The organism is Pseudomonas alliivorans, from assembly GCF_017826695.1.
In the GTDB taxonomy this organism is placed as follows: Bacteria; Pseudomonadota; Gammaproteobacteria; order Pseudomonadales; family Pseudomonadaceae; genus Aquipseudomonas; species Aquipseudomonas alliivorans.
In genome coordinates this window covers 171,517-229,187 of sequence record NZ_JAFFZW010000005.1, presented here as the reverse complement: position 1 = coordinate 229,187, position 57,671 = coordinate 171,517, and the positions used below count along the sequence as shown (strand labels likewise).

The 57,671-nt window shown below is 60.1% G+C and carries 50 protein-coding genes and 2 pseudogenes (2 of these 52 only partly in view); 35 read left to right on the top strand and 17 right to left on the bottom strand.

Annotated features, from left to right (window positions below):
* Window positions 1-193, bottom strand: the 5' portion of a protein-coding gene (locus JTJ32_RS15815) for a sulfurtransferase (protein ID WP_210042593.1). The gene continues 665 nt to the left of window position 1, outside the view; the window shows 193 of its 858 coding nt (coding positions 1-193); its start codon is at window positions 191-193; its stop codon lies off the left edge, out of view.
* Between the two features lie 50 nt (window positions 194-243).
* On the bottom strand, window positions 244-906 hold the full coding sequence (locus tag JTJ32_RS15810; RefSeq protein ID WP_099229404.1) for a TetR/AcrR family transcriptional regulator: 663 nt from the start codon (window positions 904-906) through the stop codon (window positions 244-246).
* Window positions 907-1,061: 155 nt separating this feature from the next.
* Between JTJ32_RS15810 and JTJ32_RS15805 the strand changes: the two are divergent.
* From JTJ32_RS15805 to JTJ32_RS15795, 3 genes and pseudogenes are all read left to right on the top strand, one after another.
* Window positions 1,062-2,498: pseudogene (locus JTJ32_RS15805) on the top strand (coniferyl aldehyde dehydrogenase); the annotation flags it as partial.
* A gap of 157 nt (window positions 2,499-2,655) precedes the next feature.
* Window positions 2,656-3,135, top strand: coding sequence for a pantetheine-phosphate adenylyltransferase (gene coaD, locus JTJ32_RS15800; RefSeq protein ID WP_024684715.1), 480 nt, complete (start codon window positions 2,656-2,658; stop codon window positions 3,133-3,135).
* 101 nt (window positions 3,136-3,236) lie between these two features.
* Complete coding sequence (locus JTJ32_RS15795) at window positions 3,237-3,491, top strand: YfhL family 4Fe-4S dicluster ferredoxin (protein ID WP_004884423.1); 255 nt, start codon at window positions 3,237-3,239, stop codon at window positions 3,489-3,491.
* A gap of 10 nt (window positions 3,492-3,501) precedes the next feature.
* Here JTJ32_RS15795 and JTJ32_RS15790 read toward each other — a convergent pair whose 3' ends face one another.
* From JTJ32_RS15790 to JTJ32_RS15780, 3 genes are all read right to left on the bottom strand, one after another.
* The gene (locus JTJ32_RS15790) at window positions 3,502-3,840 is read right to left on the bottom strand and encodes a hypothetical protein (RefSeq protein WP_024684716.1); all 339 of its coding nucleotides are present in this window, start codon (window positions 3,838-3,840) and stop codon (window positions 3,502-3,504) included.
* Window positions 3,841-3,941: 101 nt separating this feature from the next.
* Complete coding sequence (mutM, locus tag JTJ32_RS15785) at window positions 3,942-4,754, bottom strand: bifunctional DNA-formamidopyrimidine glycosylase/DNA-(apurinic or apyrimidinic site) lyase (protein ID WP_099229402.1); 813 nt, start codon at window positions 4,752-4,754, stop codon at window positions 3,942-3,944.
* A 46-nt stretch (window positions 4,755-4,800) separates the two neighbouring features.
* The gene (locus tag JTJ32_RS15780) at window positions 4,801-5,613 is read right to left on the bottom strand and encodes an HDOD domain-containing protein (RefSeq protein WP_180274404.1); all 813 of its coding nucleotides are present in this window, start codon (window positions 5,611-5,613) and stop codon (window positions 4,801-4,803) included.
* 237 nt (window positions 5,614-5,850) lie between these two features.
* Here JTJ32_RS15780 and JTJ32_RS15775 point away from each other — a divergent pair, with 237 nt between their 5' ends.
* From JTJ32_RS15775 to ilvD, 4 genes are all read left to right on the top strand, one after another.
* Window positions 5,851-6,390, top strand: a complete 540-nt coding sequence (locus tag JTJ32_RS15775) for a type 1 glutamine amidotransferase domain-containing protein (protein ID WP_099229400.1) — start codon at window positions 5,851-5,853, stop codon at window positions 6,388-6,390.
* 81 nt (window positions 6,391-6,471) lie between these two features.
* The gene (locus JTJ32_RS15770) at window positions 6,472-7,668 is read left to right on the top strand and encodes a class I SAM-dependent rRNA methyltransferase (protein WP_099229399.1); all 1,197 of its coding nucleotides are present in this window, start codon (window positions 6,472-6,474) and stop codon (window positions 7,666-7,668) included.
* Between the two features lie 243 nt (window positions 7,669-7,911).
* Complete coding sequence (locus tag JTJ32_RS15765; RefSeq protein ID WP_099229398.1) at window positions 7,912-8,427, top strand: dermonecrotic toxin domain-containing protein; 516 nt, start codon at window positions 7,912-7,914, stop codon at window positions 8,425-8,427.
* Between the two features lie 338 nt (window positions 8,428-8,765).
* Entirely contained in the window at window positions 8,766-10,613 is a 1,848-nt protein-coding gene (gene ilvD, locus JTJ32_RS15760) for a dihydroxy-acid dehydratase (protein ID WP_184321932.1), read from the top strand.
* Window positions 10,614-10,717: 104 nt separating this feature from the next.
* Here the strand turns inward: ilvD and JTJ32_RS15755 are convergent, their stop codons facing one another.
* Window positions 10,718-11,776 (bottom strand): HAD family hydrolase, encoded by a 1,059-nt coding sequence (locus tag JTJ32_RS15755; protein ID WP_099229396.1) that lies wholly within the window; start codon window positions 11,774-11,776, stop codon window positions 10,718-10,720.
* 181 nt (window positions 11,777-11,957) lie between these two features.
* Window positions 11,958-12,470 carry a dihydrofolate reductase gene (locus JTJ32_RS15750; RefSeq protein WP_099229395.1) on the bottom strand — a complete coding sequence of 171 codons (513 nt, stop codon included), beginning with the start codon at window positions 12,468-12,470 and terminating at the stop codon, window positions 11,958-11,960.
* Between the two features lie 109 nt (window positions 12,471-12,579).
* Between JTJ32_RS15750 and JTJ32_RS15745 the strand changes: the two genes are divergently transcribed.
* Both JTJ32_RS15745 and JTJ32_RS15740 read left to right on the top strand, forming a co-directional pair.
* On the top strand, window positions 12,580-13,959 hold the full coding sequence (locus JTJ32_RS15745) for a DUF2868 domain-containing protein (protein WP_210042589.1): 1,380 nt from the start codon (window positions 12,580-12,582) through the stop codon (window positions 13,957-13,959).
* On the top strand, window positions 13,952-15,340 hold the full coding sequence (locus tag JTJ32_RS15740; RefSeq protein ID WP_210042587.1) for a GTPase/DUF3482 domain-containing protein: 1,389 nt from the start codon (window positions 13,952-13,954) through the stop codon (window positions 15,338-15,340). Before JTJ32_RS15745 ends, JTJ32_RS15740 begins: the two co-directional genes overlap by 8 nt.
* 137 nt (window positions 15,341-15,477) lie before the next feature.
* Here the strand turns inward: JTJ32_RS15740 and JTJ32_RS15735 are convergent, their stop codons facing one another.
* The 3 genes from JTJ32_RS15735 to rpmE form a co-directional block, all read right to left on the bottom strand.
* Entirely contained in the window at window positions 15,478-16,746 is a 1,269-nt protein-coding gene (locus JTJ32_RS15735; protein WP_099229392.1) for a malic enzyme-like NAD(P)-binding protein, read from the bottom strand.
* 183 nt (window positions 16,747-16,929) lie between these two features.
* Window positions 16,930-17,724, bottom strand: coding sequence for a thermonuclease family protein (locus JTJ32_RS15730; RefSeq protein ID WP_210042586.1), 795 nt, complete (start codon window positions 17,722-17,724; stop codon window positions 16,930-16,932).
* Between the two features lie 13 nt (window positions 17,725-17,737).
* Entirely contained in the window at window positions 17,738-17,959 is a 222-nt protein-coding gene (gene rpmE, locus JTJ32_RS15725) for a 50S ribosomal protein L31 (protein ID WP_024686334.1), read from the bottom strand.
* 165 nt (window positions 17,960-18,124) lie between these two features.
* On the opposite strand from rpmE, the gene JTJ32_RS15720 reads away from it, so the two are divergent.
* The 10 genes from JTJ32_RS15720 to JTJ32_RS15675 all read left to right on the top strand — a co-directional run bounded on the left by JTJ32_RS15720 (window position 18,125) and on the right by JTJ32_RS15675 (window position 31,258).
* Window positions 18,125-20,344, top strand: coding sequence for a primosomal protein N' (locus tag JTJ32_RS15720; protein WP_184321941.1), 2,220 nt, complete (start codon window positions 18,125-18,127; stop codon window positions 20,342-20,344).
* 217 nt (window positions 20,345-20,561) lie between these two features.
* A complete protein-coding gene (gene argS / locus JTJ32_RS15715) occupies window positions 20,562-22,298 on the top strand; it encodes an arginine--tRNA ligase (protein WP_099229389.1) in 1,737 nt (578 codons plus the stop codon).
* 1 nt (window position 22,299) lies between these two features.
* Window positions 22,300-22,995 (top strand): SPOR domain-containing protein, encoded by a 696-nt coding sequence (locus tag JTJ32_RS15710; protein WP_122421613.1) that lies wholly within the window; start codon window positions 22,300-22,302, stop codon window positions 22,993-22,995.
* 287 nt (window positions 22,996-23,282) lie between these two features.
* A complete protein-coding gene (gene hslV / locus JTJ32_RS15705; RefSeq protein WP_004882674.1) occupies window positions 23,283-23,813 on the top strand; it encodes an ATP-dependent protease subunit HslV in 531 nt (176 codons plus the stop codon).
* A gap of 41 nt (window positions 23,814-23,854) precedes the next feature.
* Window positions 23,855-25,192 (top strand): ATP-dependent protease ATPase subunit HslU, encoded by a 1,338-nt coding sequence (hslU, locus tag JTJ32_RS15700; protein ID WP_099229387.1) that lies wholly within the window; start codon window positions 23,855-23,857, stop codon window positions 25,190-25,192.
* 102 nt (window positions 25,193-25,294) lie between these two features.
* On the top strand, window positions 25,295-25,672 hold the full coding sequence (locus JTJ32_RS15695; RefSeq protein WP_210042585.1) for a gamma-butyrobetaine hydroxylase family protein: 378 nt from the start codon (window positions 25,295-25,297) through the stop codon (window positions 25,670-25,672).
* A gap of 369 nt (window positions 25,673-26,041) precedes the next feature.
* Window positions 26,042-27,721 carry a class II poly(R)-hydroxyalkanoic acid synthase gene (gene phaC, locus JTJ32_RS15690; protein WP_210042584.1) on the top strand — a complete coding sequence of 560 codons (1,680 nt, stop codon included), beginning with the start codon at window positions 26,042-26,044 and terminating at the stop codon, window positions 27,719-27,721.
* A gap of 131 nt (window positions 27,722-27,852) precedes the next feature.
* On the top strand, window positions 27,853-28,710 hold the full coding sequence (phaZ, locus tag JTJ32_RS15685) for a poly(3-hydroxyalkanoate) depolymerase (protein WP_099229384.1): 858 nt from the start codon (window positions 27,853-27,855) through the stop codon (window positions 28,708-28,710).
* Between the two features lie 166 nt (window positions 28,711-28,876).
* Window positions 28,877-30,562 (top strand): class II poly(R)-hydroxyalkanoic acid synthase, encoded by a 1,686-nt coding sequence (phaC, locus tag JTJ32_RS15680; protein ID WP_099229383.1) that lies wholly within the window; start codon window positions 28,877-28,879, stop codon window positions 30,560-30,562.
* A gap of 81 nt (window positions 30,563-30,643) precedes the next feature.
* On the top strand, window positions 30,644-31,258 hold the full coding sequence (locus JTJ32_RS15675; RefSeq protein ID WP_210042583.1) for a TetR/AcrR family transcriptional regulator: 615 nt from the start codon (window positions 30,644-30,646) through the stop codon (window positions 31,256-31,258).
* Between the two features lie 103 nt (window positions 31,259-31,361).
* On the opposite strand, the gene JTJ32_RS15670 is transcribed toward JTJ32_RS15675, so the two are convergent.
* The 3 genes from JTJ32_RS15670 to JTJ32_RS15660 all read right to left on the bottom strand — a co-directional run bounded on the left by JTJ32_RS15670 (window position 31,362) and on the right by JTJ32_RS15660 (window position 33,069).
* Window positions 31,362-32,147 carry a phasin family protein gene (locus JTJ32_RS15670; protein WP_099229381.1) on the bottom strand — a complete coding sequence of 262 codons (786 nt, stop codon included), beginning with the start codon at window positions 32,145-32,147 and terminating at the stop codon, window positions 31,362-31,364.
* Window positions 32,148-32,157: 10 nt separating this feature from the next.
* Window positions 32,158-32,631: a phasin family protein gene (locus JTJ32_RS15665; RefSeq protein WP_099229380.1), complete on the bottom strand. Its 474-nt coding sequence runs from the start codon at window positions 32,629-32,631 to the stop codon at window positions 32,158-32,160.
* Window positions 32,632-32,790: 159 nt separating this feature from the next.
* Entirely contained in the window at window positions 32,791-33,069 is a 279-nt protein-coding gene (locus JTJ32_RS15660; protein ID WP_004882685.1) for a polyhydroxyalkanoic acid system family protein, read from the bottom strand.
* A gap of 144 nt (window positions 33,070-33,213) precedes the next feature.
* On the opposite strand from JTJ32_RS15660, the gene ubiE reads away from it, so the two are divergent.
* The 12 genes and pseudogenes from ubiE to JTJ32_RS15605 all read left to right on the top strand — a co-directional run bounded on the left by ubiE (window position 33,214) and on the right by JTJ32_RS15605 (window position 43,490).
* On the top strand, window positions 33,214-33,984 hold the full coding sequence (gene ubiE / locus JTJ32_RS15655; protein WP_004882686.1) for a bifunctional demethylmenaquinone methyltransferase/2-methoxy-6-polyprenyl-1,4-benzoquinol methylase UbiE: 771 nt from the start codon (window positions 33,214-33,216) through the stop codon (window positions 33,982-33,984).
* Window positions 33,984-34,607 (top strand): ubiquinone biosynthesis accessory factor UbiJ, encoded by a 624-nt coding sequence (locus JTJ32_RS15650; protein WP_099229379.1) that lies wholly within the window; start codon window positions 33,984-33,986, stop codon window positions 34,605-34,607. Before ubiE ends, JTJ32_RS15650 begins: the two co-directional genes overlap by 1 nt.
* Window positions 34,604-36,223, top strand: a complete 1,620-nt coding sequence (gene ubiB / locus JTJ32_RS15645; RefSeq protein ID WP_099229378.1) for a ubiquinone biosynthesis regulatory protein kinase UbiB — start codon at window positions 34,604-34,606, stop codon at window positions 36,221-36,223. The genes JTJ32_RS15650 and ubiB overlap by 4 nt, the downstream gene beginning before the upstream one ends.
* A 67-nt stretch (window positions 36,224-36,290) precedes the next feature.
* Window positions 36,291-36,683 carry a phosphoribosyl-AMP cyclohydrolase gene (gene hisI, locus JTJ32_RS15640; RefSeq protein WP_004882689.1) on the top strand — a complete coding sequence of 131 codons (393 nt, stop codon included), beginning with the start codon at window positions 36,291-36,293 and terminating at the stop codon, window positions 36,681-36,683.
* 2 nt (window positions 36,684-36,685) lie between these two features.
* Window positions 36,686-37,018 carry a phosphoribosyl-ATP diphosphatase gene (locus tag JTJ32_RS15635; protein WP_004882690.1) on the top strand — a complete coding sequence of 111 codons (333 nt, stop codon included), beginning with the start codon at window positions 36,686-36,688 and terminating at the stop codon, window positions 37,016-37,018.
* A gap of 47 nt (window positions 37,019-37,065) precedes the next feature.
* On the top strand, window positions 37,066-37,365 hold the full coding sequence (locus JTJ32_RS15630; RefSeq protein ID WP_210042582.1) for a twin-arginine translocase TatA/TatE family subunit: 300 nt from the start codon (window positions 37,066-37,068) through the stop codon (window positions 37,363-37,365).
* A gap of 4 nt (window positions 37,366-37,369) precedes the next feature.
* Entirely contained in the window at window positions 37,370-37,825 is a 456-nt protein-coding gene (gene tatB, locus JTJ32_RS15625) for a Sec-independent protein translocase protein TatB (RefSeq protein WP_184321951.1), read from the top strand.
* Window positions 37,822-38,622 carry a twin-arginine translocase subunit TatC gene (gene tatC / locus JTJ32_RS15620; protein WP_099229374.1) on the top strand — a complete coding sequence of 267 codons (801 nt, stop codon included), beginning with the start codon at window positions 37,822-37,824 and terminating at the stop codon, window positions 38,620-38,622. Before tatB ends, tatC begins: the two co-directional genes overlap by 4 nt.
* A complete protein-coding gene (locus JTJ32_RS15615; RefSeq protein WP_099229373.1) occupies window positions 38,619-39,326 on the top strand; it encodes a 16S rRNA (uracil(1498)-N(3))-methyltransferase in 708 nt (235 codons plus the stop codon). Before tatC ends, JTJ32_RS15615 begins: the two co-directional genes overlap by 4 nt.
* A 73-nt stretch (window positions 39,327-39,399) precedes the next feature.
* Window positions 39,400-40,434, top strand: a pseudogene (locus JTJ32_RS26945) (methyl-accepting chemotaxis protein); the annotation flags it as partial.
* Window positions 40,435-40,473: 39 nt separating this feature from the next.
* A complete protein-coding gene (locus tag JTJ32_RS26940) occupies window positions 40,474-41,337 on the top strand; it encodes a methyl-accepting chemotaxis protein (RefSeq protein WP_456239182.1) in 864 nt (287 codons plus the stop codon).
* 209 nt (window positions 41,338-41,546) lie between these two features.
* Window positions 41,547-43,490 carry a methyl-accepting chemotaxis protein gene (locus JTJ32_RS15605; protein WP_210042579.1) on the top strand — a complete coding sequence of 648 codons (1,944 nt, stop codon included), beginning with the start codon at window positions 41,547-41,549 and terminating at the stop codon, window positions 43,488-43,490.
* 185 nt (window positions 43,491-43,675) lie between these two features.
* On the opposite strand, the gene mdoH is transcribed toward JTJ32_RS15605, so the two are convergent.
* From mdoH to pip, 4 genes are all read right to left on the bottom strand, one after another.
* Complete coding sequence (gene mdoH / locus JTJ32_RS15600; protein WP_099229370.1) at window positions 43,676-46,258, bottom strand: glucans biosynthesis glucosyltransferase MdoH; 2,583 nt, start codon at window positions 46,256-46,258, stop codon at window positions 43,676-43,678.
* On the bottom strand, window positions 46,251-48,200 hold the full coding sequence (locus tag JTJ32_RS15595; RefSeq protein ID WP_328823973.1) for a glucan biosynthesis protein G: 1,950 nt from the start codon (window positions 48,198-48,200) through the stop codon (window positions 46,251-46,253). The genes mdoH and JTJ32_RS15595 overlap by 8 nt, the downstream gene beginning before the upstream one ends.
* A 257-nt stretch (window positions 48,201-48,457) precedes the next feature.
* The gene (gene dtd / locus JTJ32_RS15590; RefSeq protein WP_099229369.1) at window positions 48,458-48,895 is read right to left on the bottom strand and encodes a D-aminoacyl-tRNA deacylase; all 438 of its coding nucleotides are present in this window, start codon (window positions 48,893-48,895) and stop codon (window positions 48,458-48,460) included.
* A 38-nt stretch (window positions 48,896-48,933) separates the two neighbouring features.
* The gene (gene pip / locus JTJ32_RS15585; protein ID WP_099229368.1) at window positions 48,934-49,905 is read right to left on the bottom strand and encodes a prolyl aminopeptidase; all 972 of its coding nucleotides are present in this window, start codon (window positions 49,903-49,905) and stop codon (window positions 48,934-48,936) included.
* Window positions 49,906-50,186: 281 nt separating this feature from the next.
* Between pip and JTJ32_RS15580 the strand changes: the two genes are divergently transcribed.
* From JTJ32_RS15580 to JTJ32_RS15565, 4 genes are all read left to right on the top strand, one after another.
* A complete protein-coding gene (locus tag JTJ32_RS15580) occupies window positions 50,187-52,637 on the top strand; it encodes a glycogen/starch/alpha-glucan phosphorylase (RefSeq protein WP_099229367.1) in 2,451 nt (816 codons plus the stop codon).
* Between the two features lie 229 nt (window positions 52,638-52,866).
* Window positions 52,867-55,722 carry a DUF2339 domain-containing protein gene (locus JTJ32_RS15575; RefSeq protein ID WP_210042577.1) on the top strand — a complete coding sequence of 952 codons (2,856 nt, stop codon included), beginning with the start codon at window positions 52,867-52,869 and terminating at the stop codon, window positions 55,720-55,722.
* A 26-nt stretch (window positions 55,723-55,748) separates the two neighbouring features.
* Window positions 55,749-57,098, top strand: a complete 1,350-nt coding sequence (locus tag JTJ32_RS15570; protein WP_210042665.1) for a DUF3999 domain-containing protein — start codon at window positions 55,749-55,751, stop codon at window positions 57,096-57,098.
* A 144-nt stretch (window positions 57,099-57,242) separates the two neighbouring features.
* On the top strand, window positions 57,243-57,671 hold the beginning of the coding sequence (locus tag JTJ32_RS15565) for a class 1 fructose-bisphosphatase (protein ID WP_099229364.1). Its footprint extends 582 nt past the window's final position; 429 of the gene's 1,011 nt are visible here — the first part of the coding sequence; its start codon is at window positions 57,243-57,245; its stop codon lies off the right edge, out of view.

Sequence of the window (57,671 nt, the reverse complement as noted above, 5' to 3'; positions counted from 1 at the left end):
TGCCTTTCACGACCGGACCGCTGAGGTCACGGTTCAAGTCTGCAAACCGGGCGCCGTCGATGTGACCCTGCGCATAACTGCGCTGTCCGTAATCAGGGTCTTCCAGAGCGAACCTGCAATCGAGAATCACCAGCCCCGGCGTTTGCTGACGAACCGCCAGTTGTTCAGGGCCAATCAGTTGCGCGATGGACATGACAAACTCCTGTGACAGAAAACCGGATAATCAGGCACTTCACCGCTCGCTCACACCAGCACCTTGTGCAATGGCGCATGAAACGCCTGACACAACGCATCGAACGCCTCGCGGGCCTGCGGCGCGATAAAGCCTGACTCAAGCATAAGCACCTGATAGACACCGCGTCGAATGGCGTCTTCGTTCAAGTGCTCGGAGTTTTCCCGTGCCGTGCACAGAAAGCGCACCCACGACGTCAGCACAATCCAGGTATTGAGGCTGGTCCACTCAATCTGCGATTCATCCATCTGCAGAATGCCCGCATCGATGAAACCTCGGTAGATGGCCATCGCCTGAACCAGACAACGCTGGGAAAACAATCGATAACGCGCCGCCAACTCCGGATCGGCACCCAACAAATGCTCCAGATCACGGTGCAGAAAACGGTAGCGCCACATGCCGTCGAGTATCGCCAGAAAATAATCGCGCTTGTCTTCAATGTCTGGCAGGCGATCCTGAGTAGGCATCAGAAAACTTTTTACCAGCGCTTCGTACTGACCGAACAATTCGGCGATGATCGCCTGCTTGTTGGGGAAGTGGTAATAAAGGTTGCCCGGAGAGATTTCCATGTGGGCCGCAATGTGATTGGTCGTCACGTTACGCTCGCCTTGTTGATTGAACAGCTCGAGGCTGACCTGAACGATACGCTCTCGGGTTTTAGTGCGTGGTGCCATGCTTGCCTGAACCGCTCGAGTACTGATGAGATGTTGCCGATAGTAGCGCAAGCGCATCATCGGCGAACATCACGCGGTCTGATTGTCGGCTATGGCTCAGGCGAATGTTGACTTTATAGAGCAATGACTCTAAAAAACTCGTTAACGACTCATCGGAAGAGACCATGCTGGCGGAACACACTATTCATCAGAATGACCATGTGCTTCAGGCCATGACCGCAGCCTTCTCGGCACAGCAGGCCGCCTTCGCGGCCAATCCGATGCCGCCTCTGGGACAGCGCCTGCAATGGCTCAAACACCTGGAAACGATGGTAAGCGTCCATCGACAGGAGCTGATCAAGGCCATCGACCAGGACTTTGGCCACCGCAGCGCCGATGAAACATTGCTGGCCGAACTGCTGCCCAGCCTGCTGGGAATCCGCGATGCGCTCAGGCAGTTGAAACGCTGGATGAAACCCTCGCACCGCCGCGTAGGCCTGGCGTTTCAACCGGCCTCGGCAAAGGTTGTCTACCAACCGCTGGGCGTGATCGGGGTGATCGTGCCCTGGAATTATCCCCTGTTCCTCGCCATCGGCCCGCTGACCGGAGCGCTGGCGGCAGGCAACCGGGTGATGCTGAAATTGAGCGAGTCGACACCCGCCACAGGCGAACTGCTCAAGCGCCTGTTCGGCCGTATATTTCCAGAAGACCTGGTCACCATCGTGCAGGGCGAAGCCGAGGTCGGTATGGCGTTTTCGCGCCTGCCATTCAATCACCTGCTGTTTACCGGCGCGACCAGCGTTGGCAGACACGTGATGCGGGCCGCAGCCGAAAACCTGACACCGGTCACGCTGGAATTGGGCGGCAAGTCGCCTGCGATCATTTCCCATGACGTACCGCTTGAAGACGCCGCAGAGCGCATCGCCTTCGGCAAGACACTCAATGCGGGTCAGACCTGCATCGCCCCCGATTACGTGCTGGTGCCAGAGGACCGCGTGAACGGATTCGTCGACGCCTACCGGCAGGCAGTCAAACGTTTTTATCCCACACTGATCGATAATCCGGACTACACCGCGATCATCAACGACCGCCAGTTCACTCGACTGACTCGCTACAAGGATGACGCTGCCAGCAAAGGCGCAACCCTCATCTCCTTTTATGAACAGGGCCAGGACAGACGCATGCCGTTCAGCGTGCTGTTGAATGTCAGTGACGAGATGCTGGTCATGCAGGACGAGATTTTCGGCCCCCTGCTGCCTGTCGTGCCGTACCGAAAAATCGAAGATGCCTACGCCTACATCAATCGGCGCCCTCGCCCGCTGGCGCTTTATTACTTCGGCTACAACAAGGCAGAACAGCAACAGGTGCTGGAACGCACTCATTCCGGGGGCGTTTGCCTCAACGACACCTTGATGCACGCCGCTCAGGACGATTTGCCCTTTGGCGGCATCGGCCCGTCAGGCATGGGCAATTACCATGGGCGCGAGGGCTTCATCACGTTCAGTCAGGCCAAGGCAGTGTTCATCAAGCAGCGCTTCAACGCAGCACGACTGATTTATCCGCCATACGGACGTGCGATTCAACGCTGGGTTTATAAACTCTTTTTGCATTGATCAAAACGCACTGCACGCCTGTAAACAGGGTCTTTTGGACCGAAGATGGCCGATTATCGGCGTAATACGCTCTTTGATGCCCGCTGCGTGGCTTGGCCCATCGGGTAGGCTGCGATACCATCCGAGTCCCACAACGGACTCCGACCAGGACGACGCGATGAACCGAGTGTTGTACCCAGGCACCTTCGACCCTATTACCAAGGGCCATGGAGATCTGGTCGAGCGCGCCTCGCGCCTGTTCGACCAAGTGGTCATTGCCGTTGCCGCCAGCCCCAAGAAAAACCCGCTGTTTCCCCTGGAACAACGTGTCGAACTGGCACGCGAGGTCACCAAACACTTGCCTAACGTCGAAGTCGTGGGTTTCTCCACGCTACTGGCGCATTTCGCCAAGGAGCAGGGCGCCAATGTGTTTCTGCGTGGGCTGCGCGCCGTGTCGGACTTCGAGTACGAGTTTCAACTGGCCAACATGAATCGCCAGCTGGCCCCGGACGTCGAAAGCCTGTTCCTCACTCCGTCCGAGCGCTACTCGTTCATTTCCTCGACGTTAGTGCGTGAAATCGCGGCGTTGGGCGGCGATATCACCAAGTTCGTGCATCCCGCAGTCGCACAGGCGTTGACCGAGCGCTTCAAGCGATAGCACAAGGCTGGAACGTGCAGGTGCAACCCGAGGACTAATGCGGCACAATTCGCCGCATTGGTTTCTATATGCCTCGGCGTCGGCCGCGGCTGGAGCATTTCATGTCCCTTATCATCACCGACGATTGCATCAACTGCGACGTCTGCGAACCCGAGTGCCCGAACGAGGCGATTTCACAAGGCGAGGAGATCTACGTGATCAATCCGAACCTGTGCACCGAATGCGTGGGCCACTACGACGAACCACAATGCCAGCAGGTCTGCCCTGTGGATTGCATCCCGCTGGATGAAAATCACGTCGAGAGCAAGGAACAACTGATGGACAAGTACCGGATCATCACCAGCAAGGTGGTCTAGTTCGCCGTCGTTACTCCTGCTTGCCGTAACCGTCGCCCGTACACCCCAGACAACGCACGAAGGCCGACTTGCCAGGGTCGACCACCAGCGCCTTGGCGGTCGCTTTGAAATTGCCGCCCGCCGCCGCAAACGGAGCTGCGATGACGAACAGTCCTGTGCCGATCACGGTGGCAGCAATCAACAACGGGCGCGCGATCAGCAGATCACCGACCATGGCGAACACGGGTGGATTCTGGATGGTGTAAACGGGGTTGCCGCTGCCTGCGGGAATATCCGCTGCAATGGCGGGCACCGCCTGCAGGCCGAAGAGCAGCGCCAACGTGGCAGCAAGAATGCGAAACGGGCTCATAGCGTGGTCCTTCAGGCGTGGCGTTGAGGTTTTGCCCATCACTATAAACAGCGATGAGGGTTAAGCAAGGGGCCTTGATGTTTCAAGACCCTGCCCTGTTCTCAGCGCTGACACTTGGGGCAATACACACTTGCACGTTGCCCCAGCTTGATTTCACGCAATGTCGAGCCGCAGACCTTGCACGGCTGATCGGCACGTCCGTACACGAACAATTCCTGCTGAAAATAGCCCGGCTTGCCGTCACCGCCGATGAAATCACGCAGCGTGGTGCCTCCCCGCTCGATGGCGTAGGCCAGGATGCGCTTGATCTCGATGGCGAGCTTGAGATAACGCGCCCGGGAAATACTTTTTGCCTCACGACGCGGATCGATTCCGGCCGCAAACAGGGCTTCGGTCGCGTAGATATTGCCCACGCCAACCACCACCGCGTTGTCCATGATGAATGGCTTGACGGCAATCGACTTGCCCCGGGAACGCTCATAGAGACGTTCGCCATCGAACAGGTCGGTGAGCGGCTCGGGACCCAGACGAATCAGCAGTTCATGGGCATGCGGATCCAGACTCCAGAGCATGGCACCGAAACGCCGTGGATCGGTGTAACGCAAGGCGAGACCCGACTCCAGTTCGATGTCCACGTGCTCATGCTTGAGCGCAGGCAGACCGGCTTCAACCAGACGCAAATTGCCTGACATGCCGAGGTGGCTGATCAAGGTGCCGACCTCGGCCTGAATCAGCAGGTATTTGGCGCGGCGATTGACCTGGACGATGCGTTGCCCCGAAAGGCGGATATCGAGGTCTTCGGGGATCGGCCAGCGCAGACGGCTGTCACGCACGATAACGCGGCTGACGCGCTGCCCTTCGAGATGGGGCGCAATGCCGCGTCGGGTGGTTTCGACTTCAGGTAATTCAGGCATGGATAACTCGGTCGTGCAGAAAGGGAAAAACGGGCGATGAGCGGAATCAGTGAGCGCCCAGCTCGCGGATGCTTTCCCTCAAGTATTCAAAGTCGTACTCGGACAGGCCAACGTAGTCCAGCACCAGCGCACCGATGCTTTCCCACTCGTGATCCTCTTCCTGATTGCCCAGCACACGATAGGACTGACAGATGTGCTCAGCCATCTTCAGCGGTGCCAGCAGGTTCTTGAGTGTCGCGTTACGACTGGAGTCGTCCTGAAAGATCGTCAGGGCGTTGTGATGGTTGGCAATGGCTTCGGTGACATGATCCGGCAATCGCCACGACTTGGCGGTGTAATAACCGACCACCGAATGGTTGGTGTCGAACGCCTCGTTTTCGGTATCCACCACACGGCATTCAGGCCCCGCATTGGCGTAGGCGCTTTCAAGCACATTCATGTAGTCCGGAAAACGCTTGATCATCAGCGGAATGCCGCAGTCATGAAACAGCCCCAACGCGTAGGACTCATCCACCGCCTGCGAGCCGATGCGCTTGGCCAGCGTCAGACTGGTCATCGCCACGTCCTGCGCGGTATCCCAGAAACGGTTGAGGGTCACGATGGTTTCATCGCTCATCTCACCCTTGATCGACTGGGCGTTGATCAGGTTGATGACGGTGCGACTGCCCAGCAGATTCACGGCCTTCTGGATCGAGGCGATCTTGTTGGACAGGCCGTAATGAGGCGAGTTGACGATCTTCAGCAGCGCCCCGGAAAGGCCGGGATCCTGGGCAATCAGCCGCGCGATCACACCCAGGTCGGGGTCGGGCATGTACTGTTCCATCTGCAGGTCCACCATGATCTGCGGCTGCGGGGGCACGCTGATGCCCTGCAACGCTTGCTGGATCTGCTCGGGTGTTAGCTCTGGAGGCATAGGTATTTACTCGAAGGCATGAAGGGATTCTGCCCCCTCCTCAGGCAACGGTCCATCACCTTCGTTGCTCATTTTCTCGGAACTTTGGCCTGGCGACAGCTTCGGACTCTGTGTAACCGACGCAGGCTCGGCCTCACAAAGGCCAGCAATGCGCCATCCCTAGGCAAAAGACTGGAGGACCCCATGTCCAACGCACTGAATGGCAAACGCATCGCAATTCTTGTAACCGATGGTTTCGAGCAGGTCGAACTGACCGGCCCCAAGGAAGCTCTGGAGCAGGCGGGTGCCAAAGTAGAAATCCTTTCGAGCCAGGACGGTAATGTCAAAGGCTGGAATCACGACAAGCCTGCTGACGACTTTGCTGTGGACGGCACGTTCAAGTCCGCCAACGCGAGCAGCTATGACGGCATCGTTCTACCTGGCGGTGTGCAGAACTCCGACACCATCCGTCTGGACAGCGATGCTCAGCAACTCGTCAAGGATGCCAGCGCCTCCGGCAAGCCACTGGCAGTCATCTGTCACGGCGGCTGGCTGCTGATCTCCGCTGGACTGGTCAAGGGCAAGACCATGACCAGCTTCAAGACGCTGAAAGACGACCTGGTCAATGCCGGCGCCAACTGGGTCGATCAGGAAGTGGTTACCGACGGCACGCTGATCAGCAGCCGCCAGCCCGATGACATTCCGGCGTTCAACAACAAGTTGATTGAAGCACTGTCGGCATAAGCGAACGTGTTAATTATTGTCATCCCGGCGCGCAACCGGGATGACGCGCTATAATCCCGCTCTTTTTTCCGGAGCGACGTCATGTCCCTGCCTAGCTTGCGCCTCAAAGCCAACGCCGACCGTCGCCTGCGCGCCGGCCATCTGTGGGTCTACAGCAATGAAATCGATGTAGCCGCCACCCCTCTTCACGGCTTTGCGGCTGGCGATCAAGCCATTCTCGAAGCCGCTGGCGGCAAGCCGTTGGGCATCGTCGCCATGAGCCCCAACAATCTGATCTGCGCCCGCCTGCTGTCGCGCGACATCAAGTTGCCGCTGGACAAATCCCTTCTGGTCCATCGCTTGAACGTGGCTCTGTCGCTGCGTGACCGCCTGTTCGACAAGCCCTTCTATCGTCTTGTCTACGGTGACTCCGACTTGCTGCCGGGCCTGGTAGTGGATCGTTTCGGTGACATCCTTGTCGTGCAACTGGCTTCGGCCACCATGGAGCACCATAAGGACGACGTGATTGCCGCACTGGTCCAGGTGCTCAAGCCAAGCGGCATCCTGTTCAAGAACGACTCGGCCGCCCGCGATGCCGAAGGCTTGAACCGTTACGTGGAAACCGTGTTCGGCCTGGTCCCCGAGTGGGTGGCGCTGGAAGAGAACGGCGTGCAATTCGAAGCACCGGTCATGGCTGGCCAGAAGACTGGCTGGTTCTACGACCACCGCATGAACCGTGCGCGTCTGGCCCCGTACGTCAAAGGCAAGCGCGTACTGGACCTGTACAGCTACATCGGCGGCTGGGGGATTCAGGCTGCGGCCTTCGGCGCCAGCGATGTGACCTGCGTCGACGCCTCGTCCTTCGCCCTCGATGGCGTGGAACGCAACGCAGCGCTGAATGGTTTTGCCGAAAAGCTGACCTGCATCGAAGGTGACGTGTTTGAAGCCCTGAAAGAGCTGAAGGCGGGCGAAGAGCGCTTCGACGTGATCGTTGCCGATCCGCCTGCGTTCATCAAGCGCAAGAAAGACATGAAAAACGGCGAAGGCGCCTACCGCCGCCTGAACGAGCAGGCCATGCGCCTGCTTACCAAGGACGGTATTCTGGTCAGCGCCTCGTGCTCGATGCACCTGCCTGAAGATGACCTGCAGAACATCCTGCTGACCAGCGCCCGCCACCTGGACCGTAACATCCAGTTGCTGGAACGTGGCGGTCAGGGTCCCGATCATCCGGTCCATCCGGCCATTGCCGAAACACGCTACATCAAGAGCATTACCTGCCGGTTGCTGCCCAACAGTTGATCGCGCGATCGGGCCAGCGACGCGCTGGCCCGATCCACGACCTCCCCTGCGATCCCGTTTCGGCGTGGCGCCGCCTTACCTGAACATATCTCGAAACACCCACACCCACAGGCGATAATTAAATATCGCTCTGCGCTTTTTCTCGCTGATAAATTGTCATCGTCCTGCAAGCGAACACCCACATGATCGCGAAGCAAGGGACGACTCAAAATGGACTTTGTTTAATTTAAATGGATTTAAATCATGATCGACCCTAACTATGTTGACTACATTCGCGATGACCTGAAAAAGATGGTGGCCGACCAGCTGTCCAAAGGCCTGCTTTCCGAAGAGGGTGCCGGCCTGATTCACCATGTCGTCGACGCGCCAGCGGCCTCCGATGACGATGGCATCACCATCGGCCAGTTCCTCATGCCTCAGCACGGTGGCATCAACCTTTCACGCCTGTTCGTGATTCGCGGCCCGTCCGGCCAGCACATCCTTTATGTCCCCGAGCAACCTGCGGCACCCACCAATCGCATTTTTCATGAAAATCACGACTGGGTACGCACCGCGAACATACTGGTTCAGTTCCTGGGCAAACCCGGCGGACTGGAATATATGCTCGACCTGGTGCAGGAAGATCAACGCCATCACGTCGCCGACTACTTCGAAGAAATCACTCGCCTGCCTTCTTCGTGGAGACCGGAGGCCATGATGCTCCAGCCTGTGAGCGGCGAGACGTATCTGCATCAGATCCAGGCCATCGTGAGGCGCTAACCGGTCACGCACGATAAACCCGTCGCCGACAGGGCCCTGTCGGCGACTTCCGTCATACCGTTTCGCCCCCCCTCAATATTTCATTCGGCGTGCATGAGCCTGCCAAAGCACCACAGTGCCGCATTACCTGTGCGCAATGTGTCCCCCGGCCCATCAGCGGTGTAGAATCGGCCGTATTCATCGCCAGTCATCCCCGGCGGGTTTATGAGCTCAGGCCGAGTACACGGTGATCCCGTGGTTTTCGGTTTCTTCGCTGCCTCCGGTCACTGCCGCTTGCAAGCGACGTCAATAGAAGCTCACTCCCTTCCTGATCAGCCTTATTTTGCCGGAGTGCTCCAATGCCTGATTACCGCTCGAAAACGTCCACCCACGGCCGCAACATGGCCGGCGCCCGTGCCCTTTGGCGCGCAACGGGCATGAAGGACGAAGATTTCAAGAAACCGATCATCGCCATCGCCAACTCGTTCACCCAGTTCGTACCGGGCCATGTTCACCTGAAAGACATGGGTCAACTGGTGGCTCGCGAAGTCGAACGCGCCGGTGGTGTGGCCAAGGAATTCAATACCATTGCGGTAGACGACGGCATCGCCATGGGCCATGACGGCATGCTGTATTCGCTGCCGAGCCGCGAGATCATTGCCGACTCCGTGGAATACATGGTCAACGCCCACTGTGCGGACGCCATCGTCTGTATCTCCAACTGCGACAAGATCACCCCCGGCATGCTGATGGCCTCATTGCGCCTCAACATCCCGGTGATCTTCGTTTCCGGCGGACCGATGGAAGCGGGCAAGACCAAGCTGGCCAGTCACGGGCTGGATCTGGTCGATGCCATGGTGATCGCCGCCGACTCGACAGCCAGCGATGAAAAAGTCGCCGAGTACGAGCGCAGCGCCTGTCCAACATGCGGTTCGTGCTCGGGCATGTTCACCGCCAACTCCATGAACTGCCTGACCGAAGCACTGGGCCTGGCCTTGCCGGGCAATGGTTCGGCGCTCGCCACTCACAGTGACCGTGAGCAACTGTTCCTGCAGGCGGGCCGCACCATCGTCGACCTGTGCCGACAGTACTACACCCACAATGATGACTCGGTGCTGCCGCGCAACATCGCCAACTTCAAGGCGTTCGAGAACGCCATGACGCTGGATATCGCCATGGGCGGCTCGACCAACACCATCCTGCACTTGCTGGCCGCCGCTCAGGAAGCCGAGATCGACTTCGACCTGCGCCACATCGACCGCCTGTCCCGCAAGGTGCCGCAACTCTGCAAGGTCGCCCCGAACATCCAGAAATACCACATGGAAGACGTGCACCGCGCAGGCGGCATCTTCAGCATCCTCGGCGAACTGGCCCGCGGCGGCCTGCTGCACACCGACCTGCCGACCGTCCACAGCAAGACCCTGGCCGAAGGCATCGCCAAGTGGGACATCACCCAGACCACTGATGAAGCGGTTCACACCTTCTTCAAGGCTGGCCCTGCCGGCATCCCGACTCAGACCGCGTTCAGCCAGTCGACCCGCTGGGACAGCCTGGATGACGACCGTGAAAACGGCTGTATCCGCAGCGTCGCGCACGCCTACTCGCAGGAGGGCGGCCTGGCCGTGCTGTACGGCAACATCGCGCTGGATGGCTGCGTGGTTAAAACCGCAGGCGTCGATGAGTCGATCCACGTGTTCGAAGGCAACGCCAAGATCTTCGAAAGCCAGGACAGCGCCGTGCGCGGGATCCTGGCTGACGAAGTTAAAGCTGGCGACATCGTGATCATCCGCTATGAAGGCCCGAAAGGCGGTCCGGGCATGCAGGAAATGCTCTACCCGACGTCGTACCTGAAATCCAAAGGGCTGGGCAAGGATTGTGCGCTGCTCACCGATGGTCGTTTCTCGGGCGGCACCTCGGGCCTTTCCATCGGCCATGCATCGCCTGAAGCCGCTGCTGGCGGCGCAATTGGTCTGGTGCGCGATGGCGACAAGGTGCTGATCGACATTCCGAACCGCTCGATCAACCTGTTGATCGACGATGCTGAAATGGCCGAGCGCCGCGCCGAGCAGGACAAGAAAGGCTGGAAGCCGGTCGAATCGCGGCCCCGCAAGGTGACCACCGCGCTCAAGGCCTACGCTCTGCTGGCGACCAGTGCTGACAAGGGCGCTGTACGTGACAAGGCATTGCTGGACAAACTGGTACCGTAAAGCAGCATCGTCAAAGCAAAAAGCCCGGCAGAGATGCCGGGCTTTTTGTTGGGTGCAGGTGCCATCAAGCGCAGACGCAGAGCGCAGCCTCGATCACCTTCAACTCACTGAATCTCGTCCGGCTTGACGATCACCCAGTTCTTGTCGGCAGTGACCGGCAGCCCTTCCTTCGCCTGGGCTTCGGCGTTCTTCTTGATCATGCCGTTCAGCTGGGTCATGTATTTGTCTTTGCGGTTGATCCACACATGCACACCGCCTTTGCTGACGTCGACGCTGTGGAACAACATGTAGCCGTCACTTGTCGGGGTATCGCCACCTACCAGCACCGGTTTTTTCCATTCATCGATATAGGTCAGGATGGCCGCCTGCTTGCCAGCCATCCAGGTGGCCGGGGTCCACAGGTAAGGCGTCAGTTCCAGGCCCATGTTGCTTTTCGCGTCATACTTGCCTGCTGTGATCTGTTTGCGCGCCGTGGTCAGCTCGCCGTTTTTTTTGTCCTTGAGCAACAGCGATACGCCAATCACGTTCTCCGGTTTGACGTTGTAGCCGTACTTGGGATCAGAGGCGACCATGCGTACCAGTTCTTCGGATGCCGCGGTCACCACATAGACGTCGATGCCGTTTTCCATCAGCTTTTTGTACAACTCGGTTTGCCCGGTGAACACGCGTGGCGGCTCGACGTTGAGTTGTTTGACGGTATCGCCATCGTAATAGGTGGCAGGAATCGGCTTGCCGAGCGCCATCAGCTCGTCCACGTAGCCTTTGAGCTCCTGCAGGGTGAAGCCGGAAAACACCTGTGCGACCCAAGGGTAGCAGACCATGTCGTCGACTTCGCAGAGACGGTAGTAGTAGCTGAACAGGCTTTCCTTGTGCTCGGCAGTGTCCTTGAACGGGATCAGCTTCAGCGAAGGGTCGAGCTTCTCGCGGGTAATCAGGCCTTTGTTTTCCATGTAGGGCAACAGCGACTCTTCAAGGTCGAAGCGGTAGCTGGTGTTGTCCATGTCAAAGACCGCGTAGTTACCCTTGTTGGCGTTGGCGGCGATCATCGCATCGAGTGCTTTCGCGGCAGGCTCGGGCCAGTGCTTCAATTCAGTGGCGGCGAAAGCCTGACTGGCCAGCCCGACACAAAGCGCAGCAAACAGCATTTTTGGCACGAGTTTCATGGGCAAAGTCCCCTTCTCAAAAATTTGAAAGGCCAGACCGTAACAAAATATTATGAACGCAAAAGTGCGCGAGCGACCTTCGAGGCGTCGGAAGACGTCATTTACCCCACTGATCACGACAGCAAAACCAAAAACGACAGTTTTGTGACATTTTGTTTGCCGTCGCATCATCGCCGATGGCTCAGACCCGCTCCCACACCTCGAAGTTGTAGGCCGGCTTATCTTCGACAGGGGCGTTTTCGGTATTGCAAACCAGCTTCCATTGCGCCTGATCGAACTCGGGAAACCATGCATCGCCCTCCGGGCTCAGTGCCACCCGAGTCAGGTACAGACGATCCGCCTTGGCCAGGCCTTGCGCGTACAACTGCGCGCCGCCAATCAGCATGACTTCATTCACGCCCTGCTCGTGCGCCCACTCTTCGGCACGCACTACAGCGGCGTCCAGCGAAGCAAAAACCTCGGCCCCTTCAAGCTGAAGGTCTGTCTGGCGGCTGACCACCAGATTCAGACGGCCCGGCAGCGGACGGCCCAGCGAATCCCAAGTCTTGCGACCCATGATGATGGGCTTGCCGAGGGTGGTCGCCTTGAAGTATTTGAAATCCCCCGGCAGATGCCAGGGCATGGAATTGTCGACGCCGATCACTCGGTTTTCACCAAGGGCGGCAATCAGGCTGAGGGGGAGATGAGTAGTCATGCCGCGAGGATATCAGAGCGCGCCCCGCAAGCCACTGAACTGTTACACGCCGTGCTCAGTCCCATGACAGCGGTTATGCTCACCGCTGAATTCCTTGAAGAGACGCCGTGTGACTGCGCTGACACCACTCGATACCCTTTGGCTGACCGAAGCTGTGCGCCTGCGTGAACATCAGGCGGGCACGCTGGACGATCAGGAAGCCAACCGCCGCGCCCGCGCTGGCGAAGGCGACCTCACAACCCGCATTACCCATCGCGCCTTGTGGCTGGCGGAGCGCGACGGCATGGTTGCTGCGCTGCATCACTGGAAACAGGGGGCGCGACTTGCCCTGATTGCGCTGGCCGTACTGGCGATCATGAGTGGTGCAGGTCTGGCTTTCGCCGCCATGGGCGATGGCCGGACACCAGTGAACGTATTCTGGGCGCTGGGCAGCCTGCTCGGCTTGAACCTGATTCTTCTGATCAGTTGGGGGCTGGGGCTGATCTTCGCCGGACGCAATAACAGCGGGCTTGGTCGCTTGTGGTTATGGTTGAGTGAAAAGCTCGCCCGCGATGCGCAGGCCGCACAACTGGCACCGGCGCTCATTCTACTGCTGCAACGAAGGCGCCTGAATCGCTGGGTATTGGGATCGGTGATCAACAGCCTTTGGCTGATCGCGCTGCTCAGCGCGTTGGTGGTGCTATTGATGCTGATGTCGACCCGACGCTACGGCTTTGTCTGGGAAACCACCATCTTGAGCAGCGACACATTCGTCAGCCTGACCCAGACGCTGAGCACGATCCCGGCATGGCTGGGTTTCAGCGTACCGGACGAATCGATGATCCGCGCCAGCGGCAACGGCGCATCAAATATCGAAACGGCTCGTCAGGCTTGGGCGGCCTGGCTGGTTGGCGTGCTGCTGGTCTATGGCGTTCTGCCGCGCCTGATGCTGGCCACGTTTTGTCTGTGGCGCTGGAAAAGTGGCCGCGCTGGGCTGCGACTTGATCTGGAGCAGCCCGATTACCTTGAACTGCGCGAACGGCTGATGCCCAGCAGCGAGCGCCTGGGCGTCAACGACGCCGAGCCCGCAATGCTGCATCAGGTTCAGCGCGACGCCGGGATTGCTCAAAGCGAAGGCGCTCTGCTGATGGCCATCGAACTGGACGACCAATGCGTCTGGCCGCCACACCTGCCCGCTGGCGTGTCCAATGCGGGGGTTCTGGACAGCCGCGAATCCCGGCACAGACTGCTGGAACAACTGACTCAATACCCGCCCGCACGCCTGCTGATTGCCTGTGATCCGCGCCGCTCGCCGGACCGCGGCAGCCTCGCGCTGATCGCAGAGCTGGCCCGCTGCGCCGGAGCAACCCGCGTCTGGCTGCTGCCAGCACCTGCGGGACAAACACTGGACCCCGAGCGACTCGACGACTGGCATGTCGCACTGGATCAACTGCAATTGCCATGGACAGACAGCACGCCCATGAGCTGGCTGGAGACAGGCCATGAGTGAAGCGCGCAAACCCACAGCCATCAAGCTGGCAGTGGTCGGGCACACCAACGTGGGCAAGACCTCGTTGCTGCGAACCCTGACAGGCGACGTCAGCTTCGGCGAAGTGTCCCATAGACCCAGCACGACAAGGCATGTTGAGGGTGCCCGCCTCTCGGTGGAGGGCCAGGCCACGGTCGAGCTGTACGATACACCCGGCCTGGAAGACGCCATCGCCCTGCTCGACTATCTGGAACGCCTGGATCGTCCAGGCGAACGACTGGATGGCCCGGCAAGGCTGGCGCGTTTCCTGGAAGGCAGCGAAGCACGCCAACGCTTCGAACAGGAAGCCAAGGTGCTGCGGCAGTTGCTCGACTCGAACGCAGGTCTGTATGTGATCGATGCCCGCGAACCGGTGCTGTCCAAATACCGTGACGAACTGGCAGTGCTCGCCAGCTGCGGAAAACCCTTGCTGCCGGTCCTCAATTTTGTCAGCGCGCAGCAGCACCGTGAGCCCGAATGGCGCGAAGCCCTCTCGCGCCTCGGCCTGCATGCGCTGGTGCGTTTCGACAGTGTCGCGCCTCCTGAAGACGGCGGGCGGCGTCTCTACGAAAGCCTGGCGCTGATGCTGGAAAGCGCACGCCCGCAGTTGGAGCGCCTGATTCAGGATCAGGAGAAACAGCGTCAGGCCAGGCGCCACAGTGCAGGGCGCCTGATCGCGGAAATGCTGATCGACTGCGCAGCCTGTCGGCGCAGCGTCGAAACCACGCCTGACCAGGAAAAGCAGGCCATCGAGGCATTGCGTCAGGCGGTCCGGCAGCGTGAACAGCAGTGCGTTGAGGCGCTGCTCAAACTGCATGCGTTTCGCAAGGATGACGTGACCGCCAGCGACTTGCCGCTGATGGATGGCCGCTGGGGCGATGACCTGTTCAACCCGGAAACCCTCAAGCTGATGGGCGTACGGGTCGGCGGCGGCGTGGCGGCAGGCGCTGCGGCCGGAGCAGGCGTGGATCTGATGGTCGGAGGGGTCACACTGGGCGCTGCTGCGCTGGTGGGTGCCATTGCCGGCGGCGCCCTGCTGACCGCACGCAGTTACGGCGGACGCCTGCTGGGCAAACTCAAAGGACATCGGGAACTGACCGTCGACGATGCCGTACTGCGCCTGCTCGCACTGCGTCAGACCCATCTGTTGGCCGCACTCGGCGTCAGAGGCCACGCGGCAATCAACAGCATCGAACTGACCACCCCGCAGGACACGACCTGGCGCAAGGGCAAACTGCCAGAGCCCTTGTCACGCGCCCGCGCCCACCCGCAATGGTCATCACTCAATCCCCGTGCGCGCTTGAATCAGGCTGAAAGGCAAGAGGTGATCGATGAGTTGGCGGGGGTGATTTTGCGGGAGTGATGACTCAGCAAGTTATGTCGTGTCTGCTCCCAAAACTGACATCGGACACGATCAGCGTGCTGGCAAACACATCGAATACCCGATTCGTCTTATAAAAAAACCCGCATCTCTGCGGGTTTTTTATTGCTTCAAGGAAATCAGCCCTTGAACACGTCGTCCACGCTGGTCAGCGGGTAGTGCTTCGGATATGGCAGGGTGGCCACACCGCTTTCGATAGCGGCCTTGGCGACTGCTTCGGCGATCAGGCCCAGCAGGCGGGTGTCCATGGGTTTCGGGATGATGTATTCACGACCGAATTCCAGTTTGATGCCGCCATAGGCGTCGCACACTTCCTGAGGAACCGGCAGTTTGGCCAGTTCGCGCAGGGCGTTGGCTGCGGCGATCTTCATTTCTTCGTTGATGCGTTTGGCGCGAACGTCCAGAGCACCGCGGAAAATGAACGGGAAGCCCAGTACGTTGTTGACCTGGTTCGGGTAGTCCGAACGGCCGGTCGCCATGATCACGTCGCTGCGAGTGGCGTGAGCCAGCTCCGGGGAGATTTCCGGATCAGGGTTCGAGCAGGCGAACACGATCGGATCCTTGGCCATCAGCTTGAGATTTTCAGCACTCAGCAGGTTAGGACCGGACAGGCCCACGAATACGTCAGCGCCATCCAGCGCATCGGTCAGCGTGCGCTTTTCAGTGGCATGTGCGAACACAGCCTTGTACTGGTTCAGGTCGGTACGTCCGGAGTGGATCACGCCGGTGCGGTCGATCATGAAGATGTTTTCGATCTTCGCGCCCATGCTCACCAGCAGCTTCATGCAGGAGATGGCAGCAGCACCAGCGCCCAGGCAGACGATCTTCGCGGTGTCGAGGGTTTTGCCGACGATTTCCAGGGCGTTGATCATGCCGGCTGCGGTCACGATAGCAGTGCCGTGCTGGTCATCGTGGAACACCGGGATGTCGCACTGTTCGATCAGCGCTTTCTCGATTTCAAAGCACTCCGGCGCCTTGATGTCTTCCAGGTTGATACCACCGAAGGTAATCGAGATGCGCTTTACGGTGTCGATGAAGGCCTGCGGGCTTTCGGAATCGACTTCGATATCGAAAACGTCGATACCGGCGAAACGCTTGAACAGAACGCCTTTACCTTCCATGACTGGCTTGGAGGCCAGTGGGCCCAGATCGCCAAGGCCGAGAATTGCGGTGCCATCGGAGATAACTGCTACCAGGTTGCCTTTGCCGGTGTACTTGTAAGCCAGCTCCGGGTCACGGGCAATTTCACGCACGGGTTCAGCAACGCCAGGGCTGTAGGCCAGAGCCAGGTCACGAGCGGTTGCGGTCGGCTTGGTGAGTTCTACGCTCAGCTTCCCTGGACGGGGATTGGCATGGTAATCGAGCGCGGCAGTTTTCAAATCTGACATGTATTGGATTCCGCTTTTTTTACTGTGGGACAGACGGACCGCCGAGGATACGCAAGATGCATAGTCCTAACAAGACTGACCAGTCACTGCTGTCAAGGGGCGAGAAGTTAGACTTTCCGCTAAGGCACTGGAAACACAAAAAGCCGAACCGCTCGTCGAAAGGCCCGGGATTGCAGGCGATGCCTAGGGGTTGAGCATGGCCGGATGGGTCAGCGGCATCAGCCAGCGAGCCTGTCCTGACTGTAGACCACCGCGCCGGGAACGGTCCACCACCCAGCCCCGCGCTTCAACCTGTCGGCCCTTTAGCCGCTCAAGCTTCGCCACATCGAAGGCTGGCAGCAGATCAGGGGCAACGCGTAGCACCAATGGACCGTCGAGTTCGATCCAGACTCCGCCGCGGTTGCGTTGAACGCTCTTCACGCGCCCGGATATCACGGCAAAGCCGCCTTTGTTGATACGACTGGCAGATTGCACAGGAGCGTTACGCCACAGGCCCAGTCTGGCCTGGCGCGCCTGACGCTCGGCGCTCTGCTGGCAATCGACCAGCGCCGTATTGGGCGCGACGGCAACCAGATAGCCGAGTCCTTCGCTCAGCAACTGCGCCTCGAGGTTGGTGCCGTTGCGACCGTAGACGTTGGCCAGCGTGCGACCGTAACGATCCCTGGCCTGCTGACCGATCTGCAGGCGAACCTGGCCGTCACTGTCTTTGACCAACGCTTGCAGGCGTCGCTTGCCCGCTTCGGCGAACGGCTCGGCGGGCTGACCGCGCTTGCCGGTCTCGGGCGTATTGAGACCGATCATTCGTACACTGCGACCATCGCTCAGACGCAGGGTGTCACCGTCCACCACGCGCTGCACCTTTACAACGGGCAAACCGTCCGGCGCAGGGCAGAACGCTTCTGCGCCGGACAGCCAAATCGCGGACATAAAAAAGACGCCCACAAGGGGCGTCTTTTCAAGCAGTCTGGAAATGCCCATGAGGCAGCCAGTCTTACTTCGCTTTGGTTGCGCCGAACGCACCGAAACGGGATTTGAACTTGTCGACACGGCCGCCGATGTCAAGCGTCTTCTGCTTGCCAGTGTAGAACGGGTGGCACTCGTTGCACACGTCGAGGCTCAGAGGAGCGGCGAGAGTGGAACGGGTCTTGATGACATTGCCGCAGCTGCAGGTTGCGTCAATGGCTTCGTAAACTGGATGGATATCAGCTTTCATCGGTACTTCCTCAGTCTAGCGTGCCGCCACCCAACACTATTGTTGAATACCGCACGGAAATAGGCCGTGGATAGTATCAGACAATCGAAACGACGCAAGCGAACCTTTGCACCGGTCGTCTGCTAAGATCGCGCATCGCCCACGACCGCCACAGGGAAACACCGCGTGCCCAACGCCATCCTGCGCCTTGCCCTGCCCTCGCCGCTTCGCCGCCTGTTCGATTACCGCGCCCCCGCTGGCGTGTCGCGCAGCGCACTGCAGCCCGGCATGCGTCTGCGGGTGCCATTCGGCCGGCGGGAAATGATCGGCATTCTGGTCGAGGTCGTGGATCACAGTGAAGTACCTGCTGACAAATTGAAGCCCGCGATTGCCTTGCTCGACAGCCAGGCACCGCTGCCCGCCGCGCTGTTCAAGCTGTGCCTGTGGACGTCCCAGTATTATCAGCACAGCCTGGGCGATACCTTGAGCTGGGCCTTGCCGGTGCTGCTGCGTCAGGGCGAACTGGCCGAAACCCGCCAGGAACGCTTCTGGCACGTGTCACCCGGCGCCAGCGTCGACGACTCGCGCATCGCCCGTGCACCCAAGCAGCGCGAAGCCCTGACCACCCTCGCCCAGCATCCTCATGGTGTGGCGCATCAACTGCTCAGCAAGCTGATGCTTAATAAGGATAGCCTCAATCTGTTGCTGGCCAAGGAGCTGGTGTACGTCGAAGTGCGCAGCCACGCGCCCAGTGCGCGGCATGAGCACTGGCTGGCGCAGCCGGAATTGCCGCTTAACACCGAGCAGCGCGCCGCCTATGAAGCCATACGCGCCGGGTTCGATAGCTTCCATGCGTTTCTGCTGGCAGGCGTGACGGGCAGCGGCAAGACCGAAGTCTATCTGCAACTGATCCGCGAGACGCTGGAGGCGGGCAAGCAGGCGCTGGTACTGATCCCGGAAATCAACCTGGGGCCGCAGACCCTGGCGCGCTTCGAACAGCGCTTCAATGCACGTATTGCGCTGATACATTCAGCCGTCAACGACCGTGAGCGACTGGATGCCTGGCTGGCGGCGCGTGATGGCGAAGCCGACATTATTATCGGCACCCGCTCGGCGCTGTTCACGCCCATGAAAAACCCTGGCCTGATCATCATCGACGAAGAGCACGACGGTTCCTATAAACAGCAGGAAGGTCTGCGTTATCACGCTCGCGATCTGGCGCTGGTGCGTGCCCGTCAGGAAAACATCCCGATTGTGCTCGGCTCGGCCACCCCATCACTGGAAAGCCTGCATAACGCCTACACCGGTCGTTACGGCCTGCTGCGCCTGAATCAACGTGCCGGCGGCGCGCAACAGCCACGCTTTCTGCGACTGGACGTAAAAAGCAGACCGCTGGACAGCGGCATCTCCGGGCCGATGCAACAAGCCATTGGTCAGACCCTTGCAGCTGGCCAGCAGGTGCTGGTGTTTCTCAACCGCCGCGGCTTTGCGCCGACCCTGCTGTGCCACGACTGCGGCTGGATGTCCGGCTGTCAGCGCTGCGACGCGCGCATGACGGTGCACCAGCGCTCCGGCGAGCTGCGCTGTCACCACTGCGGGTACGTTGAACGAGTGCCGCGTCAGTGCCCGTCGTGCGGCAAGGTGGATCTGCGGCCAGTCGGCGCAGGCACCGAGCGCGCCGAAGAGCGTCTGGCGATACTGTTTCCGGATTACCCGGTGCTGCGCGTCGATCGCGACAGCACCTCGCGCAAGGATGCGATGAATCAGCTGTTCGCGACCATCCAGCGCGGCCAGCCGTGCATTCTGGTCGGCACGCAGATGCTCGCCAAGGGGCATCACTTCCCCCGCGTCACGCTGGTGTCGATTCTGGATGCCGACGGCGGGCTGTTCTCCGGCGATTTCCGCGCCAGCGAGCGCATGGCACAACTGATCGTCCAGGTCGCCGGGCGTGCAGGCCGGGCCGAGGAGCCGGGCCGCGTGATCATTCAGACGCATCTGGCCGACCACCCCTTGTTGATCCAGCTCACCGAACAGGGCTATTTCGCGTTCGCCGAACAGGCCTTGAGCGAGCGCCGCTCGGCCGGTCTGCCGCCGTTCTCGCACCTTGCGTTGCTGCGCGCCGAAGCACACAAGCCGGGGCAGGCCGAAGCGTTTCTGGATCAGGCCTGCAGCGAGGCGGAACAACTGCTGACTGACATGAGCCTGGGCGGCATCGAACTGCTCGGCCCGGTGCCCGCACCGATGGAACGTCGTGCCGGACGCTATCGCGCGCAATTGCTGTTGCAGTCCAGCGCCCGTGCGCCACTGCACAAATTGCTGAGCAACTGGCTGATCGCTCTTGAGCAGATGCCCAGTGGCAGGCAGGTCAGGTGGTCGCTGGACGTGGACCCCGTTGACCTGTACTGATCAACCCCCCTGCATAAACGCTGCTTCTTGTGGGAGACGCCCAGTGTTTATCGCAAGACAGGGCAGCCTCTCCGACGCAGGGGAATACCTGAATGGTCCGCATGGATAGGCGCCTCAAAACCAACACGGTTGGCAAGGCGGCTTGAGCAACGGATAATGCAAAGTTTTTCCACCCGCGCATCCAGGCGCCACCGCGCTTGCGGTCGAAGAGAGCATCATGAAAGACACCATTCGCCAGCTGATTCAACAAGCCCTGACCCGTCTCGTCACCGAGGGCGTCTTGCCAGAAGGGCTGACGCCGGCGATCCAGGTCGAGAACGCTCGCGACAAGACCCACGGCGACTTCGCCAGCAACATCGCGATGATGCTCGCCAAGCCCGCCGGGATGAAGCCGCGCGATCTGGCTGAAAAGCTGATTGCAGCGCTGCCCGCCGATGAGCAGGTCAGCAAGGTGGAAATCGCAGGTCCCGGCTTTCTGAATTTCTTTCAGAACACTCAAGCCCTGGCCGCGCGTCTGGACGCAGCCCTGGCCGACCCGCACCTTGCGGTACGCAAGGCAGGCCCGGCGCAGCGTGTGGTGGTCGACCTGTCAGCACCGAACCTGGCCAAGGAAATGCACGTCGGCCATCTGCGCTCGACCATCATTGGTGACGGCGTAGCCAATGTCCTCGGCTTTCTGGGCGATACCGTCATTCGCCAGAACCACGTCGGCGACTGGGGCACCCAGTTCGGCATGCTGCTCGCTTATCTTCAGGAAAAACCGGCGACCAGCGACGAGCTGTCGGACCTGGAAAACTTCTATCGGGCAGCGAAGCAGCGTTTCGACGAATCCGAAGAGTTCGCCGAGCGCGCCCGCGGGCTCGTGGTCAAGCTGCAGGGCGGCGATGCCGAATGCCTGGCGCTCTGGAAACGCTTCAACGAAATCTCGCTGTCGCACTGCCAGAAGACCTACGAGCGCCTCAACGTCAATCTGACGCCGGCCGATGTCATGGGCGAAAGCGCCTACAACGACGATCTGGCCAATGTGGTCAGCGACTTGAAAGCCACGGGCCTGCTGGTGGAAAGCAATGGTGCCCTGTGCGTATTCCTCGAAGAATTCCGCACCGCCGAAGACACACCACTGCCCGTGATCGTGCAAAAGGCCGGTGGCGGCTATCTGTACGCCACCACTGACCTTGCCGCCATTCGTTATCGCAGCAAGGTGCTCAAGGCTGATCGCGTGCTGTACTTCGTTGACCAGCGGCAGGCGCTGCACTTCCAGCAGGTGTTCGAAGTAGCGCGCCGCGCAGGCTTCGTTCATGAGGGCATGCAGCTGGAGCACATGGGCTTCGGCACCATGAACGGCGCCGACGGCCGTCCGTTCAAGACCCGCGATGGCGGTACGGTAAAGCTGATCGATCTGCTCGACGAAGCTGAAGAGCGCGCTTACACGCTGGTAAAAGAAAAGAACCCCGAAGTTGCGGAAGCCGAGCTGCGCAACATCGCCAGGGCGGTGGGCATCAGCGCGGTGAAATACGCCGACCTGTCCAAGCACCGCACCAGCGACTACAGCTTCAACTTCGATCAGATGCTGAGCTTCGAAGGCAACACAGCGCCTTACCTGCTCTACGCCTACACGCGTGTGTCTGGTGTATTCCGCAAGCTGGGCACGCCGTTCGATGCCAGCAAAGGCAAGATCACGCTGGAAGCTCCGCAAGAGCAGGAACTGGCAGCCCGCCTGGCGCAATTCACCGAAACCCTGAACAACGTCGCAGAAAAAGGCACGCCTCACGTACTCTGTGCTTACCTGTATGACCTTGCGGGTCTGTTTTCGAGCTTTTACGAAAACTGCCCGATCCTTGGTGCCGAAAATCCCGATCAGCAACAGAGCCGCCTGCGTCTGGCAGCGCTGACCGGTCGCACCCTCAAGCAAGGCCTGGATCTGTTGGGTCTGGAAACTCTGGAGCGTATGTAAGTTGGCAGTTGCGAAGAAGAAACCGGCACCCAAGCGCGGCGCCAGCCGTTATCAGGCACCCGCGAAGAAGCCGATTCCAGGATGGTTGTGGCTGGTCATTGGCTTGACCGTAGGCGCATTCGTTGTCTTTCTGATGAAGCTCGAGCCAGGCGGCGATGACATCAAGCGGGTCAAGGCTGACGCCAAGGCGGCAAAAATCGCCGAGGCGAACAAGACGCCACCGAGCCCGACGGCCCCGGTCAAGCCCAAATATGACTTCTACACCTTGCTGCCCGAGTCGGAAGTGATCGTGCCGAACGAAGCGGTGCCTGAAAAGACGCCGCCTGCGGTCGCGCCGACTGCCCCGGTTACGCCGGAGCAGGCCGCCAAAATCGATACCGCCCGCGCCCAGGCTGCGCTCAGCGGCCTGACTCCGCCACCAGCGCCTCCGGTCGCGGCGACCAAACCGGCGGCGGTGACCACATTCTTCCTGCAGGCGGGTTCGTTTCGCAAACAGGCAGACGCCGAGAAGGTCCGTGCGCAGATCATCCTGCTGGGCCAGACCGCGACCGTGGAATCGGGCACCGTGAAGGACGAAACCTGGTACCGCGTATTGGTCGGCCCGTTCAGCAACCGCGAGCAACTGACCACAGCCCAGAAGCAGCTGGCGGGTGGTGGATTCAGTAACCTTTTGTTGCAGCAGCGTCAGAGCCGGTAAGGCGCTGATCGTTCTAACGAAGTCTTGCTGCAACGGACTGTGGGAGGCAGATTGCCGGCGATGCTTTTTCTGAAGCGGCCTATCAGTGATTGAACTGATGCCATCGCCGGCAAGCCGCCTCGCACGAGGCATGCATTCAGTCAGACACGTTGATGATCGTTCCCGCCCTCCTGCGTGGCGACGCCGCCCGGAAAGGCCATTCATCCCCAACGGTTGAAATACCCGCCCCCACCCCCATATGAGTCTGCATCAGGGCATTTTCGCCCCGCTGCGTGGAGACTCTCCCCTTGACCACCATCGTTTCAGTGCGCCGTCACGGCAAAGTCGTCATGGCTGGCGACGGCCAGGTTTCCCTGGGCAACACCGTCATGAAAGGCAACGCCAAGAAAGTGCGCCGCCTTTACCACGGCGAAGTGATTGCCGGGTTCGCCGGTGCTACCGCCGATGCATTCACGCTGTTCGAGCGCTTCGAAGGCCAGCTGGAAAAACACCAGGGCCATCTCGTCCGTGCCGCCGTCGAACTGGCCAAGGACTGGCGCACCGACCGCTCGCTGAGCCGTCTGGAGGCCATGCTGGCCGTCGCCAATAAGGACGCCTCGCTGATCATCACCGGCAACGGCGACGTCGTTGAACCGGAAGATGGCCTCATCGCGATGGGCTCCGGCGGTGCATTCGCCCAGGCCGCCGCGCGCGCCCTGCTGCTCAAGACCGATCTGTCGGCACGCGAAATCGCGGAAACCTCGCTGCACATCGCAGGCGACATTTGCGTGTTCACCAACCACAACATCACCATTGAGGAGCAGGACCTCGCCGAATAAGCCGCTGCGGCTTCATTTGCGCCAGAGGACCGTCAATCATTATGTCCATGACTCCCCGCGAAATCGTCCACGAACTCAACCGCCATATCATCGGCCAGGACGATGCCAAGCGCGCCGTTGCCATTGCCCTGCGCAACCGTTGGCGCCGCATGCAGCTGCCTGAAGAGCTGCGCGTCGAAGTGACGCCCAAGAACATCCTGATGATCGGCCCGACCGGTGTCGGCAAGACCGAGATTGCCCGTCGCCTGGCCAAGCTGGCCAATGCGCCGTTCATCAAGGTCGAAGCGACCAAGTTCACCGAAGTCGGCTATGTCGGTCGTGATGTCGAGTCGATTATCCGCGATCTGGCCGATGCCGCGATCAAGCTGCTGCGCGAGCAGGAAATCGTCAAGGTTCGCCACCGTGCCGAAGACGCTGCCGAAGACCGTATCCTCGATGCCCTGCTGCCACCTGCCCGTGTCGGCTTCAACGATGACCCGGTCCAGACCAACGATTCCAACACCCGTCAGCTGTTTCGCAAGCGTCTGCGCGAAGGCCAGCTGGATGACAAGGAAATCGAGATCGAGATCAACGAGGCCGTGGGCGTCGACATCTCCGCGCCGCCGGGCATGGAGGAGATGACCAACCAGCTTCAGAGTCTGTTTGCCAATATGGGCAAGGGCAAGAAGAAGAGCCGCAAGCTCAAGGTCAAGGAAGCGCTCAAGCTGGTGCGCGAAGAAGAAGCGGGTCGCCTGGTCAACGACGAAGAGTTGAAGGTCAAGGCGCTGGAAGCGGTCGAGCAGCACGGTATCGTGTTCATCGACGAGATCGACAAGGTCGCCAAGCGCGGCAATTCCGGTGGCGTGGACGTGTCCCGTGAAGGGGTGCAGCGCGACCTGCTGCCATTGATCGAAGGCTGCACGGTCAACACCAAGCTGGGCATGGTCAAGACCGACCACATCCTGTTCATCGCCTCCGGTGCGTTCCATTTGAGCAAGCCGAGCGATCTGGTGCCTGAGCTTCAGGGTCGTCTGCCGATCCGTGTCGAGCTCAAGGCCCTGTCGCCGCAGGACTTCGAACGCATCCTCAGCGAGCCGCACGCGTCGTTGACCGAGCAGTACTGCGCGTTGCTCAAGACCGAAGGCCTGAACATCGAGTTCCAGCCCGACGGCATCAAGCGTCTGGCGGAGATCGCCTGGCAGGTCAACGAGAAGACCGAGAACATCGGTGCGCGTCGTCTGCACACGTTGCTTGAGCGTCTGCTTGAAGAAGTGTCGTTCAGCGCAGGGGACATGGCGTCCAGTCCGGATGCTGCACCGATCGCCATCGACGCCGATTACGTCAACAGTCACCTGGGCGAACTGGCCAAGGACGAAGACCTGTCACGCTACATTCTCTGAACCTGTCGTCACCTGGAGGAGCGCCGCGCGAGGCGCTCCTTTAGTATCCAGGTTGTTCGCGCCGGTGATGCGTGGCTTGATAGAACATCGAAAGCGGAAACCATGACCCGAATCCCCACTGCCATTCAGTTGCACAAAGCCTCCCGAACCCTGACGCTGAAATACGCGACAGGCGAGCAATACCATCTGCCAGCCGAACTGTTGCGCACGCATTCGCCATCGGCCGAAGTTCAGGGCCACGGCAAGCCGATCCTGCAATACGGCAAGCTGAATGTGGGCTTGATCAAGGTGGAACCGGCCGGTCAGTACGCGGTGAAACTGACCTTCGACGATGGTCACGACAGCGGGCTGTTCACCTGGGAGTACCTTTACGAACTGGCCGTGCGCCAGGAATCGCTGTGGGCTGATTACCTTCAGGAACTGGAAAAAGCCGGCAAGTCCCGAGACCCTTCCGAGCACGTCGTCAAACTGATGCTCTGACCCGCAATCCCCTTCCCCGCCGCCCTGGCACGCCATCTGCCGTTTTAGGACGCGCTTTCTAATCGGATTTGTTTCAATGTTCCGCGCAGCGGCTAATGACTGTCGCTGCTTGCGATTTTTTGAAATCTCGCGTAACCAATGGCATTGGCAATTCCTCCGCATCGATTCGATGCGCAGAAGTGGTATGCAAGGAGTGGTTACACGAAGCGCAGTTGTTCGGATGCCTTCGCGGTAGCCTGCATGAAAATCGAGGAATCGGCAGCCAAGCCATCTTAGGTCACACGAGCAGTAGTACCGGCTATTCGCCTGTGTCACTGGTTCACAGGGAAGTAGTGGCGGTACTCGTCTCAGGACAACGGAGCGTCGTAGATGAGTAACACGAAAGACGATGACCTGCAGCGCCAGGCCTCTGAACACACCTTGAATCTCAATCCGGTGGTGGGCTTGCGTCGCAAGGACTTACTGACCACCGCTCGCATGGTGTTGCGCCAGGCGCTCAAGCAACCGATCCACAGCCTCAAGCACGTTGCGCATCTGAGTGTTGAACTCAAGAATGTGGTGTTCGGCAAATCCGCCCTGCAACCGTCTGCGGACGATCGACGCTTCGCCGATCCCGCCTGGAGTCAGAACCCGCTCTATCGCCGCTATCTGCAGACTTACCTGGCCTGGCGCAAGGAATTGCACGACTGGATAGGCGCCAGCAATCTCACCCCGCAGGACATCAGTCGCGCTCACTTTGTGATCAATCTGATGACCGAAGCGATGTCGCCCACCAACTCGGCCGCGAACCCCGCTGCGGTAAAGCGTTTCTTCGAGACAGGCGGCAAAAGCCTGCTGGACGGTCTGTCACACCTCGCCAAAGACCTGGTGCACAACGGCGGCATGCCGAGCCAGGTGAACATGGATGCGTTCGAGGTTGGCAAGAATCTGGGCACGACCGAAGGTGCAGTGGTGTTTCGCAACGATGTGCTGGAGCTGATCCAGTACAAGCCGATCACCGAACAGGTTCATGAAAAACCGCTGCTGGTGATTCCGCCGCAGATCAACAAATTCTACGTCTTCGACCTGAGCCCGGAAAAAAGCCTGGCGCGCTTCTGCCTGCGCAGCAATGTGCAGACGTTCATCATCAGTTGGCGCAACCCGACCAAGGCCCAGCGCGAATGGGGTCTGTCGACTTACATCGAAGCGCTCAAGGAAGCGGTGGATGTGGTGCTGGCGATCACCGGCAGCAAAGACCTCAACGTGCTGGGCGCCTGCTCGGGCGGCATCACCTGCACCGCGCTGCTGGGTCATTACGCCGCGCTCGGCGACCAGAAGATCAATGCCATGACCCTGTTGGTGAGCGTACTCGACACCACGCTGGACACCGATGTGGCGTTGTTCGTCGACGAGCAGACCCTGGAAACTGCCAAACGCCATTCGTATCAGGCGGGCGTGCTGGAAGGTCGGGACATGGCCAAGGTATTCGCCTGGATGCGCCCCAACGACCTGATCTGGAACTACTGGGTCAATAACTACCTGCTCGGCAACGAACCGCCGGTCTTCGACATTCTGCTCTGGAACAACGACACCACGCGTCTGCCTGCGGCCTTTCATGGCGACCTGATCGAGATGTTCAAGAACAACCCGCTGACCCGGCCCAATGCGCTGGAAGTCTGCGGCACGCCGATCGACCTGAAACAGGTCACCACCGACGTGTTCTGTCTGGCGGGCACCAACGACCACATCACGCCGTGGCCGTCGTGCTACAAGTCTGCGCGTCTGTTTGGCGGCAAGACCGAGTTCGTGCTGTCCAGCAGCGGGCACATCCAGAGCATTCTCAATCCGCCCGGCAACCCCAAGTCGCGCTACATGACCAACACCGAGCTGCCGGCCACGCCGGACGAATGGCAGGAAAACGGCACCAAGCACACCGACTCATGGTGGTTGCACTGGCAGGCCTGGCAGACAGAGCGTTCCGGCAAGCTCAAAAAGGCACCTGCATCGCTTGGCAACAAGGCGTTTCCGGCAGGAGAAGCATCGCCCGGCACCTACGTTCACGAACGCTAGACTCAAGGAAGAAGGCACGCTGCCGTTCTCTATGAAAAGACCGGCAGCGCTCGTTAGGCGAATGACAGACGTACGATCTGGTCGAAACGCAGGACTGCTTTCCCAGCGGTTTAACCAACAGGGCTTCGCGCATGCCTCAACCGTTTGTATTTCGCTCCATTGACCTGGACGGTCACACCATTCGCACCGCCGTGCGACCTGGCAAGAGTCATTTGACGCCGCTGCTGATCTTCAACGGCATCGGCGCCAACCTCGAGCTGGTGTTTCCGTTCGTCGATGCGCTGGACCCGGATCTGGAGGTCATCGCGTTCGATGTTCCTGGGGTCGGCGGCTCTTCCACACCCAGACGTCCTTACCGCTTTCCGGGGCTGGCGAAGCTGGCTGCGCGCATGCTCGATTACCTGGATTACGGGCAGGTGAATGCGATTGGCGTGTCATGGGGCGGCGCGCTGGCGCAGCAGTTCGCTCACGACTATCCGGAACGCTGCAAGAAGCTGGTGCTGGCCGCCACGGCGGCCGGCATGGCGATGGTGCCCGGCAAGCCGCGGGTGCTGTGGCTGATGGCGAGCCCGCGGCGCTACATCCAGCCGTCGCACGTGATTCGTATCGCACCGGAAATCTACGGCGGCGCCTTTCGCCGCGACCCTCATCTGGCAGCCAACCATGCGGCCAAGGTCCGCTCGTCCGGCAAGCTGGGTTACTACTGGCAGCTGTTTGCGGGCATGGGCTGGACCAGCATCCACTGGCTGCACAAGATTCATCAGCCCACGCTGGTACTGGCCGGTGACGACGATCCGTTGATTCCGCTGGTAAATATGCGCCTGTTGGCCTGGCGTATCCCCAATGCCCAGCTACACATAATCGATGACGGACATTTGTTTTTGATCACCCGAGCCGAAGCGGTGGCTCCCATCATCATGGGTTTTCTGCAACAGGAACGACAACGCGCGGTCATGCACCCGCACCCCACACCTCCCAGAGCGCGCTGATTGCGTCCGTCACGGTCGAAGGCACTGGAACGCTTCGAGAACACGAATACGCTTCACCGACTGCGCCAGAGACAGGAGTGTCGAACCGCGCAGAACGACGCAGGCCGCCGGGATCGGGCCTGCGCCAGTCCATGGGTTGATGGCTTGACGAAGGAGTGTTGCCCTCATGCAAGAAAAACCAAAGAAAGTGGCCGAAATGACCCCGGCCACTTTCATCAACGCGCAAAGCGCCGTCACCGGCCTGCGCGGGCGAGACCTTTTTTCCACCCTGCGTAGCGTCGCCGCCCAAGGCTGGCGGCATCCGTTGCGCAGCGCCCGTCACGCCCTCGCGCTGGGCGGTCAACTGGGACGAGTGATGTTGCTGGGCGAAACGCCCTACCCGCCCAACCCTCGCGACAGCCGTTTCGCCGACCCGACCTGGAGCCTCAACCCGCTGTACCGTCGTGGGTTACAGGCCTATCTGAGCTGGCAGCATCAGGTCAAACGCTGGATCGACGACTGCGATCTGTCCAAGGATGACCGGGCCCGCGCGCACTTTCTGTTCAACCTGCTCAACGACGCCCTGTCGCCCACCAATACCCTGCTCAATCCGCTGGCGGTCAAGGAACTGTTCAACTCGGGCGGCACCAGTCTGATCAAGGGCCTGAGCCACATGGCCGATGATCTGCTGCACAACAACGGTCTGCCCAGCCAGACCACCCGGGACGCCTTCGAAATAGGCAGAACGGTGGCCGCCACACCCGGCGCAGTAGTGTTTCGCAACGACATGCTGGAATTGATCCAGTACAAGCCGATGAGCGAAAAACAGTTCAACCGGCCGATGCTGATCGTCCCGCCACAGATCAACAAGTACTACATCTTCGACCTGAGCCCCACCAACAGCTTCGTACAGTACGCGTTGAAAAACGGCCTGCAGACGTTTGTCATCAGTTGGCGCAACCCGGATGTGCGGCACCGGGAATGGGGCCTGTCCAGTTATGTGGAAGCGACCGAAGAAGCCATGAACGTGTGCCGGGCGATCACCGGCGCGCGCGAGGTCAATATGGTGGGCGCCTGTGCGGGCGGCCTGACCATCGCTGCGCTGCTGGGCCATTTGCAGGCCAAGCGCCAGATTCGCCGGGTGGCCAGCGCGACCTACATGGTCAGCCTGCTGGACAGCCAGATCGAAAGCCCGGCCACGCTGTTCATCGATGAAGAAGCACTGGAAGCGGCCAAGCGGCGTTCCTATCAACGGGGTGTTCTGGAAGGCAGCGACATGAGCCGGGTGTTCGCCTGGATGCGCCCCAACGACCTGATCTGGAGTTACTGGGTCAATAACTACCTGCTGGGCAAGGCACCGCCGCCGTTCGACATCCTGTACTGGAACAACGACACCACGCGCCTGCCAGCCGCGCTGCACGGTGACCTGCTGGACTTCTTCAAGCACAACCCACTCAGCCATCCGGGCGGTCTGGAAGTCTGCGGCACGCCCATCGATCTGCAGAAAGTCACGGTGGACAGCTTCAGCATCGCCGGCATCAACGACCACATCACGCCTTGGGATTCGGTCTACCGTTCGACCCTGCTGCTGGGCGGCGAGCGGCGTTTCATCCTGTCCAACAGCGGCCACGTGCAGAGCATCCTGAATCCTCCGGGCAACCCGAAAGCCACCTACGTCGAAAACGGCAAGCTCAGCAGCGATCCGCGTGCCTGGTATTACGACGCACAAAGCCATGACGGCAGTTGGTGGCCTGAATGGCTGACCTGGATTCAGGAGCACTCTGGCACCGAGCGGGAAACCCGCACAGAACTGGGCAACGCGAAATTCCCACCGATGGAGGCTGCGCCCGGCACCTACGTGCACGTGCGCTGATGGCCTGACTCGAAGGGGCCGGCCGATGCGTCGTGCCCCTTATCAATCACCTGTTTTGTGATTTTCGAACAAGAAGACCGGATGAAGACCCGCGACCGTATCCTCGAATGTGCACTGACGCTGTTCAACCAACAAGGCGAACCCAACGTTTCCACCCTGGAAATCGCCAACGAAATGGGCATCAGCCCTGGCAACCTGTATTACCACTTTCATGGCAAGGAACCTTTGATCCTGAGCCTGTTCGAGCGTTTCCAGGCCGAGCTTGCGCCGCTGCTCGACCCACCAGCAGACGCCCGGCTCAACGCCGAGGACTACTGGATGTTCCTGCACCTGATCGTCGAGCGGCTGTCGCATTACCGATTCCTGTTTCAGGACCTGTCCAACCTCGCCGGCCGCCTGCCCAAACTGGCGCGTGGGATACGCAACCTGCTCAACTCGCTCAAACGCACTCTGGCCTCACTGCTGGCCCGCCTGAAATCCCAGGGCCAGCTGGTCAGTGAAACCCAGGCGCTGGGACAACTGGTGGAACAGATCACCATGACCCTGCTGTTCTCGCTGGACTACCAGCGGATTCTAGGGCGCGAAGGCGACGTGCGGGTGGTCGTTTACCAGATCATGATGCTGGTCACCCCGCACCTGCTGCCCACCTCAAGGCAGGTGGCCGAGCAGATTGCGATGGACTATCTGGGGCGGTGAGGATTGATCAGCAACGGCCTTCACCGAAAGGAGCCTGACAGGCTTGGCGAAAGGCTTGAAGCCCGACCTGCTGAGCAGGCCGGGCTTTGACGTTACGGTCTTCTTACGAAGGCTGGTTGGCTGGCGCTTCCGGTGGAGGCGTCGGGGCGGCAGCCGGTTTCGAGCTGTCTGCCGTGGCCGAAGCGGCAGGCTTGGGCGCGGCGGCTTTTCTGGCGGCAGGTTTTCTCGGCGCAGCAGGTTTCGCGGCCGGCTTGGCAGCATCCCTCGCCTTGCTGGCGGTTTTGGAAGCGGCTTTCTCGGCAGCATCAAGTGGCTTGGCCGCTGCCTTTCTGGCCGCAGGTTTGGCCGCTGCTGCTTTATCCGCGACCTTGTCTGCCGTCTTGGCGACGGTCTTGGCCGCTGTTTTCAGCGGTTTGGCCGTGGTCTTGGGAGCAGGCTTGGGCGCGGCTGCAGCGCGCGATGCAACTGGACGCGCCTTGGCGCCAGTCAGTTGCTCGATCTGCTGAGTCAGTTGATCGACCTTGCTGTGCAGCGCCTGGACTTCGTTACGGCTCGGCACACCCAGGCGCGAAATGGCACTGTTCAAACGCTTGTCGAATGCACCTTCCAGCTCGCTCCACTTGCCCAGCGCCATGTCCTTGACATCACCGACGCGGGATTTGGCTGCCTTGGTGGTGTCCTTGACTTCGTCGATCTGTTTCTGCGCTTCGGCCTTGGTCTGCTTTTCGGCCTTCTCGCCGTCTTTTACCAACGTCTCGAAAAGCTTACTGCCGTCATTGCTTATCTTGGAGTAAGCGCCCAAACCAGCCAGCCAGATTTGGCGAGAGTACTTCTCAACCTCGCCAATCCAGGAGCTGCCTTCTTTCTCTACCTTTTTCTTGCCAGCCATCCTGCTCTCCTTATTGTCCAGGCTCGGAACGTTCGAGTCGTTTAGGCTCAGAGCGTTCGAGCTTTTTAGGCCCGACACGTTCAAGCAATGCCGTCAGCTCATCGAGCTTAGCAGAGAGCGTGTCAACATCATGTTTAGATGGGATGCCGATGCGGTTCAAGGCCTTTGCGACGCGGCGGTCGAACGCACTTTCAATTCGGTCGAGTTGCGCTTCGACACGCCCCTTGGCATCGGACACTTCGCCCTTGATCGAGTCCATTTCGCTGTTCGCGGCTTCCAGTTTTTGATCGAGAGCTTTCTTGGCCTCTTTCTCTGCTTCTTCGCCGGTCTTGATCAGCTCTTTGACGTACTGGGTGCCTTCCTCGTTGACCTTGGCATAGGCGCCCAGGCCTGCCAGCCAGATCTTGCGGGCATACAGTTTGACGTCGGAAAAGGTGGAAGCCTGTTCGTCTTCGATTTTTTTCTTGGTGGTCGCTCTGGCCATGGTGCACCTCATGCTCGAAAGTTGAAGGAACCGCCCGATAGGGGCATAAGCTCAAAGCTACGGAGAAAAATTAGAATGCTCACCCTAGGGTGATAAAGAAGGAACGGTGCCCGGCCGCCTGCCAGACGCCGACAGACGGGGATTACGCTTCAGACGGTCTCAGGCAGCCAGTGCCTTGTCCAGCACGCGCTCGACCTCGGACTTGATCGAGCCACTCATGGTCGACAGGATGAAGTTCAGGTCGATATTGATGCGAATCAGCTCGTCCTCGACTTCCACCTTCCCCTTGGCTCCCTTGCCTTCGAGTTTCACGGTGTCGCCTACCCACTCATGGGCCAGGCCGTATCGGTCGGCCAGCTTTTCCACCAACTGCTCTGCCTTCTCGCGCGCCTGCTCCCGGCCCAGGGAATGAGGGCGCTCAACAGTTATCTTCGCCATGAGAGAGTTCCTTGATCATCGTATGAAATGCGGCGCAACTATATACACCCGTCTGCATCCAAGAAAGCGTTGGCGGTGAGCCTTGTCAAGACAAAGCCAGCCTTGACGATTAGAATGGCCCGCAATCTATTCCGGTGAAGCGATATGAACGATCAGCGCAAAGGCAGCGATGCCGAACCTACGACTCACTTCGGTTACAAAAATGTACCGGAAAGCCAGAAGGCAGAAAAAGTCGCTGAGGTATTCCACTCGGTAGCGGCCAAGTACGACCTGATGAATGACCTGCTGTCCGGCGGCATGCACAGGCTCTGGAAACGCTTTGCAATCGAGCTCTCCGGCGTTCGCACCGGCAACCGCGTGCTCGACATCGCGGGCGGCACGGGCGACCTGACCCGCAAGTTCTCCAGCCTCGTCGGCCCAACCGGCCACGTGGTGCTGGCCGATATCAATGCCTCGATGCTCAAGGTCGGCCGTGATCGCCTGCTCGACCTTGGCGTTGCTGGCAATGTGGAGTTCGTCCAGGCCGACGCTGAAAAGCTGCCGTTCCCGGACAACCACTTCGACTGCGTGACCATCGCCTTCGGGCTGCGCAACGTGACGCACAAGGAAGACGCCCTGCGTTCCATGCTGCGCGTGCTCAAGCCCGGCGGTCGCCTGCTGGTGCTGGAGTTCTCCAAACCGACCAACAAGCTGATGTCCAAGGCGTACGACGCCTACTCGTTTGCGTTCATGCCGTTCATGGGCAAGCTGGTCACCAACGATTCGGAAAGCTATCGCTACCTGGCCGAATCGATTCGCATGCACCCCAATCAGGAAACCCTGAAGTCGATGATGGTCGAAGCCGGTTTTGACCGCGTGACCTATCACAACATGACCTCGGGCATCGTTGCCCTGCATCGCGGCATCAAACCGTAATGTTGCTTCGGGGGCTGCTCGCCAGCGTCGAGCACGGTATCAATCGCGTGTTGCGTCTGGACAGCACGGCATTGCCGCGTCTGGCGCGGCTGTCAGGCCATGTGATCAAGATCGATTGCCGCGACCCGTCCCTGAAAATCTATATTCTGCCCAGCGACGAGGGTCTGCTGCTGGCCCCGGAGTGGGCCGCCGACGCCGACTGCACCCTGCGCGCCCCAGCGTCAAGCCTGCTGCGCCTGGCGCTGAGCAAGGACAAGACAGCAGTGCTGCATGGTCCTGAGGTCGAGCTGGATGGCGACAGCGGTGTACTGCTGGAACTGGTCGGCATCCTTCAGGACCTGGAACTGGACTGGGAACACGAACTGTCCCGCTGGCTGGGCCCTGTGGCCAGCCAGTTGCTCAGCGGCCATTTGCGCAGCCGTGCACGCTGGACGCGTGATAGTGTGGCGAGCCTGAGCCAGAACGCTGCCGATTACTTCAGCGAAGAGTCACGCACACTGGTCGGCAAGCATGAAGCCGAAGCCCGTTTTGCCGAACTCGACCAGATCAAGCTCGATCTGGAACGCCTCGAGGCGCGTTTTGCGCGCCTTGCCCGATCCCTCAAATCCAGCGATAACGCATGAAGCTGCTTGCCGTCCGCCGTTTGTTTCGCATTCAACGTGTCGTTATCCGCTACCGCCTCGATGACCTGTTGTTCGCCCTGCCCCTGCCGTGGTGGATGCTGGCAGTGCGTTTCGTGCTGCCATGGCGCTGGCTGCCGCGCAGCAAATCGGAATTGAGCCGCGGCGCACGCTTCCGTCTGGCCTTGCAGGACCTGGGGCCGATCTTCATCAAGTTCGGGCAACTGCTTTCGACCCGGCGCGACCTGCTGCCTGAGGACATCGCCGACGAACTGATGCTGTTGCAGGACCGCGTTCCGCCGTTCGACCAGAATCTGGCCATCAAGCTGATCGAAGAGCAGCTTGGCGCGAAAATCTGCGACGTGTTCAGCCGCTTCGACGAAACACCACTGGCATCGGCCTCGGTCGCACAAGTACACGCCGCTCGTCTCAAGACCGGCGAAGAAGTGGTGGTCAAGGTGGTGCGCCCAGGCCTTAAACCGATCATCGGTCAGGACCTGGCGTGGCTGTTCATTCTCGCCCGCACCGCTGAGCGCGTGTCGGCCGATGCGCGGCTGCTGCACCCGGTTCAGGTGGTGATGGACTACGAGAAAACCATCTACGACGAACTGGACCTGCTGCGCGAAGCGGCCAACTCCAGCCAGTTGCGCCGAAACTTCGAAGGCTCCGAGCTGTTGTATGTGCCACAAGTCTATTGGGACTGGTGCCGCCCGAAAGTGCTGGTCATGGAGCGCATCTATGGCGTTCAGGTGACCGATCTGGCGACCCTGGCCGATCAGCGCACCGACATGAAACTGCTCGCCGAGCGGGGCGTGGAAATCTTCTTCACCCAGATATTTCGCGACAGCTTCTTTCACGCCGACATGCACCCCGGCAATATCTTTGTCAGCACGGTCAGCCCCTGGAGCCCGCAGTACATCGCCATCGACTGTGGCATCGTCGGCAGCCTGACACCGGAAGACCAGGACTATCTGGCACGCAACCTGTTTGCCTTCTTCAAGCGCGACTACCGGCGTGTGGCGCAATTGCACATCGATTCAGGCTGGGTGCCGGCCGAAACCAAGCTCAATGAGTTCGAAGCGGCGATTCGTACCGTGTGCGAGCCGATCTTCGAGAAACCGCTCAAAGACATTTCCTTTGGTCAGGTGCTGATGCGCCTGTTCCAGACCGCACGCCGCTTCAACATGGAGGTCCAGCCACAACTGGTCCTTCTGCAGAAGACGCTGCTCAACATCGAAGGCCTGGGTCGTCAGTTGTACCCCGAGCTCGACCTGTGGAGCACCGCACAACCTTATCTGGAACGCTGGATGCGCGAGCGCGTCAGCCCCAAGACGCTGGTGAGCAATCTGCAATCGCAGGTCGAGCAGTTGCCGCACATCGCCAACATGACCCGCGACCTGCTGGAACGTCTGTCCCGCCCACACGCCTCCGACCCGCCAAACCCGTGGCGCGAGAACAGGGACGGCTGGGCCTTGCGACTGATCGGCTCGGCGCTGCTGGCCGGTGGCGTCATACAAGGCTGGGTGATCAGCGAAGCCGGCACTCAATTGCCGACGCTCGCGGCATGGCCTGCGGCAATCATGCTCATTGCCGGGCTGTATCTGATCGTTCGCCGATAGCCAGCAGCGCATGGCGCTGGCACACTGTTCAATCCGCCGGACCTCAAGTCCGGCTGCCGGAGTAGATATGAAAGACTGGCTGGACGAGATTCACTGGAACAGCGACGGTCTGGTGCCTGCAATCGCTCAGGACCACAAGACCGGCCGCGTACTGATGATGGCCTGGATGAACCGCGAGGCCCTGAGCCTGACGGCATCCGAGAATCGTGCAATCTATTGGTCGCGTTCGCGTGGCAAACTCTGGCGCAAAGGTGAAGAATCGGGTCATGTGCAAAAGCTGCATGAACTGCGCCTGGACTGCGATGCCGATGTCGTCATCCTGATGGTCGAGCAGATCGGTGGCATTGCATGTCACACCGGCCGCGAAAGTTGCTTCTACCGAGTGTATGAAAATTCAGGCTGGAAGACCGTCGACCCGGTCTTGAAAGATCCTGATGCTATTTACCATGCAGGCCATTGAACATGACTGATACGCTGTCCCGCCTGGCCGAGGTGCTGGAATCACGCAAGGATGCCGCTGCCGACAGTTCTTATGTCGCCAGCCTGTATCACAAGGGTTTGAACAAGATTCTGGAAAAACTGGGCGAGGAATCGGTTGAAACCATCATTGCCGCCAAGGACGCTGCCGTCAGCGGTGACTGCAGCGACGTGATTTATGAAACGGCTGACCTGTGGTTCCACAGCATGGTCATGCTTGCGGCGCTGGGTCAGCATCCACAAGCCGTGCTCGATGAACTGGACCGCCGGTTCGGGCTGTCCGGTCATGCGGAAAAAGCCGCCCGCACAGCAGACTGACTGCCTTCCCCTTTCGAGCTTGAAGAATCTTCTACGAGGACTGTTTCATGGGTATTTTTGACTGGAAACACTGGATCGTCATCCTGATCGTCGTGGTACTGGTTTTCGGTACCAAGAAACTCAAGGGTCTGGGCACTGACGTCGGCGAATCGATCAAGGGCTTTCGCAAGGCCATGAACGATGACGAAAAAACAGCCGATCAAGCCTCGGCGCAGCCACAGCCACAGCCGCAGCCGCAGACCCAACAACCGTACACCGCGCCTCAGGGCTCGCCTCTGAACCAGCCGCATACCATTGATGCGCAGGCGCACAAAGTCGAAGAGCCGACCCGCAAAGACCAGGTTTAAGACCATGTTCGGTATCAGCTTCTCTGAATTGCTGTTGATCGGGCTCGTGGCGCTGCTCGTGCTCGGCCCGGAGCGACTGCCCGGCGCAGCACGTACCGCAGGCCTCTGGATAGGCCGACTGAAGCGCAGCTTCAACGCGATCAAACAGGAAGTTGAACGTGAAATCGGTGCCGACGAGATTCGTCGGCAACTGCACAACGAGCACATTCTTTCGCTGGAAGATGAAGCGCGCAAAATGTTCGCTCAGCAACAGCACCCTGAAGTGGCCTACGAGCCGATCACTCCGCCGACTGCGCCGCAGGCTGTCCCGCCGGCCTCGCAACACGAGATCGGTCCGGCAGAGCCTGCACACAAGGCACCGCTGACGCTCGAGAAAACCGCAAAACCTGCCGCCGACACGACACCGGACGTCACACCTTCTCCCGCCCACGATTCGTCATTGCCACCGCGAGCCCCATGAGCGCAGATACCCCGGAAAACGATCAGCAAATGCCGCTGATCTCGCACCTCACCGAGCTGCGTACACGCCTGTTACGCTGCGTTGCCGCAGTGTTTCTGATCTTTGCCGGTCTGTTCTACTTCACGCAGAAGATCTATACGCTCGTGTCGGCACCGCTGCGGGTCTATCTGCCGGAAGGCGCAACGATGATTGCCACCGACGTGGCCTCGCCGTTCATCACGCCGTTCAAGCTGACCATGATGGTGGCGCTGTTCCTGTCCATGCCGGTCATCCTGCATCAGATCTGGGGCTTCATCGCGCCGGGGCTGTACAAGCATGAGAAGCGCGTGGCCATTCCGTTGCTGGTGTCGAGCATCATCCTGTTCTACGCAGGCATGGCGTTCGCCTACTTTCTGGTCTTCCCGCTGATCTTCCACTTCTTCGCCAGCGTGACGCCGGAAGGCGTGTCGATGATGACCGACATCGCCAGTTACCTCGACTTCGTGATGACCCTGTTCTTCGCCTTCGGCGTGGCGTTCGAAATTCCCGTGGCCGTGGTGCTGCTGGTCTGGATCGGCATTGTCGACGTGAAGTACCTGAAGAAGATCCGCCCGTACGTCATCATTGGCTGCTTTGTGGTCGGCATGATCCTCACCCCGCCGGACATCTTCTCGCAGACCCTGCTGGCCGTACCGATGTGGCTGCTGTTCGAACTGGGCGTGCTGTGCAGCGGACTCATCAAAAAACGCGGCGAGCACCCGGACGATCAAGAACAGGAAGCTGACAAGCAAGACCAGCCGCCCGCGACTCAGCCGTGAATCTGCTGCTTCTCGAAGAGGCCGATTTTATTGCGGCCGACCGGGTGGTGCTGCGTGACCGCCGACTCAGGCACATGCAGGAAGTGCATCGTGCCGAGGTCGGCGACAGCCTGCGGGTCGGTCGCATCAACGGTCTGCTGGGCATCGCCGAAGTGCTGCGCCTTGAACCCCGTGAAGCCGAGCTGCGCGTCTCGTTGAACAGCCAGCCGCCTGCCAAGTTGCCGCTGACTCTGCTGCTCGCCCTTCCCCGCCCCAAGATGCTGCGCAGAGTCTTTCAGACCGTCGCGACCATGGGTGTGCCGAAAGTCATCCTGCTCAACAGTTACCGGGTGGAAAAAAGCTTCTGGCAGACGCCGTTTCTCGAGCCGCACGCGATCCGTGAACAACTGATCCTCGGGCTGGAGCAGGCACGCGACAGCGTGCTGCCGGAAATCGTGATCGAAAAGCGCTTCAAGCCCTTCGTCGAAGATCGTCTGCCGCAATTGGCGCTGAACACCCTGGGGTTGGTCGGCCATCCGGGCGATTACCCGGACTGCCCTCGCGCCGTCACCGAGCCGGTCACCCTCGCCATCGGCCCGGAAGGCGGCTGGATCCCCTACGAAGTCGATCTGCTGGGCCAGTCCGGCCTGCAGCCGGTGCAACTGGGCGACCGAATCCTGCGGGTCGAAACCGCTGTCACTGCACTGCTCGCACGCCTGTTCTGATTCAAGTTGCGGCATCCCACTCAATCGCTTCAGTTACGTCATGACTGGCCGATAGGAATGGATACGCACAAGAATGAGTCATCGAGGAGTGGTCATGTATCGCGGGTTAACTCAAAGTCTCGCCAACGCGAGTGTCAGCTTGAAATTGGCCATCGGTTTCGGTCTTGTACTGATCATGACCTTAATGATCTCAACGACGGCCTGGTTCAGCACCAACGCCCTGATTGATCGCGGAGATCGCGTGACAGCGATTGCCGAAATCAACGAGCTGACCCTGCAGCTGCGCGTCAACCGCATGCGCTACGAAGCGCTGTACAACGCCGAGACAGCCACAGACGTCAGAGCAACGCTCGACCAGCTTGACGCCGCGCTGCTGAGCGCCAGAAACATGCTGCGCTCCCCGGAGAACATTCAGTTGCTGGATGGACAGATCCAGGCGACGCGCGAATACCGTCAGTCGTTCGGCGACATGACCAAAGCCATCGAAGTACGTGAAGGCAGTCGCAGCCAGATGGGCGATAACGCCGACAAGGCCGTGGAGCAGGCGAACAAGATCGAAGCGGCGCTGCTCAAGGAAGACAACATCCTGGCCTTCAATGGCATCGTGGGCGTCAGCAAGCTGATCCAGCAGGCGCGCTTTCAGGTCCGCGGCTACACCTACAGCGGCAAACCGGAATTCGAGAAGAATGCCAATCAGGCCATCGATGACGCGGTCACTGGTATCAACACCCTGGCAGGCGATGTTTCCTCCGAGTTCGCACCGACCTTGCAACAAGCCATTGCGGGCCTGAAGGGCTACCGCGCGGCGGTAGGCGTGTACCGGGACTCGCAGGCTGCCAGCAAGGCCGCACTGGAGAAAATGACCGCTCTGGGCGTGAAAATGCTGGCCACCAGCACTGAAATGATCGAGCGCCAGAACAAAAGCCGCGATGCCGAAAGCGACCACGCCGTCATGATGATTGTTGCGGCCACCGCCCTGGCGTTGCTGTTCAGCGTTCTGGCAGCGTGGATCATCACCCGTCAGATTACCGCCCCACTTCAGGAAACGCTGGAAGTGGTCGAGCGCGTCGCCGCTGGCGACCTGAGCCGCAACCTCAACGTGAATAGAAAGGACGAACTGGGCAAGCTGCAAAGCACCATCCAGCGCATGACCGTCAGCCTGCGCGAGCTGGTTGGTGGTATTCGCGATGGCGTTACCCAGATTGCCAGCGCTGCCGAAGAGCTGTCAGCGGTTACTGAACAGACCAGCGCCGGCGTCAACAACCAGAAGGTCGAGACCGATCAGGTCGCCACTGCCATGCACGAGATGACGGCCACTGTGCAGGAAGTCGCTCGCAACGCCGAAGAAGCCTCCGAAGCAGCCGTAGCGGCTGACCAGCAGGCACGCGAAGGTGAGCGCGTGGTCAACGAAGCCATCGTTCAGATCGAGCGCCTGGCATCGGCGGTCGGCAACTCAAGCGAGGCCATGGGCACGCTGAAGCAGGAAAGCGAGAAGATCGGCAGCGTTCTGGATGTGATCAAATCCGTCGCCCAGCAGACCAATCTGCTGGCCCTGAACGCAGCCATCGAAGCCGCCCGCGCCGGTGAAGCCGGTCGCGGCTTTGCCGTGGTTGCCGATGAGGTTCGCAGCCTGGCGCAGCGCACTCAGAAGTCCACCGAAGAGATCGAAGGCCTGATTGTCAGCCTGCAGAGCGGAACTCAGCAGGCGGCGAGCGTGATGGACAGCAGCCGCGAACTGAGTGCCAGCAGTGTCGATCTGACGCGCCGCGCCGGTAGTTCGCTGGAAAACATCACAAAAACCGTCTCGGCGATCCAGTCGATGAACCAGCAGATCGCTGCCGCCGCCGAACAGCAGAGCGCCACGGCTGAAGAAATCAACCGCAGCATCATCAACGTTCGCGATGTGTCGGAACAGACCTCCGCTGCCAGCGAAGAAACCGCCGCATCCAGCATCGAACTGGCGCGTCTGGGTAATCATCTGCAAACGTTGGTGAGCCGCTTTACTGTCTGATTGCACTCAAGGTCATTCCGCGCTCGACAAGCGGCGCGGAAATCCCCCCACTCCTCTCATCCGGTGACGTCCGTCACTGTCCCGATCGACTCGGAAATCTCCTACGACCTGTTCAGGTCACGCGATTCAACTCCTCGCCGATGCGCTCATAACGCAGGTTCTGTGCTGTTCAGAATCTGGTTTCGTTCGCATATCGCAGGAGCATTTCAATGCCTGGAAGGATCACCCACACGCTCGGCAATCTGAGCGTCAGACTCAAATTGGCACTCGGTTTCGGCCTGGTGCTGCTGTTGACGCTGGCCATCACGCTGACTGGCTGGCACGGCCTGGACACGATGATTGATCGTTCCGAATCGCTCTCCGCCGTCGACCGGCTCAACAACCTGACCAAGGATTTGCGCTCCGAGCGCATCATCGCCCGGGGAGAAAACACCCCGGAAAACGTCTCGAAAGTCGTCGACCGGCTCAATGAGATAGAAGCCCACCTGGCCTTGCTGCGCAAACAAAGCGATGAAGCCGACACCCTCACCGGTCTTGAAGCCCAGAGCCAACTGATCAGCCTCATGGAAAAAACCTTCACCGAACTCGGGGCTGACCGCGAAGCACGCGATCAGATGCGCGCACAGCTTGATCAGAAATCCGAGCAAGCGGTAAAAGCAGTTGCCCAGGTAGAAGCCGAAGTGCTCAAGGCGGTCAGTCAGGAACAGGACAATGGTGAACGGATGGACGAGTTCACCAACCTATCGCAACTCAAGCATCAGATTCAGATTGCCCGCTATCAAGTGCAGGCCTACACCTTCACCGGCAGGGAAGCTGATGAGACCGCGGCCGCCACTGCAATTGATGAAGCGCTCAAGGAGATACAGCAGATCTCGCAGGATCAGGCTGATGAAAACATCCAGGCATTGGCACCCGCCAACGAAGCGCTGCAGCAGTATCGGGAGCACCTGACCCGGTTCAAAGCCATACAAATGAAGACTGAAGCAGGCCAGGAAACACTGGAGGAGCTGGGTGACAAGATGCTCAGCGCCGTCGCCGAGCTGAGCAGCCTGCAAGGCGCGCGGCGCGATGGCGAAGCGAATAGTTCAAGGACCACCCTGATCAGCGTTGCGGCGCTGGCCTTGCTGGTCGGCCTGCTGGCCGCCTGGATCATGACTCGGCAGATTACCGAGCCCCTGCGCCAGACGCTGGTCGCTGCCACTCGGATCGCTCAGGGTGATCTTAGCAAGGACCTTGAGACCGGACGACGCGACGAGCTGGGGCAATTGCAGAACAGCATGCAGGCCATGACCCTGAGCCTGCGGGAGTTGATTGGCGGCATTGGTGACGGCGTCTCGCAGATTGCCAGCGCAGCCGAGCAACTGTCGGCCGTGACCGAGCAGACCTGCAAAGGTGTCAACACGCAGAAAGACGAAACCGACCAGGTCGCCACCGCCATGAACGAGATGACCGCAACGGTTCAGGAGGTTGCTCGCAATGCGCAGGAAGCCTCGCAATCGGCCGCCCAGGCTGACCAGCAGGCGCGGGATGGAGATCAGGTGGTTGGCCAGGCCGTTATTCAGATCGAGCAACTGGCCCGCGAAGTCGTCAACTCGACGCAGGCGATGAATCAGCTCAAACAGGAAAGCGGCAAGATCGTGGGCGTTCTCGACGTGATCAAATCAGTTTCGCAACAGACCAACCTGCTGGCACTCAACGCCGCCATCGAAGCCGCTCGTGCAGGCGAGGCCGGCCGTGGCTTCGCGGTTGTAGCCGACGAGGTCCGCAGCCTGGCGCAACGTACGCAGAAGTCCACAGAGGAAATCGAAGAGCTGATCGAGGCTCTGCAGACAGGCACCCAGCAGGTTGCAACCACGCTGGACAACAGCCGCAGCCTGACTGACAGCAGCGTCGAGCTGAGTCGCCGGGCTGGCGGTGCGCTGGAGCAAATCACTCGTACCGTGGCGACCATTCAACAGATGAACGAACAGATCGCCGCTGCCAGCGAAGAACAGAGCACCGTGGCCGATCAGATCAATGCCAGCGTCATCAACGTACGCGACATCTCCGAACAGTCCGCCTCCGCCAGCAACCAGACGGCTGCGTCGAGCGTGGAACTGGCCCGCCTGGGCTCACACCTGAAAGCGCTGGTGGGGAAGTTTCGCGTGGAGTGATCGGCTCGCCAGACCGGACGCGCAGCGTCCCGAGAGGCGTTACCACGCAGCGTGTGTGAACGATCACAGGTCTCAGGCACACTGATCGTGCCCATGCGCCGCGTCACTGGTACGGTCATGAGCCAAGCGCGTACAAAAAAGCCCCTGAAGCCGTGCTTCAGGGGCTCTTTCAAACCGGGCGGCTGTCAGGCCAGAACCGGCTGTACCTCAGGCTTCAGCGGCTGCAATGGCAGCAACGGCGCATGCGGGTCAGCAGCAATGGACGCTCTCCACGCTGCCAGCCATTCCTCATGACCACCGCTCCAGACCAGCTCGTGCAGACGACCCAAGGCGACCGGATCGCTCAACAACATCAGACGCTCATGATTGCCGAGTTTGTCCGGGCCCACCTTCAGTGCATGCTCGACGCGCTCCATACGGACCACTTCGATCGGCTTGGCCTGCTTGTGACGGGACGTCGCCAGTGCGCACGCCAGCGCGTTCTGCTGTGGGTCGACGACGGCGCGAATGAAGCCTTCTTTCAGCGCATGCCAGCGATTCTCGTGGGTGTACTGATCGGTAGAGATCAGTTCCTGCGGCGGCTCGAACTCTTCCGGAATCAGGAAGAACTTCTCGTCCCGCGCCTTGAGACCCAGACCCGTTCGGCTGGAAATCACCGACACCGGGATCGACAGCATCAGCGACACCACGATCGGTGCCAGCCACCACAGGAAGCTTGGGTTCAGGGAGAACACCAGCGCTGCCCAGCAGGCGCCCAGCAGGGTCTGAGGACCGTGACGCTTGACCGCTTCGATCCATGGCGTGGAGTCATCGTCGCGCTGTGGAGAGTTCCAGGTCGCTGCCCAGCCCAGGAAAGCGGCCAGTACGAAGCGGGTGTGGAACAGCATGCGAACCGGAGCCAGCAGCACCGAGAACAGCATTTCCAGCAGCATAGAGAGGGTGACCTTGAACTTGCCGCCATAGCCCTTCGCGCCCTTGGCCCAGATCAGAATGACGCTGAGCAGTTTGGGCAGGAACAACAGGACGATAGTGGTCGAGAACAGCGCAACGGCTTTTTCCGGGTGCCATTGTGGCCACAGCGGATAAAGCTGACGCGGTTCAAGGAAGTAGGTCGGCTCCATCAGCGTGTTCACGGCCAGCAAGGCGGTGGACAGCACCAGGAAGAAGAACCACAACGGTGCCGACAGGTAAGACATGACGCCCGTCAGGAACACCGCACGGTGAACCGGGTGCATGCCCTTGACCAGAAACAGCCTGAAGTTCATCAGGTTGCCGTGGCACCAGCGGCGGTCGCGCTTGAGTTCGTCCAGCAGGTTCGGTGGCAACTCTTCATAGCTGCCCGGCAGATCGTAGGCAATCCACACGCCCCAGCCGGCACGGCGCATGAGCGCAGCTTCGACGAAGTCGTGAGACAGGATCGCACCGGCGAAGGCCCCTTTACCCGGCAACGGCGCCAGCGCGCAGTGCTCGATAAACGGCTTCATGCGGATGATCGCGTTGTGACCCCAGTAGTGGGATTCACCCAGCTGCCAGAAGTGCAGACCGGCAGTAAACAGCGGACCGTAGACGCGTGTGGCGAACTGCTGCATGCGGGCATACAGCGTGTCCATGCCGGAAGCGCGTGGTGCGGTCTGGATGATACCGGCGTCCGGCGTGGCTTCCATCAGGCGAACCAGACTGGTCAGACACTCACCGCTCATTACGCTGTCGGCATCAAGTACGACCATGTAACGGTAGTCACCCCCCCAACGACGGCAGAAGTCATCGAGGTTGCCGCTCTTGCGTTTGACGCGACGGCGGCGACGGCGATAGAAGATCTTCCCGAAACCACCGGTTTCACGGCAGACGTCGAGCCAGGCTTGCTGCTCGGCAACGGCGATGTCGGTGTCGTTGGTATCGCTGAGGACGAAGAAGTCGAAGCGGTCCAGGTCACCCGTGGCCGCTACAGACTCGAACGTCGCACGCAGACCGGCGAACACGCGTGGCACATCTTCGTTGCAGATCGGCATGACCAGCGCAGTACGTGCGCCAACTTCAATCGGCTCGTTGCCGGCGCTGGCACCGGAAATGCGGTACTTGTCGCGACCGGTCAGCAATTCCAGGAAGCCCATCAGCGCGGTCCAGAAACCGGCCGATACCCAGCAGAACAGAATCCCGAACAGCAACAATATGCTGGTCTGCAAGGCGTATGGCATCACCTGCAAAGCGGTCTGCACAAAGGTCTGGCGTGTGATTTCGTCCAGCGAAACCAGCGACCAGCCCTGATACGGCAGGATACCTTTCATGTACCAGCCAGCCACAATCGTCTGACCCAGCATGAGAATCAGCAGGATATAGCGACGAATCGAGCCGACCGTCCGCCAGCGCGCCTTCGGCAAGTCGCGCGGCAGATCGTCGTGCTCAGGCTTGGGCGGATTGGTCTTGCCCGTCAGCCGACGCCAGCCACGCACCAGAATGTTGGTGCGCCACGGCTCGGGAACAACCTTGGTACGACGAATCGGGGGAGTGGCCTTCAGGCACAGGCGACCGCTTGCATCGACACCGAGCATCTCGGCGTCCTGCAATTCGTCGGCTGTAGACAGCGTGAGCCGACGGCCCACCGAAGCCTGGGCGGCCTCGGCGGTGTCGGTGATCGGCTGCGCAGAAAGGCGTTCATGCAACTCGGCGAAGGACTTGCAGCCGGCCAGTTCGGCCCGCTGCTCGTCGCTCATCGGTAAATGCGCCAGGTACTCGTTCAGAGACACTGGCACCGGTAGAGAATTACTCATCGCTCGGCAACTGATAGCTCCAGGTCTCGGTCATGACTTGCAACGTCTTGGCCGGTTCCGGATGGGTGGGCGCAGCCTCGGTTGCAGGCTGCTGGATTTCTTTACCGTCCTTGTCCTTGGCGACGTCAGCCTTGGCGTCGGCTTTGGCTACATCAGCCTTGGCGGCGTCGGCTTTGGCGACTTCACCTTTGGCAGCGTCAGGCTTTGATGCATCGCCCTTGGCGGCATCAGGCTTGGCGACTTCGGTCTTCGGTGCGTCGGCCTTGGCAATCTCTACCTGATCGGTGTCCTTGGTCGCTGCCGGTTTGGCGGCTTCCTTGGCAGCCGCTTCCTTGGCAGCAACTTTCTTGTCTTCTGCCTTGTCGGCAACCAGCAGCGCAGGTTCCTTGCCAGGTTCGGCCGGAATCTCGCGCAGCAGATAGGCACGCATTTCGGTTGGCTTGCCGGAATCCTTGACCTTCACACGCAGGGTCAGACGATAGCCCTTGGTGACCGGGTTGTAGCGCAGGTTGTTTTCGACCAGCTCGACGTTGTCGTCGGTGGTCACCTGGCTGCGGATGGTCTTGTCTTCAGGCAGTGCAGCCAGCACCGGACCGACGAAATCGACCAGGAAGGCGAGGCTGCCATCCGGCTGACGGATCAGGTTGGACTGACGCACGTCACCGATGGAGCGCTGGGTCTGCTTGACCCAACCCAGATCCGGGGAGTGAATCGAGTTTTCCTGCATGGTCCAGTGGATGCGGTAGTTGAAGTCCATCGGCTCGCCCGGCTTGGCCAGGGTCTCAGGCTTCCAGTAAGCAACGATGTTGTCGTTGGTTTCGTCGGCAGTCGGGATTTCGACCAGCTCGACCGTACCTTTGCCCCAGTCACCTTTCGGCTCGATCCAGGCACTTGGGCGTTTGTCGTAGCGGTCGTCGAGATCTTCGTACTGGCTGAAGTCACGGCCACGCTGCAACAGACCGAAACCACGCGGGTTCTCGACCGAGAAGCTGCTGATGGACAGGTGTTTAGGGTTGTTCAGCGGACGCCACAACCATTCGCCGTTGGCTGCCTGAATCGACAGACCGCTCGAATCGTGCAGCTCGCGACGGTAGTTAGGCACACGGGATGGCTGGTTGGCACCGAACAGGAACATGCTGGTCAATGGCGCAACGCCCAGCTTGTTGACGTTGTCACGCAGGAACATACGCGACTTCACGTCGACCAGCGTGTTGGTACCAGGACGCAGGGTCAGCTGATAGGCACCGGTGGCACGCGGCGAATCGAGCAGTGCGAAGATCACCAGATGGTTGTCATCCGGACCTGGCTTCTCGATCCAGAATTCCTTGAAGCGCGGGAACTCTTCACCCGACGGCGAGGCAGTGTCGATCGCCATGCCACGAGCGGACAGGCCATAGACCTGGCCCTTGCCGATCACGCGAAAGTAGCTCGCGCCCAGCATGGTCATGATTTCGTCCTGCTTGTCGTCCTTGTTGATCGGGTACAGCACACGGAAACCGGCATAACCCAGTTTTTCGGTGGCTTTCGGATCGATCTTCAGGTCGCCGAAATCGAAACGACTGGCGTCGTACTTGATTTCGTCAACGGACGTAGCGGTGACTTCGTTGATTTTGACCGGTGTGTCGAAATGCATGCCCTGATGATAGAAAGACACTTTGAACGGCGTCTTGTCGCCCGCCCATTCGGCCTTGTCATCACGGAAACGGATTTTCTGATAGTCCGCGAACTTCATGTCGCGCAACTCGTTGGGCAGATTGCTTCTCGGCGCTTCGAATTTCTGCCCGGCCATTTCTTTGGCTCTGGCCGCTACATCATCCAGGCTGAACGCCCACAACTGACCCGCACTGAACAGGCAGACCAGCGCCGAGCTTGCCAGGAGCGCACTGCGCAGGCGCTTGACAGATTTCTTTGGAGCATCACAGGGACTAACAATCACGAGCAACCCTCGCCGAAAACAGATGAAGAAACCAACGGCCAGCTATCGATGCCGGGTTGGCGAGCATTGTTCCGACTCCAATTGGGGCTAATGATTCCCCAACCTGGTGTCAGAACCGCTTTTGTCATGCCAGATGGATCAACCACCGCTGATCTCCGTTGCGCGCGATTATCCAGTAGCACGCGTCACAACGCATCAGATATGACAAAGAATTTTATTCCTCCGGGACTTATTGATCCGGGAGAAGACAACGGAATATTAGCTCAGGTTTCGAGCAGGAAAGTCACAGGGCCATCATTGACCAGATGCACTTGCATGTCCGCACCAAACTGGCCCGCCGCAACAGTCGAATGCGCGATCCTGGCCTGATCCAATAGATAGTCATACAACGCTGCACCCAGCGCAGGCGGTGCCGCTTTCGAGAAGCTCGGACGCATGCCGCTTTTGGTATCGGCCGCCAGTGTGAATTGAGAAACCAGCAGCAACCCGCCGCCCACGTCACGCAGGGACAGATTCATCTTGCCGTCGGCATCACTGAACACCCGGTAGTTAAGCAGCTTGTGCAGCAACTTATCGGCACTGGCCTGCGTGTCTTGAGGCTCCACACCGACCAACACCAGAATGCCCTGATCGATTGCGCCAACTACCTCACCACCCACTTCCACGCGTGCACCCTGCACGCGCTGCAATAACGCTTTCATAGAGACTCTTTCAGACCTGCAACAGGACGGCGAAGGTATCAGGCTTCTTCAGGTGGCAGATCGAGCAGGCGACGCGCGACCTGTGCAGCAGCGCGGACCAGCGCATCGGTGATGCCTGGCTCCGACGCTGCGTGGCCCGCGTCACGAATCACCTGCAGTTCGCTGTTGGGCCACGCCTGATGCAGCTCCCAGGCATTGTCCAGTGTGCAGATGACATCGTAACGACCGTGAACAATGATGCCCGGCAAATGGGCGATCTTCGGCATGTCGCGAATCAACTGGTTGGTTTCCAGGAAGGCATTATTCATGAAGTAGTGGCATTCGATACGCGCAATCGACAGCGCGCGTTGCGGCTCGGAGAAGCGGTCGACCACCTGTGGATTGGGACGCAGGGTGGCCGCACGACCTTCCCAGGTGGACCAGGCCTTGGCGGCGTGCATCTGGGCAATCTGGTCCGGCCCGGTGAGGCGCTTGTGGAAAGCCGCCAGCAGGTTGTCCCGCTCATCCAGCGGGATGTTGGCAACATAGTCCTGCCAGTAATCGGGAAACAGGCGACTGGCGCCCGCCTGATAAAACCAGTCGATATCCTGCTGGCGCGCCAGGAAGATTCCGCGCAGGATCAGTGCGTGTACACGGTCAGGGTGAGTCTGGGCGTAGGCCAGTGAAAGCGTCGAGCCCCACGAGCCGCCGAACAGCACCCATTTTTCGATACCGAGGTGTTCACGAATTCGTTCGAGGTCTTCCACCAGATGCCAGGTGGTATTGTTTTCGATGCTGGCGTGAGGCGTGGAGCGACCGCAGCCGCGCTGATCGAACGTGATGATGCGGTACAGGTTCGGATCGAAATAACGGCGGCTCTGCGCATCGCAACCCGAACCCGGCCCGCCATGAATGAACACCACGGGAAGACCTTCGGGCGATCCGCTTTCATCGACGTAAAGCACATGCGGCTGTTCCACGGCCAGATCGTGCCGGGCGTAAGGTTTGATCTGCGGGTACAAAGTCTGCATATGTGCTCCATGAGTCCGATTCAGAGGCTTCTATTATTCTGCCGTTGGGCATCATAAACCCGAAACGAGGAATGAGCATGCTGCACATCATCGTTGTGAGTGGAACGATCAATGCAAGCGTTTTGCCAATTTGCAGAGTTCGCGAACCAGCGCAGTCGCTCCGGGTCGAAGCGAGAGCTATTTCTTCAATTATTTCTTTAATTTTCAGGAAATAACTGACGACACGCCTACAGTCTAATAACCCCATCTTTCAATCCGTCAGACTACTTGAGGTCGTACCGATGTCTCAGGAACCACTTGTTCGTGACGCTGATGTGGCTGCTTTTCGCGCCGCAGTGCTCGCCAAACTCACTTACTCAGTGGGCAAGGACCCCGACCATGCGTTTGAGCATGACTGGTTCGAAGCTGTTGCCCTGGCTGCTCGTGACCACATGGTCGAGCACTGGATGGACCACACGCGACAGATTTATCGCACGGTTCAGAAACGGGTCTATTACCTGTCGCTGGAGTTTTTGATCGGCAGATTGCTGTACGACAGCCTGAGCAATCTGGGCCTGCTGGAAATCGCTCGCGAAGCCATGACCGAGCTCGGCGTGGATATCGAGCGGATTCGTCTGCTGGAGCCTGATGCCGCGCTGGGTAACGGCGGCCTGGGTCGTCTGGCGGCCTGCTTCATGGAAAGCATGTCGACCCTGGGAATCGCCGGCCACGGCTATGGCATCCGCTACGAGCACGGCCTGTTTCGTCAGGCAGTGGTCGACGGCTGGCAGCAGGAACAGACCGAGAACTGGCTGGACTTCGGCAACCCATGGGAATTCGAACGCCCGGAAGTGGTGTACTCGATCGGTTTCGGCGGCAGTGTCGAAACCTTCACCAACGAAGCCGGCGAAACGCGTCAGGCCTGGCGTCCGGGCGAAACCGTCCGCGCCATTGCCTATGACACTCCGGTAGTCGGCTGGCGTGGCGCGAGCGTGAACACCCTGCGTCTCTGGCGCGCCCGTGCCGTGGAAGACCTGCACCTGGAGCGCTTCAACGCCGGTGACCACTTCGGTGCCGTAGCGGAAGTGGTGCGCGCTGAAAGTATTTCCCGAGTGCTGTACCCGAACGACGCGACCGAAGCCGGTCAGGAATTGCGCCTGCGCCAGGAATACTTCTTCGTCTCGGCCTCCCTGCAGGATTTGCTGCGTCGTCATTTGAACATGCACGCCACGCTGACCGATCTGCCGGAGCATGCGGCGATCCAGATGAACGACACGCACCCGTCCATTGCCGTGGCCGAGTTGATGCGTCAGTTGATCGACAATCACAACATTCCGTGGGACACCGCCTGGAAAATCACCGTAGGCACCCTGGGTTACACCAACCACACGCTGTTGCCCGAAGCGCTGGAAACCTGGTCGGTCGGCCTGATGGAACGGATGCTGCCGCGCCACATGCAGATCATCTACCTGATCAACGCGCAACACATCGACACGCTGCGCGCCAAAGGCATCCATGATTTCGAAGTGCTGCGTGCGGTGTCGCTGATCGAAGAAGACAACGGCCGTCGTGTGCGCATGGGCAACCTGGCGTTCCTCGGCTCGCACAGTGTCAACGGCGTTTCGGCGCTGCATACCCAATTGATGCGCAAAACGGTATTCGCCGAACTGCACAAGCTGTACCCGGAGCGAATCAACAACAAGACCAACGGCATCACCTTCCGCCGCTGGCTGTTCCAGGCCAACCCTAAACTGACCGAAATGCTGGTCGAAGCACTCGGTCCGGACGTGCTGGACAACGCAGAAACCCGTTTGAAGGAGTTGGAGCCGTTCGCCGAGAAGTCATCCTTCCGCAAGCAGATGGCCGATCAACGCCTGCACAGCAAACGTGCGCTGGCGGCGATCATTCATGAGCGCCTCGGCATCTCAGTCAACCCGGCAGCGATGTTCGATGTGCAGGTCAAGCGGATCCACGAGTACAAACGTCAATTGCTGAATCTGTTCCACACCGTCGCGCTGTATCAGGCAATTCGTGCCGAGCCAGGCACGGACTGGGTGCCTCGGGTCAAGATATTCGCAGGCAAGGCGGCGGCCAGCTATCACTCGGCCAAGCTGATCATCAAGCTGACCAACGACATCGCCCGTACCGTCAACAATGACCCGACCGTACGCGGCCTGCTCAAAGTGGTGTTCATGCCCAACTACAACGTCAGCCTGGCCGAAAGCATCATCCCGGCAGCCGACCTGTCCGAGCAGATCTCCACCGCAGGCCTTGAGGCTTCAGGCACCAGCAACATGAAATTCGGCCTCAACGGCGCTCTGACCATCGGCACGCTGGACGGTGCCAACGTGGAAATGAGCGAGCAGATCGGCCTGGAAAACATGTTTATCTTCGGCATGACCTCGCAGGAAGTCGAAGCCCGCAAACAGGCAGGCGACTTCAGTGCACATGGCGATGTTGCGGCGTCCGGCCGCTTGAACGATGTGCTGCAGGCGATTCGTGGCGGGGTCTTCTCGCCGGATGACCCGAACCGCTATGCAGGTCTGGTCGATCAATTGCTGGCCTATGACCGCTTCCTGGTCTGCGCCGATTTCGACTCGTACTGGGCGGCCCAGGCAAAGGTCGAAGAACGCTGGCACGACTCCAAGGAATGGTGGCGCTCGGCAGTGCTCAATACGGCGCGCATGGGCTGGTTCTCCTCGGACCGGACCATTCGCGAGTATGCGGGCGAAATCTGGAAAGCGCTGGACTGAAAACAGGGGGCACATCGTCACCTGATGCTCAGCCCCCTTCGCGGACAAATCCGCTCCTGAAGGCCGAAACCGGCTTTCAACCTTCAGGAGCGGACATGTCCACGAAGACTGGCTTACAGACGCCCCATTTCGACTGAATGTACCGCTCCACGTCAGGAGCGCGCTGAACCCCTCTCTCCCCTATACTGCGCACCGATAAACCTTCACACATCGAAAAGGATGTCGTCGCGTGCTTTGGATTTGCCTGGTGGTGGGCGGTGCGGTGCTGGGGTACTCGGTCAGTTACGACGAGTGGGAAGGCATGCTCATCGGCGCGGTCATGGGCTGGGGGCTATGGGCGGGTGTCCGCCTGTACCTGCTGGACAAGCGCTCGGCCGAACAGTCTGTGGAACTGCTGGCAACGCGCAAGACCGTCGAGTCCCTTCAACAACGTCTGACGCTCCTCGAATACCCGCCTGTTCCAAGCCCGCAACCGGCCGCCGAAGCGCAGCATGCCGCTCCGTTGCCCGCCGACTCGGTCATTATCGCAGCCCAGACCACCGGGCCTGAGCTGATCTGGGACCTGCCGGCCGAGGAAGCACCTGCAGCACCCGTCATCGCCCCGAAAACTCCGGCATCTTTAGGCAAAACACCGGCCACGCCATCCTCACCCAGCCTCGTCGAAAAGACCCTGTCCAGCGCCGTCAGCTGGCTGATGGGTGGCAATACGGTTTTGCGGGTCGGCATCGTGGTGCTGTTTCTGGGACTGGCTTTTCTGTTGCGCTACGCCACCGAAGGCATGGTCGTCCCCATCGAAGCGCGCTATGCAGGCGTGGCCTTCAGTGCACTGGCATTGCTGGGACTCGGCTGGTGGCTGCGCCTTCGCAACGCACCTTACGCACTGATGCTTCAGGGTGCTGGCATCGGCGTGCTGTACCTGACGGTATTTGCCGCCATGAAACTGCACACGCTGCTCGACCCGACGCTGGGCTTCGGGCTGTTGGTGGCGATCACGGCGTTCTCTGCCGTTCTGGCCCTGACCCAGAACTCCCTGGCGCTGGCCTGTGCAGGCGCACTGGGCGGTTTTGCCGCGCCGCTTCTGGCCTCGACCGGGCAGGGCAGCCACGTGTCGCTGTTCAGCTACTTCGCCCTGCTCAACGCAGGCATCTTCGCCATCGCCTGGTTCCGGGCCTGGCGCATCCTGAACCTGATCGGCTTTTTCGGCACGTTCGGCATTGGCTTTGCCTGGGGTATCAAGGCGTACACACCCGAGTTGTTCTGGAGCACCGAACCATTCCTGATCCTGTTTTTCCTCATGTATCTGGCGATCGGCCTGCTGTTCGCGCGACGCAAGCTTCAGGAACAGGCAAGCGGGCCACAGAATGACAGCCGCACGGCGCTGCTGCGCTGGTCGGCGCGTCAGGGCGACTATGTCGACGGCACGCTGTTGTTCGGGACGCCCATCGTCGGGTTCGGCCTGCAATATGCGCTGGTCGAACACCTGGAACTGGGCGCTGCATTCAGCGCATTGGCGCTGGGTGTGATTTACATGGCACTGGCGCGAGGGCTGGCAGCACGAGGCTCGGAGCGGACTGCTTTGCTGATGGAAACCTGCCTGGCGCTGGGCGTGGTGTTCACGACACTGGCGATCCCGCTGGGGCTGGGCTCGCAATGGACGACCTGCGCCTGGGCCGTGGAAGGCGCAGCCATTTTCTGGCTGGGCATGCGCCAGCACCGGATGTTGGCGCGCGCATTTGGTCTGTTCCTGCAACTGGCCGCCGGCGTCACTCTGCTGGGCAACCAGGACCTGTCGGACGCATCACTGTTGCTCCACGGTGATGACTGGACAGCGATGATTCTGGCGATTGCCGCCTTCGTCAGCGCCGGGTGCATCCATCGCTACAAGACATTGACGCTGGTGGATCAGGAATTGGCCAGAGCACTGCTGATTGTCTGGGCTGCGGCATGGTGGATGTTTTCCGTCATCAGCTTCATCCAGCTGTTCGTGCCCGTCTCGCTGCGGACCTCCGCCCTTCTGATAGCGACTGCCACCAGCGTCGTGCTCTGGAGCATCGCGGCATCGCGGCTGCGCTGGCCCGACCTGGCGACGTTGTGCGCCACACTGACACCGTTTTGCACCGTTCTGTTGCTGACCTCGCCAGGCACTTGGTATCACCCGGCACAGGATGGCGGCTGGCTGGCCTGGCTGGCCGTGGTCGCAGTGCACCTGGTCTCGCTTCGGCGTCTGGCAGAACTGCTGCCGAGCCTTGCGACTCGCATTGCACATATCGTCGGCTGCTGGCTGATCATTGCCTTACTGGCGCTGGAACTGCGTTTCGGGCTGATGCAATTGTCCGAGCAGTACAACGCATGGCGCTGGCTGGGCTGGGCCATTGTGCCGAGTCTGTACCTGTGGGCGATGACGTCGCAGCGCCAGTGGCCGTGGCCGGTATCCGCCTACCCTGAGGCGTACCGGGTCTACGCGGCCGCTCCCTTGGCCGTACTGATGCTCGCATGGTTCTGGCTGGCCAACATTTTCAGCGACGGTGCTGCCGATCCGCTGCCGTATGTCCCGCTGCTCAACCCCCTGGAAATCGGTCTGTTGTTCTCGCTGACAGGCGTCTTCCTGTGGATGCGCCATTGTTTGCCGAAAATGGGTCTGGATGACCTCCGCTCGCGCAATATTCCTTTGCTCATGGCAGGCGCTTCAGTCTTTGCGCTGGTCACGGCAATGATCATGCGTACCGCACATCACTGGGCTGACGTGCCCTGGAACACCGAAGACCTGCTCGAATCGATGCGCGTTCAGGCAGGGCTGTCGATCATCTGGACGTTGATGGCGCTGGCGCTGATGATCGGCGGGCACATGCGCGCTCACCGGCACATCTGGCTCGGTGGCGCGGCGCTGATCGGTGTCGTGGTGATCAAACTGTTCTTCATCGAACTGGGCAATCGTGGCGGCATGGAACGCATCGTCTCGTTCATAGGAGTTGGCATTCTGCTACTGGTGGTGGGATATTTCGCACCATTACCGCCGAAACCTCCCGTTACCCAGGCTGACGGGGAACCCGGCACGGCTCCAACCGCTGAGCCGAACAGCCCATGAGGAAACCGTTCTTGAGTCGCTCAACCTTGAAAATCGCTGTGCTCGGCATGACCCTGTGCACGACGATGGCCGCCCATGCTCAAGACAAACCGGCCGATTTCGCCAGCCAGACGCCGCTGACCCTGAGCGGTGACGGCCCTTGGTATCGCATCGAACTGCCGCTTTCGGTGCAGCTCAATGCGCGGCAGGCCGACCTGAGCGATCTGCGCGTTTTCAATAACGAAGGTCAGCCCCAGGCGTATGCCCTGAATCAGAAGCAGGCTTCGCAGGAACAGGAGCCCACGCCGATTCCGGTCAAATGGTTCGCGCTCTACAGCACCCAGGAAGCCGGTGACGCTCCGCCGGTCATTCGCATCGAGCGCGCCACCAATGGCACAGTGATCGAGGTCCAGCCGCAAAGCGACATCGAGGCGGGCGAAGAAGTGCTGCGCGGCTGGCTGCTGGATACCAGTGCGATCAAAGCCCCGCTTGAACAACTGATCATCGACTGGAGCGCCGAGCGCGAGGGTTTCCAGAGTTTCAGCATTGAGGCCAGCGATGACCTTCAGCACTGGCGCAACTGGGGTGAAGGACAGGTTGCACGCCTTTCGTTCGCCGACGAAGTGGTCGATCAGCGTGAAGTCGGTCTGCCCGGTCAGAGCGCTCGCTATCTGCGCCTGTTGTGGCGCTCGCCGCACAGCGCGCCCACGCTGATCTCGGCCCACCTGTTTGCCGCTGACAGCGAAACGCCGACCCCGCCGCTGACCTGGTCACCACCGGTCGCTGGCATGGTCGAAAAGGCCAACGAATATGTCTGGGAGCTGCCTGCGGGCCTGCCGGTCGAGCGCGTAAAAGTCGACATCGACCAGCCCAACAGCCTCGCACCGGGCACTCTCTATGCCCGCAGCGACATCAGACAGCCCTGGCAACCGGTCAGCAGCGGGCTGCTGTATCGCCTGACGCAAAATGGCAGCGATGTGGTTCAGGATCAGTTGCAATTGTCCGGGCGCATCGTCCAGCACCTCAAACTGGTGGTCGATGACCGCGGTGGCGGACTGGGCACCGAAGCGCCAGCACTGAGTGTCGCCGTGCGAGCCAGTGAAGTGGTGTTTCTGGCGCGTGGCAACGGGCCGTTCACCCTCGCGGTAGGCAATACCTCCGTCAAAGCCGCCAACCTCTCGCTGGCGATGCTCATTCCCGATTTCACCCCGCAGAAACTGGCCACGCTCGGCACGGCGAAACCGACCACCGCTACAGTCGCCAACATGGCTGCCCCGTTGCCGGCAGTACAGGAAAGCATCGACTTCAAGCGCATCGGACTCTGGGCCGTGCTGGTGCTGGGCGTGCTTTTTCTGGGCTGGATGGCGATGAGCACCTTGCGCGCGTCGAAACGCTGACAGGCCATCCAGGACCGCCGGATTCCAGCTACGCTGATCCGGCGTATGAACTGAAACAGTCATAAGCCAGTCTGATAGCAGTATTACGTCGCTACTCGCGTTAAACTGCGCGGGTTTTCATACCCCCTATTTTCGGAGCTATCCATGTCCCGCGTTACACTAAGTCGCTACTTGATTGAGCAGACCCGCAGCAACAACACTCCTGCCGATCTGCGCTTCCTGATCGAAGTAGTGGCGCGAGCATGCAAGGAAATCAGCCACGCCGTCTCCAAAGGCGCGCTGGGCGGCGTACTCGGCAGCATGGGTACCGAGAACGTGCAGGGCGAAGTACAGAAAAAGCTCGACGTGATCTCCAACGAGATCCTGCTGGAAGCCAACGAATGGGGCGGTCACCTGGCAGGCATGGCGTCCGAAGAAATGGACAACGCCTACCAGATTCCCGGCAAATACCCTAAAGGCGCCTACCTGCTGGTGTTCGACCCATTGGACGGTTCGTCCAACATCGACATCAACGCGCCGGTCGGCACCATCTTCTCCGTGCTGCGTTGCCCGAACCAGTACCTGAGCCAGAAC

Excerpts from the sequence above, each read along its gene's own strand:
- JTJ32_RS15810 (WP_099229404.1), bottom strand. The coding sequence starts at position 906 with ATGGCACCACGCACTAAAACCCGAGAGCGTATCGTTCAGGTCAGCCTC.
- coaD (WP_024684715.1), top strand. The coding sequence starts at position 2,656 with ATGAACCGAGTGTTGTACCCAGGCACCTTCGACCCTATTACCAAGGGC.
- JTJ32_RS15795 (WP_004884423.1), top strand. The coding sequence starts at position 3,237 with ATGTCCCTTATCATCACCGACGATTGCATCAACTGCGACGTCTGCGAA.
- JTJ32_RS15790 (WP_024684716.1), bottom strand. The coding sequence starts at position 3,840 with ATGAGCCCGTTTCGCATTCTTGCTGCCACGTTGGCGCTGCTCTTCGGC.
- mutM (WP_099229402.1), bottom strand. The coding sequence starts at position 4,754 with ATGCCTGAATTACCTGAAGTCGAAACCACCCGACGCGGCATTGCGCCC.
- JTJ32_RS15775 (WP_099229400.1), top strand. The coding sequence starts at position 5,851 with ATGTCCAACGCACTGAATGGCAAACGCATCGCAATTCTTGTAACCGAT.
- JTJ32_RS15770 (WP_099229399.1), top strand. The coding sequence starts at position 6,472 with ATGTCCCTGCCTAGCTTGCGCCTCAAAGCCAACGCCGACCGTCGCCTG.
- JTJ32_RS15765 (WP_099229398.1), top strand. The coding sequence starts at position 7,912 with ATGATCGACCCTAACTATGTTGACTACATTCGCGATGACCTGAAAAAG.
- ilvD (WP_184321932.1), top strand. The coding sequence starts at position 8,766 with ATGCCTGATTACCGCTCGAAAACGTCCACCCACGGCCGCAACATGGCC.
- JTJ32_RS15755 (WP_099229396.1), bottom strand. The coding sequence starts at position 11,776 with ATGAAACTCGTGCCAAAAATGCTGTTTGCTGCGCTTTGTGTCGGGCTG.
- JTJ32_RS15750 (WP_099229395.1), bottom strand. The coding sequence starts at position 12,470 with ATGACTACTCATCTCCCCCTCAGCCTGATTGCCGCCCTTGGTGAAAAC.
- JTJ32_RS15740 (WP_210042587.1), top strand. The coding sequence starts at position 13,952 with ATGAGTGAAGCGCGCAAACCCACAGCCATCAAGCTGGCAGTGGTCGGG.
- JTJ32_RS15735 (WP_099229392.1), bottom strand. The coding sequence starts at position 16,746 with ATGTCAGATTTGAAAACTGCCGCGCTCGATTACCATGCCAATCCCCGT.
- JTJ32_RS15730 (WP_210042586.1), bottom strand. The coding sequence starts at position 17,724 with ATGGGCATTTCCAGACTGCTTGAAAAGACGCCCCTTGTGGGCGTCTTT.
- rpmE (WP_024686334.1), bottom strand. The coding sequence starts at position 17,959 with ATGAAAGCTGATATCCATCCAGTTTACGAAGCCATTGACGCAACCTGC.
- argS (WP_099229389.1), top strand. The coding sequence starts at position 20,562 with ATGAAAGACACCATTCGCCAGCTGATTCAACAAGCCCTGACCCGTCTC.
- hslU (WP_099229387.1), top strand. The coding sequence starts at position 23,855 with ATGTCCATGACTCCCCGCGAAATCGTCCACGAACTCAACCGCCATATC.
- JTJ32_RS15695 (WP_210042585.1), top strand. The coding sequence starts at position 25,295 with ATGACCCGAATCCCCACTGCCATTCAGTTGCACAAAGCCTCCCGAACC.
- phaC (WP_210042584.1), top strand. The coding sequence starts at position 26,042 with ATGAGTAACACGAAAGACGATGACCTGCAGCGCCAGGCCTCTGAACAC.
- phaZ (WP_099229384.1), top strand. The coding sequence starts at position 27,853 with ATGCCTCAACCGTTTGTATTTCGCTCCATTGACCTGGACGGTCACACC.
- phaC (WP_099229383.1), top strand. The coding sequence starts at position 28,877 with ATGCAAGAAAAACCAAAGAAAGTGGCCGAAATGACCCCGGCCACTTTC.
- JTJ32_RS15675 (WP_210042583.1), top strand. The coding sequence starts at position 30,644 with ATGAAGACCCGCGACCGTATCCTCGAATGTGCACTGACGCTGTTCAAC.
- JTJ32_RS15670 (WP_099229381.1), bottom strand. The coding sequence starts at position 32,147 with ATGGCTGGCAAGAAAAAGGTAGAGAAAGAAGGCAGCTCCTGGATTGGC.
- JTJ32_RS15665 (WP_099229380.1), bottom strand. The coding sequence starts at position 32,631 with ATGGCCAGAGCGACCACCAAGAAAAAAATCGAAGACGAACAGGCTTCC.
- JTJ32_RS15660 (WP_004882685.1), bottom strand. The coding sequence starts at position 33,069 with ATGGCGAAGATAACTGTTGAGCGCCCTCATTCCCTGGGCCGGGAGCAG.
- ubiE (WP_004882686.1), top strand. The coding sequence starts at position 33,214 with ATGAACGATCAGCGCAAAGGCAGCGATGCCGAACCTACGACTCACTTC.
- JTJ32_RS15650 (WP_099229379.1), top strand. The coding sequence starts at position 33,984 with ATGTTGCTTCGGGGGCTGCTCGCCAGCGTCGAGCACGGTATCAATCGC.
- ubiB (WP_099229378.1), top strand. The coding sequence starts at position 34,604 with ATGAAGCTGCTTGCCGTCCGCCGTTTGTTTCGCATTCAACGTGTCGTT.
- hisI (WP_004882689.1), top strand. The coding sequence starts at position 36,291 with ATGAAAGACTGGCTGGACGAGATTCACTGGAACAGCGACGGTCTGGTG.
- JTJ32_RS15635 (WP_004882690.1), top strand. The coding sequence starts at position 36,686 with ATGACTGATACGCTGTCCCGCCTGGCCGAGGTGCTGGAATCACGCAAG.
- JTJ32_RS15630 (WP_210042582.1), top strand. The coding sequence starts at position 37,066 with ATGGGTATTTTTGACTGGAAACACTGGATCGTCATCCTGATCGTCGTG.
- tatB (WP_184321951.1), top strand. The coding sequence starts at position 37,370 with ATGTTCGGTATCAGCTTCTCTGAATTGCTGTTGATCGGGCTCGTGGCG.
- tatC (WP_099229374.1), top strand. The coding sequence starts at position 37,822 with ATGAGCGCAGATACCCCGGAAAACGATCAGCAAATGCCGCTGATCTCG.
- JTJ32_RS26940 (WP_456239182.1), top strand. The coding sequence starts at position 40,474 with ATGACCGTCAGCCTGCGCGAGCTGGTTGGTGGTATTCGCGATGGCGTT.
- JTJ32_RS15605 (WP_210042579.1), top strand. The coding sequence starts at position 41,547 with ATGCCTGGAAGGATCACCCACACGCTCGGCAATCTGAGCGTCAGACTC.
- mdoH (WP_099229370.1), bottom strand. The coding sequence starts at position 46,258 with ATGAGTAATTCTCTACCGGTGCCAGTGTCTCTGAACGAGTACCTGGCG.
- dtd (WP_099229369.1), bottom strand. The coding sequence starts at position 48,895 with ATGAAAGCGTTATTGCAGCGCGTGCAGGGTGCACGCGTGGAAGTGGGT.
- pip (WP_099229368.1), bottom strand. The coding sequence starts at position 49,905 with ATGCAGACTTTGTACCCGCAGATCAAACCTTACGCCCGGCACGATCTG.
- JTJ32_RS15580 (WP_099229367.1), top strand. The coding sequence starts at position 50,187 with ATGTCTCAGGAACCACTTGTTCGTGACGCTGATGTGGCTGCTTTTCGC.